The organism is Conexibacter sp. S30A1 (genome assembly GCF_023330665.1).
Classification (GTDB): Bacteria; Actinomycetota; Thermoleophilia; order Solirubrobacterales; family Solirubrobacteraceae; genus Palsa-465.
Genome location: NZ_CP097127.1, coordinates 2947714 through 3003795, shown reverse-complemented (window position 1 = coordinate 3003795; position 56082 = coordinate 2947714). Strand labels below are relative to the sequence as shown.

Here is a 56082-nt window from a genome sequence, read left to right as displayed (position 1 = left end):
GTATGACCGGAGGCTGTCGCACAAACCTGGGGTTCTGTCTGACCGGTTTAAGAGAATTTGGGGATGCCCCAGAATTTCATTGAGTGTGATCGTGAGCAGGCGTTTTTGATGCCTCCGTCGTTGCGGGATTGGCTGCCGGGCGATCATTTGGCGTGGTTCGTGCTGGAGACGGTGCAGCAGCTCGATCTGTCGGACTTCTATGCGGACTACCGAGCGGACGGGCATGGTCGCGCTGCGTATGACCCGTCAATGATGGTTAGCTTGGTGTTGTTCGCGTATTCCACTGCCCAGCGGTCCTCACGCGGGATCGAGCGTCACTGTCGCCAGGACATTGCCTACCGGGTGATCACTGCTAACCGGGTGCCGGACCATGCCACCATCGCCCGGTTCATCGTGCGTCACGAGCAGCGGTTGGGTGAGTTGTTCGGGATGGTTTTGAAGCTGTGCGCAAAGGGCGGTCTGGTCGCGTCCGGGGTTGTTGCGATCGATGGCACGAAGCTGTCAGCGAGCGCAGCGAGTGACTCCAACGTTGACTATGACCGGATCGCCAGGGGGATCATCGGTGAGGCGATCAAGCGAGATCAGGCCGAGGATCTGGAGCACGGGCAGGCGCGCGGGGATGAGTTCCCGCCCGAGCTCGCGACCGAGGCTGGGCGGCGTGCGTGGATCGTTCGTGAACTGGAGCGTGAGCGTGCCGGTGAGGATCAGCTGGCGAGCGCGGAGAACGGCCTGGAGGGGCAGCCCGACGCGGATCCGTTGGCTGGGTTCGACACCGAGCGGATCCTTGCAAGGGTGCAGGGCCGGGAGGGATGGACGCGTGAGGCGCGCCGTCAACTCGACGCGCAACGGGCACAGACCGCGGGGCCGGTCCCACGCTCACGCCAAGCGCGTTTGCGGCTGGCGGCACGGTGGCTTGAGGATGATCTCGCTGCGCAGAAGCGCGGCAACACGGCATATGAAGCGTTCCGTGAGCACCGCCGAATCCATGACCCCAAGCGGCTGGGTGGAACCCCGAAGCCGTACTCGCCGCCCCAGATACCCGAGGGTGAGGTGAACGTGACCGACCCGGACTCCCGGCGGATGAAAGGCAACCGCCGCTACATCCAGGGCTACAACGCCCAGGCCGTTGTCAACGAGCAGCAGATCGTGATCGCTGCGGAGATCACGACAGCCGCCGGCGACTTCTCACACCTCAGACCGATGCTCACAGCCGCGCTCAAAGAGCTCGCTAACGCCGGGATCGACGCACGGCCCGAGGTCGTCGTCGCCGACGCGCAGTACTGGAACGAGCAACACATCGACGACGTCACCGCCGGGCACGGAATCCCAGTGCTGATCCCGCCGGACTCCGGCAAACGCACCGGCGAGCGACCAGGCTGGACCGGCGGACGCTACGCGTTCATGCGCCGCGTGCTGGAGACCGACCTCGGGCGTGAGATCTACCGAAAACGTCAGACCCAGATCGAGCCCGTGTTCGGTCACACCAAACACAACCGCAAATTCACCAGCTTCCACCGCAGAGGCCGGGCCGCTGTGCAGACGGAGTGGCGGTTGATCACGATGACCCACAACCTCACCAAGCTCCACCGCCACCAGATAGCGGTCGCCAGAGTGTTGAGCGCCGTTTGAATCCGGCACGCGCGGTGTGGGTGGCGCCGTTCATCGGCGGCATGTTTGCTGCGATGGTGGCAGGCTTGGCGCGTTTGTGAACGCGCGAGAGCCCTCCCGTCAGCTTGGCGGTTGCCGGGAGGGCTCTCTTGGATGCCGGAGGTGGCACCCCGATGTTGATCGTATGTGCAGAGCCTGCCGTGGTCGAGGCTGAGTTGTTGGCTGGCGGGTTGTTGTGTCCGTTATGCCGGGCGGTGTTGGGGCCGTGGGGTCATGGCCGGGAGCGGGTGTTGCGCTGTCGGGGTGCTGACCGGCGGCTGGTGCCCAGGCGGGCCAGGTGCCGGGGGTGTCTGGGGACCCATGTGCTGTTGCCTGATATCGGGTTGTTGCGTCGTCGGGACGAGGTGGCTGTGATCGGCGCGGCGGTTGAGGCGAGCGTTGCTGGGCAGGGGTATCGCCGGATCGCTGGGTGGTTGGGGTTGCCGGCGGACACGGTCCGGGGCTGGTTGAGCCGGTTCGCTGCGCGGGCGGATGTGATTCGGGAGCATTTCACGCGGTGCGCGATCGTGCTGGACCCGGAGCTCGGGCCGATCATGCCGGCTGGGAGCGTGGTCGCGGACGCGTTGGAAGCGATCGCAGTCACGGCCAGGGCGTGGGTTTTGAGGTTCGGTCCGGTGGATCCGTGGCCGGTTGTGTCCAGGTTGTCTGGCGGGGTGCTGTTGGCAACACGAGCTCCCGCCTTCCCGTGGGCGGCGTGAGCTGAGACGCTCCTGCGCTTCGGATGAACGAGAGCGCGGGAGAGCAACGAGGTGAATGAGGATCGTCGCCGGGAGATCGGCCTGTTTCGTTACACCCTGATTCGTGACGCCGCCGATGAGGGGTTGTCGAAAGCTGAGCGTGGCCGGCTCGTTCGGTCACTGGCTGGGCGTGAGCATGTCGGGCCTGATGGGCAGCTCGTCAGGGTCGCGCGCGGCACTCTGGATGAGTGGATTCGTGCTTATCGCCGCGGCGGGTTCGAGGCTTTGCTTCCCCGGCGGCGGGTCGTCCCGGTCAGGACACCGGCCGAGACATTGGAGCTGGCGTTCGCTTTGAAACGTGAGCGGCCGGAGCGAACCGCCGCGCAGGTCAGGCAGATCATGCTCGCCAGCGTCAAGGACGGTGAGGACGTGCCGGGGTTGCGGACATTGCAGACGCATCTGGCTCGTGCCGGGTTGAACGTCAGGGGTGATGGTCACACTGCAGGGAAGGTTTATGGCCGGTTCGAAGCCGCTGCCCGGAATGAGCTGTGGACTGGGGACGGGTTACATGGCCCCAGGCTCGCCGGCACCGCCGCGCGGGCGGTGCTCGTCGCGTTTATCGACGATCACTCTCGCCTGCTGACCGGGTGGCGGTGGGGGACCGGTGAGGATGTGTTCCGCCTCGAGGCCGCGCTCCGTGCCGGGTTGATGAGCCGTGGGGTGCCCGGCCAGATTTTGGTTGACCGCGGCTCGGCGTTCGTGTCCTCACAGCTATTTCGTGCGTGTGCGGTGCTTGGTGTGAGGCTGATTCACGCAAGCCCGAGGGCGGCGACAACGAAAGGGAAAATCGAACGCTTCTTCCGGACCGTGCGCGACCAGTTCCTGGTGGAGATCGATGATGGCATCGAGCTGGCGGAGCTGAACCGTCGGTTCTCCGCGTGGGTGGAGGTCGTTTATCACCGCCGGGTGCACTCAGAGACCAAGCAAGCCCCGCTGGCCCGGTTTGATGCGGCGGGCGCACCCCAGTTGCCGACCCCGGCGCTGTTGCGCGAAGCGTTTCTGTGGAGTCAGGAACGGACGGTCACGAAGACCGCGACCGTGTCGCTTTACGCCAACCAATACGAGGTCAACGCCGCGCTCGCCGGCTGCAAGGTCGAGTTGGTGTTCGACCCGTTCGATCTCACGATGATCGAGGTTCGCTACCAGCATCGCCCGATGGGGACCGCCACACCTTTGGTGATCGGCCGCCGCACCCACCCACAAGCCCAGCGGGAGCTGCCGCCACCACCGGCCGGCACAGGGATCGACTACCTGAAGCTGCTGGCTGAGCAGCGCGACGCTGAGCTGGGTGGTCAGCGGATCGACTACGCCAGCCTCACAAACAACGGCGACGGCGACGGCGACGGCGAGAAGGATCGTGACATCAACCAAAAGCAGGAGGGATGAGCAGTGAGTATTGACAGGTTGCGCGCCCATTACGGGTTCACACGCATGCCGTTCGGGAAGGATCTGGCACCGGGAATGTTGCATGCCCATGGCTCGCATGCTGAGGCGGTCGCCCGGATGGCGTGGTGCATCAGTGAGCAGGCGATCGGTGTGATCAGCGGGGAGTGCGGCGCCGGCAAAACTGTTGCTGCCCGCGCCGCTGTGGCGAGCCTTGATGCCTCAAGGCACACGGTGCTTTATCTCGGAACCCCCGGCGTCGGGTTGCGCGGTATCTACGGGCTGATCATCAACACCCTGGGCGCCACCCCTAGGTTCCATCACGCCGCTCTGATCCCCCAAGCCCAAGAGATGCTCGCCGCCGAGAGCGCGGAGCGTGGCAAGCATGTCGTGATCATCATTGATGAAGCCCATTTGCTTGACGCGGAGAGCCTGGAGGGGATCCGGTGTTTGTCAAACATGGGGATGGACCAGACCGCCCCGTTCTGTTTGCTTTTGCTCGGCCAACCCACACTTCGGCGTCGGCTGCGCAACGGCACGTTCACCGCGCTGGACCAGAGGATCGCGGTGCGTTACACGATCAACGGCCTCGACCTGAAAGAGACCCGAAGCTATGTGCAGCATCATTTGGCGCTCGCGGGCCGCTCGGACACCCTGTTCTCCGATGATGCGATCAGCCTGATCCACACCACGTCCCGTGGTCTGCCGAGGTTGATCAACAACCTCGCTGTCGCGGCGCTGGTTGCCGCGTTCGCGGCAAACAAGGCGATCGTGGATGAGAGCTCGGCACGGGTCGCCGTCACAGAGGTCTCAGCCGAATGACCGCCACCCTGTCGCTGCTTGACCCGCCACCGGAGGATCAGCCTACAAACAGCGGGCTGCTGCCAGCACCGCCAGGCTGGCCGCAAGCACCAGCACCCGCCGTCTACCACGAGCTGCTCGGCGAGATCGTGGGCCGCGTCGCCCCGCACACCGAGGCTGACCCGGTCGCGATCCTCACCCAGCTGCTGGTCGGGTTCGGTACCGCCATCGGTCGTGGCGCGTGGTTCCAAGTCGAAGCGACCCGCCATCACACCAACGAGTTCATGCTGCTGGTCGGTGACAGCGCGAAGGCGAGAAAGGGGTCATCTTGGGATCATGTCCGTCGGCTTCTGGTCAGTGTCGACACGTCGATCGACTCACGGATTCTCACCGGCCTATCCAGTGGCGAGGGGTTGATCTGGGCGGTCCGTGACCCAGCCGGCCAGGATCCCGGTCACCCTGATCAGCGGCTGCTGGTGATCGAACCAGAATTCGCGTCAGTATTGAAGGCCGCAAGCCGTGAGATCTCGACACTCTCACCAACTCTGCGCTCAGCGTGGGATGGACGGCCACTGGCGATCCTGACCCGCACCGCGCCGGCGCGCGCCAGCACCGCGCACATCACGCTAATCGGTCACATCACCCAACACGAGTTGCGCCGCCACATAACCCAGGCAGAGCTCTCCAACGGGTATCTGAACCGGATCCTGATCGTCTGCTGCCGCCGCCAGCGCCTGCTCCCAGAAGGCGGCGAACCTGACCCCCTCGCCGGCACCGGCCTTGATCGCCTGCTCGCCACGGCGCTACGCCAAGCACGCACAGCCGGCCAGATCAAGCTTGATCCCGACGCCCGGGAGATGTGGCATCACGCCTACCGCACACTCGCCCAGCCACAGGCCGGGATTATCGGCCAGATCACCGCCCGCGCCGAAGCGCACGTCATCCGCCTCGCGCTTCTCTACGCCCTCGCTGACGGCAAAACCCAGATCGGCAGCCCGCACCTGAGCGCCGCACTCGCGCTCCAGGACTACGCCACCCGGTCCGCAGCATGGGCGCTCACCGGTGCGACCGGTCAGCCACTCGCCGAACAGATCCACACCATCCTCACAAACCATCCCGGCGGACTGACCCGCAGCCAAATCAGCCAGACCCTCAACCACAACCAGCCCGCCGGGCAGATCGACCACGCCCTCCAAGCCCTGCACGCCGCCCACCGCGTCCACAGCACCCAGATCCCGACCGGCGGACGACCCGCCCAGCTCTGGGCCGCCAGCAGCAGCGGGACATAACCGGCCGGCTGCCTACCGCCACGCGCGAGTGGGTCGAATCGCTCGCCGAGCACCCGGCCGCGCCACCAGACCGGTCACTCAGAAACCTGAGCACCTCATGGCGAGCGATCAAAAGCGAAAGCGAAGCGGTCACAAACGCGCGACAAGCAACCGCAAGCCCACGACCCTGACCGCCCTTCATTGCGAGCCGATCAGCCGTCAGCCCGGGACCCCACCCCGGACTTACTTCTTCTTTCGTACCCCACCCCCCGATGCCGCCGAACAAAAGCATCACCGTCCCGAAAATCAACGGCGCTCAACAGCCAGAGCCTGAAACGGCCTCGCGGCACACACCGGCCCAACCCCACCCGCGCCGGACGGTCCGCCGCCCAACGGGCGCCGACGGGCGTCCGATCCCCCGACCCTTTACGCGACAGCCTCACCGCAAAGCGGGTCTGCGGATCGGTGTCGCGCCGCCCAGCTGCGCGAACCCGCGGACGGAGGCAAGCAGGGCTCTGCGACGGATCACGGGCGGCCTCCGACGCACGACGACGCGGCACGCCTCGCTGCTGGCGAGGAGCGGGTCGGTAGCCGCTTGCTGCCTGTAGCCCTGCTTTCTCGACGGCGCAGGCACCGTTCGCATCAGGGTGATTTCTGGTTCTCTGACTGGTCGAGTGACTGGGCACTAGGTGTTTGCTGCGAGCGCCGATGGGGGGCGATTGAGCGTGGCGCGGAAGTCGCGAGCCATGTGGGCTTGGTCGAAGTAACCAAGCTCGGCAGCGACCTGGGCGAGATTGGGGGCGGTCGGATCGACGAGGCGGTCAGCCGCTTGTTGGCGGCGGAACCGCTGCATGACTTCCTTGGGGCCGACGCCGACATGACAGGCGAGCAACCGCTGCAGCGTCCGCGAAGACATCGCGAAGTCCGCGGCCAGATCGGTGATGTGCGTGCCGGGTGGGGCCGTGCGCATCGCGTTGATGATGTCCATCGCCAGCGCTTGCTGGCGGTCAGATGGCGGGCGGCGTGTTCGCAGGAACGCGTTGACGGCACCGAGGATCGAGTCGAGGTCGGGAGCAGCGGCCAGGTCGGCGTCCAGTTGTTCGCCGCCGGGACCGAACGCGTTGGGTAGCGTCAATACGCGCCCGGTGAGCTGCGAGAGCGGCCCGGGCCAGAAGCCAGAGAACCCTCCGGGCCGGAATTTCGTGCCGATCACGATCCCCTTGCCCGACAGCTCGTGCAACGAACGGGCTGAGCCTGGACCGTAGAGCAGCCGACCGGCAGGCTCGAGCGTGAGATTGACCGACGGGTCAGGCAGGACCTCGTGGCGCAGTGGCGGCAGCCCGCGTCGGTCCCAGCGCACAACCCAGTGCTGCTCAACGATGTCGGCGAGATCCGGCTCGGGCGCGAAACGAACCATCCCCGCGACCCGAGTGGCCGAACGCGGAGTGATCAGAGAGGCTGTCATCTCGTCGCATTTTTCCAAGCCACGCCGCCACAGACGATGGCACCCTGTGATCTATGAGCCACACCACACCAACCAACACGCTCGGGATCGTGCAACGCACCGACTTCGTGTCGATCCCCGTCCAGGACATGCAGCGCGCAAAAGTCTTCTACCGCGACACGCTCGGCATGAGCAGCCCCGACTGGAACGCTAACTGGCCAGAGATCGAGACCGGCAACGTCTCGCTGTACCTCGTCGACCCCACCCAGATGGGCACCTCTTTTGCGCCACACACCGCGCCCTTGGCTCTCCGCGTCGCGGATGTCGCCGAAGCCAAGCGGACGCTTGAGCAGCGTGGCGTTGCATTCACCGGCGAGCACGACAGCGGCGTGTGCAACATGGCCTTTTTCAACGACCCTGAAGGCAACGCCCTCATGCTCCACCGCCGATACGCCCCCTGAAGCGCAGGCCGCACCAACCTCTAAAGAGATGGCAACCGCCCGGGACGAACCAATTCTCGAGCTGCGCGATGGCGTCGCGTGGCAACGATGGTTGAACGTCAATCATGCGCTAGCGGCAGGCGTCTGGCTCAAGATCGCCAAGAAAGGCTCGCCGAAGGCGACCGTCACGCAGGCGGAGGCGATCGAAGAGGCGATCTGCTTCGGCTGGATCGACGGACAACTTGCCCGCCACGACGAGCACTTCTACCTCCAGCGCTTTACGCCTCGACGACCTGCCAGCAAGTGGTCGGCGGTCAACCGTGAGCGCGCCCTGCGGCTGATTGCCGAAGGGCGCATGCAGCCGGCCGGTCTGGCGGAATTCCAGGCCGCGAAGGTCGACGGACGACTCGATGACGCCTACGCCCCGCAGAGCACAGCAACGGTTCCAGAGGACCTGCGGGCAGCGCTGCACGAACACCCCGAGGCACGGGAGTTCTTTGACACGCTCACACGCGGCGAGCGGTACAAGTTCCTTTACCGGCTGCACCACACCAAAGACCCCAAACGCCGTGCCGAACGGATCACGGACTACGTCCGTCTTCTAAACCAGCGCAAGACGCTGACGCGCGACTGATCTCTCCGGGCTGCCTGCACGCTCCCGCACCCGAGCGTGAGCAGCACCGGCAATGCGAGCTCCCGGTTTTGCCAGAGACCAGGAGCCGCCGTGCGACCTTTGCCGCTTGCTCGACAGGCCAGCCTTCACGAACCGCAAAAACCCGCGCGCTGCGCCGGTCGAGACTTCTCCTCTCGACCGGATCCAGCAGCGCCGCGCCGGCCTGCTTTCGGTTCCCGGCGGGTCTCCTCCTCCGTGCCGGCGCGACCTCCCTCTGCGCGGGAAGGGCGCCTCGGCCGTGGTCCCAGCGTCCTTGATGTCATCGGTGCCACGACAGTCCCCGAGATCCGCACAAGGCAGGTGCGTCGCGGGGTGCGTGACGAGTCTGGCCGAATGGTGAGAGCAGGTGACGGTCCTTGATGGATGCTCGCGGCTGATCCCCACGGCACTCGATCAGGTGGTGCTCCGCTTTCCGACGTATTCGTTCACGCGATCGATCTGCCCGTCCTGGTTGACGTGGTAAACGAAACAGACCGGGACGACGAACGATTTCCCGCTCATCGCCCAGCCGACGATCTTCGCAAGACCACTGGTGATGATCGGGCGACCTCCAGTCAGCCGCCGGGCAAAAGCTTTGGCGTGGTTTGGGTCGATGGTCCCGCGGCTGGTGTATTCGTAGACGCCTGACTCGGTGGTGCTGAACTCGCCACGGACGTCGGGCCGCTCGCGGGTCGCGGCCGCGTCGAAGCCTGCGCGGATAAAGCCGATGACCTCATCACGTCCCCGGAACACAGCGCCTTGCGTGACCACGCTCCAAACGCAGCCAGGCGCGATCGTCGTCGCCAGCACAGACCACTCGCCCGACTGCCCGGCCTTCAGTTGCCGGTCCCATACCTCGGCGGCGAGGATCGGGGTCTGTTCGGGAGAGCTCACAGTCGGGCGCGCAGTTCGTGGATGTCGATACCGGCGAGCTCCAGGGCCCGAGGCACGCGGCCGTGTTCAGCACTGATGACGCCGAGCAGGAGGTTCAGCGCCGTGAGGCGCCGCTGGCCGCGCTTGGCTGTGATCCTGAGTGCACGCTCGATGGCCAGTTTTGCCGATGTGCCGAGCTTCGCGTCACCCCTCGCAGCGGACCCTGTTAGGTCGTACTGGGATCGATCGATGCCCACGGCGGCAAGACTGCGCTCCTCCTCGAGCGCGAGCGCGTCAGCTATCTCATCATGATCGAGACCAAGCTTGCGGGCCTCGGGCCTGCGGCTGAGCGCCAGCAACAGATGCTCAGCCTCGATCGCTGTCACGCCGGCCGCTTGCGCCTCTTTGCGAGCAGCTTCGACGCTCGTTCGCGTGTCACTCGCGAACCTTTCAAACATCTGTAGCTCCTCTCGATCTGGCAGCGAACCGCCGCGCATGCTTCTTATGCGCCGCCTGCCGGGTCACACCGAGGGCTTCCGCGATCTCGGTGAACGACCAGCCAACAGCCAGAGCCCGCTCAACAGCCGCGCCCTCCACTCGATCAGCCAGTCGACGGAGCGCTCCGACCGCCGCGAGAGCATCGGCGGGATCTTCGGGGAATGTGGGCGGCGCGCCGACCATGTTGTCAACCTTAGTTGGCAGCAGTCGAGCTGTCAACCTGGGTTGGCGATGCTGGTCTGTGAACGGTCCTCGCCACCATCCGCTGCCGGCACTTCAGGGCTATCGTCGAGCCGCACCGGAGTAGCGTCGCAGAGCGAACGCAGGCCTCGACGGCTGACACACCAGAGACGCGCAATTCGCCAGCAGCGCAACCGGCAGCCGTCTTCGGCCCAGGCTATGCCGCGAACGTCAACCAGAAGTAGCGCGTATTCATGAAAGCAAGGGCACGGTTGCGAGCCGCCATCGGACAGTGCGAGAGACCCGCAAGATCCGAACGCAGGGCAGACGCGCCTGTTCGCCGCTTCGCGCGGAAAGCGCGCAATCCGCTGACTATTGCTTTCGCCGGAGAGTCCGATCGACCGTGGCTATCGCAAAGGCGACCAAGCGCGCGTCCTGGTTCTGGCGAGGAGGAGGGACGAGTCGCTGTTGGAAGCTGGTTGTGCTTTTGTGCGGCTTCGGGCACGTGCTGCGCTCGCGGCGAGGCTCGGCACGTTGACAGTCCCTGGCAATATCTGCATATGCACACGCTTTCCTGCGGCCGGCGACGTCGCGAGTTAGCTCGTACTCTGAGCCTCGGCGCAGCCGTGATGCTCCTGACGGTGTGCGCCTGGGGGTTGGTGTGCCCTCGCACCGCTCGTGCTGATGCTGTACCGGCGTGCGCGTCCCGGTCGGTACGCCCGTTGCTCGAGAGTCCGGAGGGCGCAGCAGGGCAAGCGGTCGTATTCATCGCCGTAAGGAACAGCGGGGTGGCGTGTCATCTGCGGGCTGTGCTCAGCTTCGCAGTGCTCGAGAACGGACATCTCGCAACCGTGCGCGAGAACCCGCTCAGCTACCGCGTGCATCGGGACCTGGGGCACGGCAAGACAGTGCTCTTCGACGTCTGGTGGTCTAACTGGTGCGGTAGCCGCCGTGGCTCCAGGTTCACGGCCCGGGTCAGCCTCGGGCACTCACGAGCCGTGAGCCGCTACCCCCTGCTACCGGTCTGCCTCAGCCGCGTAAGCGGCTCGCGGCTCACCGCGCGCTCTCAGTGACAGAGGGACGCGCGCCGACACCTGCTTCCAGATGGCGAGAGGTGTCTCGAGCGACCTGCCCCCGAGAGACGCACAATGCGCGGAACGGGAGGGCGTGGCGCTCTTCCGAAGGATCAAAGCTTCAGCTCGAAGACCTGGCCATTCCAGCCACCGGGCGCGTCAACGGTGTAGGTGTCGGAGCGAACGAACCCCTGTCGCTCATACCATGCCACCAGGTCGGGAGCGTCCGCCCAGCAGTCGACTCGCAGCACCTCCGATCCGTTGTCCCGGGCGTCGCTCACCGCGCGGCTGACCAGGCTCGAGCCGATGCCGTGTCCAGCTGCGTCGCGATCGCTGATCAGGAGCAGCAAGTAGGTCTCACGCAGGACGGTCGGGCGAACATGCGCCGGGGGCTCGCCAACGATCACACTCGCGCCGACAGGCCGGCCGTCACATTCCGCGATCCTGAGGCCGGTGCCCCGGACCCATTGACGGACCATCTCCCGGTGCCGTGGCTGCTGAGACGCAGGCTCTACACCCCATTGCTGCGACTGCCCACGTTTGACCATCCACCTGATCGCTTGGTCCCACATCGCCAGCAACGCAACGTCATCGGTCGAGCGGCCGTCACGAATCTGAATGGGGGGTCTTCCGGCATTGATGTGGGTACGGTGACCGCCGGATTCAGGGTTTGAGCAGGCGTTTGGCTGTCTGAGGCAGTTCGCGCAGGTTGCGCACGGCTGGGCGACACGCCCGCTGCCCTCGTGGCAGGCTGCTGGCTGTTAGAGGTCAAGCGGCTTGCAAGGAGGGACAGCGTGCGTGTCACGACAGCATTTTCCAGGCTTCTGCGGCTTTCGGGCGTGTGGGTCCGTGACGTCCAGTTCGAGCCTGACCGGGTGGTCGTGGAGGTGGCGCTCTGCCGCCGGCGGCTGATCTGTCCGGAGTGCGGGTATGCGACCGTGGCGCGCAAGGACACGCGGCCGCAGCACTCGGTCTGGCGGCACTTGGATCTCGGGGTCTGGCGTTTGGAGGTCCATTGCCGGCGTCGGCGGCTGTGGTGCCCGGTGCATGGGGCGCGGACCGAGCAGGTGCCGTTCGCGCGTGCGGGGTCGCAGTTCACGCGCGACTTCGAGGGTCTGGTCGCGTGGCTTGCCACAAGGACCGACAAGAGCACGATCAGGCGGATGCTCAGGATCGACTGGGACACGGTCGGGCGGATCATCGAGCGTGTCTGCGAACAGGAGCTTGACGGCGACCGTCTGGAGGATCTCTATGACATCGGGGTGGATGAGGTCAGCTGGAAGCGCCAGCACAACTACCTCACCTTGGTCGCCTGTCATCAGCGCCGCCAGGTCGTGTGGGGGTGCGAGGGCAAGGGGCAGGCCGCCGCCGATGCCTTCTTCGATGCGCTCGATCCACCGCTCGAGGACCCACGACTCGAGCACACCGACCGGCCGTCGTGGGAGCCGCCGCCAGCGATCATGGTGCCATTCGGCCCGTGCCCGACAGTGCCTGCCGGTCATGGCATCCACGGCGCCTGGCTAAAGCCCGGCGTGGAGATCGATCCGGTCGTCTTCTCGCGCGCGTCCAGGCTGCGGGCCGTGTCGATGGACATGACCGGCGGATACGCCAAGAGCGTCCGCACCAACGCCCCGCAGGCGACGATCTGCATCGACCCCTATCACGTGGTGGCGCTCGCTAACCAGGCGCTTGACGAGGTCCGCCGCTCATACTGGAACGAGCTGCGCTCCCTCGGCGACCAGAACGCCGCTAAGCGCTTCAAGGACGCCCGCTGGTCGCTCTTGAAGAAGCCTGAGAAGCTCACCGACACCCAAGCCGCGACCCTCTCCCGGCTCAAAGCCGCCGGCGGGGAGGTATGGCGCGCCTACGAGCTCAAAGAAGCGGTCCGTGGCATCTTCCAGGCAGGACTGGACCTCGACGACGTCACCGTGCTGATCGACCGGCTCCTGTCGCGTCTGTCCCGCAGCCGGCTTACGCCATTCGTCAAGCTCGGCAAAACGATCCGCAAACACCGCGACGGGATCCTCGCCGCGATCCGCCTCGGGATCAACCAAGGCCGCACCGAAGCGCTCAACAACAAGGTCCGGCTCATCACCAGACGCGCCTACGGCTTCCACAGCGCCAAAGCCGTGCTCGCGCTCGTGCTGCTCACCTGCGGCCCGATCACCCTTCACCTACCACACGAACTACACGCACACGAGACCGGGTGACAGTTGACCACATTCATGCCGAGAGAGCCTGAATGGGCGCGTTCACCGCCGCAACCGTAGCGACCCGCTTCCGCATTTCGACAGGCATCTTGCAAGCCGGTCCAGGGGCTCTGCTGCGCGCGGGAAGTGCGTTTCTCAGCTGGCAAGGTTGCGCTTGTTGGCTGAGGCAACTCCTTCGATCTGAGACGCTGTTTGCGTGAAGGTCATCACGAGGCGAGCCCTGCCGTCCGATGCCGATTCGATCTCAGGTCTCTACCTGCTGGCACGTCGAGCGGCCGCGATCGCGGGGACGGTCCCCGCGCTCGTACATGACGATGATGGCGTCCGACGCTGGGTGGCTGACCGTGTCGTGCCGAGCCTTGAGTGCTGGATAGCCGATTACTCGGACCGTGCCATGGTGGGGATGCTGGTACTCGACCAGGACTGGATCGACCACCTCTATGTCGCGCCAGACCTGACCGGCCGGGAAATCGGCTCAGAGCTGATCACAGTCGCCAAGCGTGAACGCCCAGCCGGCCTGCAGCTCTGGACCTTCGTCTCCAACACGGGGGCACAGCGGTTCTACTCCCAGCACGGCTTCCGGGAACTCCAGCGCACCGACGGCAGCGGCAACGAGGAGCGCGCCCCGGACATCCACTACGCCTGGCAGGGCCCGAGCCCAGTCCTGCTTAGTTCATGAGAGGAGTACCGCACTCACCGCGATGCTGCTCTCGCTATGCGCGGATCTGAGGGAACGAGCGCGGGACACCTCAGGCGTCCGTTACCTATGCAGCACCGAGCGTAATCGCGGAGCGAGCAACCCCAACCTCCGACACGCAGGCGGCGCTGGACCACCAGTGCCGCGCTATCGCTTCGACCCGCGACGAGGGCGTCACGTTAACTGTGTAAGCGTGGTTTCTTCAGGTTAACAGTTACTCGGGTTTCGCACTTTTGGGCCTGTAGCGGCATAGCGGCGTAGCAGGTGGTGGTGGACGGGGCCGTGGCGGGCTGGTGTGGCCTGTTGGCGCGGTGTCGGGGAAGGAGCATCGGCGGCTTGCGCGAAAGCGGTTGCTGTCAACATAACCCGTCCGTCGCGGCCAAGGGGAGGCACGCTGCGCGGCTTCTCTTGGAGGCTGCCGCCGATGCTCTGCGTCCCATCTTCGCTGAACGAGCTGCTTGTCCTGTTTGAGTCGTGTTTCACCCGTCCCACGTTTGAGACGTTCCGGGGGGTGTTGGTCGGTCAGGTCTCGCAGACCTCTCTGCGGTGCGTGACCGGGATGCTGACAGGCTCAAGGCTGTCGGGGGTGTGGCATCACGCGCGTTGCCACCGGTTCTTCGCCAATGCCCGCTGGTCCGTGGACGAGCTCGGGTTACGGCTCGCCTGCCTGATCGTTGAGCGCTTCACAGAACCGGGTGCGAGCGTGCTGGTCGCGGTCGACGACACGCTCCTGAAACGCAGGGGACGCCGGATCCACGGCACCTTCTGGCATCACGACGCGACCGCCAACAGCCGCTCAGGCTCGGTCGCGTGGGGGAACAACTGGATCGTGGCCGGGATCTGTGTCAAGCTGCCGTTCCTGCAGCGCACCGTATGTTTGCCGGTCCTGTTCCGGCTCTGGCAGCCGCGGCGCGAACAGTTCGTCAAGCAGCACAAGCCCGATCCTGAGCGGCCCGGGAAGGTCAAGCTGGCCAGGGAGATAGTCTGCCTGCTCGCCAAACGGCTGCCGGATCGCCAGATCAACGTGGTCGGTGACAGCGCCTACATCAGCCAGGCGTGGCGTGCTGCACCCAAGCGGGTGACGATCACATCGAGGCTGCGTAGCAACGCGGTGATCTACGCCCCTGCGCCGCCGCGCACCGGCAAACGCGGCCGGCCACGCAAATGGGGCAAACAGCTTGAAAGCGTTCAACAGATCGCAGCCGACCCCGCCACCGAATGGGTAAAGACGACCGTCAGGCGCTACAGCAAAACCGAGACGCTCGAGCTGGCTGAGATCAACTGCCTGTGGGAGCCGCTCGGCGCCGAAACCCCGGTCCGTGTGATCCTCGTCAAAGACGACACCAAGCCGTGCGGCTACCAGATCGCGCTGATCACCACCGACCTTCACGCCACCGCCGCGCAGATCGTCGAACGCTACGCAGACCGCTGGCCGATCGAAGTCGCCTTCCAGGACGGCAAAGAACTGTTCGGCGTCGGTGATGCCCGCAACCGGACCGAGAAAGCCGTGCAACGGACCGTCCCATTCCAGTTCTTGGCGATGGACCTCACGATCATCTGGTACGCGCTCTACGGACATCACCCCGACATCGTCACAGAGCATCGCGCCCGCGCCCCCTGGTACCTCTCCAAGACCACCCCATCATTCCAGGACATGCTCGCCAAGCTACGACGAGTGATCATCGCCACCCAATTTCAACCCGAACAGGCCCGAACCCCCACAACCCAGGAAATCAACCAAGTCCAGCAAGCATGGGCAGCCGCCGGCCTATGAACTGCGAAACCCGAGCAGTTACTCTCGTCGTGTCAATGGGTGGTGGTCAGCTTGCGTCCGGGATCCGGTCACCGAAGTGGATCTTGAGCGCTAGCAGCGCGGCTGTCCAGTTCCGGCAGCGGGTCCATTGCGGGACGGCGTTCTGGAGGCAGAGGTAGACGAGCTTGCGGGCTGAGTCCTCGTTGGGGAAGCTGCCCTTGGTTTTGATGGCTTTGCGTAGCTGCCGGTTGAGCGCCTCGATCGCGTTGGTGGTGTAGATGATCCGGCGGACCTCGGCGGGGAAGGCGAGGAACGGTGTGATGTGCTCCCAGGCGGCGGTCCACTGCCGGGTGATGATCGGGAAGCGCGCTCCCCACTTCTCATCGAAGGCCTCCAGTGCGGCCCATGCCTGCTCGGCGTTGATCGCGGTGTAGATCGGTTTGAGGTCGCGGGCGACTTGCTCACGGTCGCGTCTGGGCACGTATTTGAGACTTGAGCGGATCATGTGCACGATGCATGTCTGGACCGTGGTCTTCGGGAAGATCGCCTCGATCGCCTCAGGGAACCCTGTGAGCCCGTCGACACAGCAGATCAGGATGTCGCGCACACCACGGGTCTTCAGGTCGTTGAGCGCCTGCATCCAGAACTTCGCGCCCTCCGTCTCCTGAAACCACATGCCGAGCACGTCCCGGTCGCCGTCCAGGGTGATCCCGAGCGCTATGTAGAGCGCTTTGTGCCCGACGCTGCCACCATCACGGATCTTGAGCACCATGCAGTCCAAAAACACGACGGGGTAGATCGTCTCAAGCGGCCGTTTGGCCCACTCACGCACGTCGTCTGCGACCTGGTCGGTCACGCGGCTTATCAGCTCACGGCTCACACCCGTGCCGTAGAGCTCTTGCATGTAGCCCTCGATGTCACGGGTCGACAGGCCACGGCTGTAGAGCGCGAGGATCTTCTGATCGATCCCGGCAAGGCGCCGCTGACGCTTCTTGACGATCTGCGGCTCAAACGTGCCTGCCCGGTCCCTGGGCGCGTCGATCACGATCTTGCCGTGATCGCTCACGAGCGTCTTTACGCTCGTCCCGTTGCGCTGGTTGGCCGCGCCGCCAGCGGGCTCCTGGTGGGGCTCATAGCCGACATGGCAGGTCAGCTCCGCGTTCATCGCACGCTCCACCAGCCGTTTAGTCAGCCGGCCAAGAACCCCGCCTGACCCAAGGATCTCCTCCTCGGTCCTGGCGCCAGCCAGCAGCTCGTCGATCACCTCGTCGGAGATCAAGGACTCCTCAACGCCCCCAACCGCGCAACGGACCCGCCGACGCGCGATCGCGCGCTCGACCGCCTCCTCGAGCCCCGGCACCGGCCGCGCCGCGCCTGGGTTGGGCGGCTCGTCGCTTCGCTCCTCCCCGCCCAACCCAGGCGCGGGAGACATCACCCCGAACGGGGGCTGGGCCAACAACACATCACTGCTCATGGTCTTCGTCGTGGTAGGCATGCGATCTCCTTCGCTGATGCCTACACAGTTCCTGTGACGATCCCAGCCAGAGAGCGAGCGGGCGCAATCCCGGTCCGGTCGGGGCGGGTTGTCATTGCTTTGCACTCGCTGCCGGAAGCGCTGTCGCAAGGAGCGCGGAGATCTCGACCACCTGCTGGGTGTCCAGCTTTCCCGGGCGGGCAGCGAGTTTGGCGATGTGCACCGGGTCGTCGACGCTGATTCGTCCTTCGCGTGCGCGGCTGTAGTGAAAGAGGCTGCGGCGCATGAATGGGAAGCAGAGCGCGCCGACAACCGGCACGTTCTCATGACCGTGGCGGTCGAGGACCGCAGCGACCTGTTTGACTTGGCGTTCGACGGCGTCGAGTTGGCTCGTGCGGTCGCGTCCGTTGATCAGCAGTTGCTCTCGGCGGTTCATGATCCCGGTCGTTGACAGCTGCACTTGACCGCGGCTGCTCTTGGTGTCGATCACTGTGACGCCGCCAGGGCCGATGGCGATGTGGTCGATGTTTGCGCGGCCGTGACCGGGGATCCTCCGGTCGTGAATCACAATCACACTTGTGCGGCGCAGGCGTAGGTCGAGCACTTGTGCTGTTGCGGCTTCGCCTTCGGCTCCTTGCTGCCAGGCGTGGATGTTTTGCGGCTCGCCAGCCAGGGCCGCGACCAGTGAGCCGAGAGGCCCGTATCGCTTGCGCACGTGATCGCGCCGGGCTTGCGCTCGTCGTTCGTATTCGCGCCGGGCGCTGGCACCGGCGGCGTTGCTGTCGGGCTTGGTCTCGGCCCGCGACATTTCTTGACCGTAGCTCTCGCTCCGGCAGATCACATCTCGTCGTGGCGGGCATCTGTCTTTCACAGTTCCTCCGGGTCGATCTCTTGATTGCGCAGGCCTTCGTGGTTCTCCTCGCCGGGCGTAGGGGCCAGGTCCGGCAGTGCGTTCTCGGCGTGCACGGCGATCTCGCAGGCATGTCGTCGACCTGTCGGATCGATCCTTGCGGGCGTTTGTTGTGGCAGCACGAACGGCTCGATGTTGGCGATCGCAGGATCGCCGGCAAACGGCGTGTAGATCACGGCCTGTCCTCGCCGCAGGGCGCTGAACACGTCGGAGCCGATCCGGAACTCGCGCACACGCCTGGCGCTGCCGCGCCCGGCGTGCCGGCTGCCGTCGGTTGCCTGTGTCTGCTGCCAGAGCGCGCGGGTGCCCATCAGCTTCGCCAGCCAGTCCCGGCTCTCCGGCGCCGTTTGGCGGTGCGCAACGATCCCAGAGAAGTTGTCGGTCAGGCTCGCCAGAAGCCCGGGTTGCGCGCTGAGCGCCTCAATGTCGGCGGCCGACTGGGTGATGACTACGACCTGACCGCCGTGGGAGCGGGCGCGTTGCAGGATCGCTACACCGCGTTGGGCGGCCATCTTGATCACCGCACCGAACTCGTCAAGCAGGAGCGTCCAGGGCGCACCGGCCTGCTCAGCGGCATCGTGCAGGTCGGCGAGCGCGAGGACTGACAGGGCTGCGGCTTCGTCGGGCATCGTGTCGGCATGGGTGCGCCACATCACTACCGCCCGCTGTCTGAGTGCCTCGACAAGCCGTACCGCGACCGTCTCCCCATCGCCTGTTACGCGCGGCGTGACGAGCTGCCGGCCGGCCAACGCAAGTGCAACCTCAAGCCGGTTCGCCCCACCGGCGAGGTCCTTGAGTCCCTGCGGGCTGTGAACGTAGCGCCCGTGCTCGGTGGCGCGCCGGATCAGCTGCGCACGCTGCACGGACAGCTGTTCGGCGATCGCGAGGATCGAGGGGTAGCGCAGCGGCTGGCAGCAGTCGATCAGGAACGGAACCGACGGTGGCCAGCGGTCCGAGGCGTGCAACACCTTGCAGACGATGTCCAGGTGGCGGCGCAGCGCGTCGTAGTAGTAGGGCTCGGATTGGCGCACCGGTTCAACGCACCGCGCGGCAACACCGTCGGGCGTGCCCCACAGCGGCTGCCACCGATCGGTCGCGTGATCCTGGGAGTCAAACAGGATGAACGGCACCCCGGCCGCGGCGGCCAGCAGCTTCATCTGCTCGACGTCCTCCTCATCGCCTTTCTGATCCAGTACCAACAGTGCGGCGTGCTGTGCCAGTGTTCGCCCAGCGATCAATCTCCTGGCTGTGGTCGTCTTGCCAGCGCCGGTAGCACCGAACATCACGACATGCTGCCCGTCACCGAGCGGAAGCCGCGGGCCGCGGTCGCGCTCGCTTGTCATTGAGACGTAGGCGATAGCACTCGGCCATGGTCGTTCGCGAACGAGTTCTCCCTGCCCTCGCAGATACACGCGTCCCTGATCAGGGCGGGCGGGCGCTGGCTGCCAGATCCAGCGTCTTGTGAGTTCGTGGTTGCGCAACTCCTCTCCCGCCCCGAGATCGCTTATCCGCCAGCGCCGTCCCGCCGCAGCACCGGCCACCCCCGGCGCCGCTGCCGGCAGCAGCACGATCACCGCCGTCCACCACCGAGCAGCAACAACCGCGCCAAGCGCCACGACCGAGATCACGGCGAGCCCGTAAAGGTTCAGTGCCGACAGACTCGTGTAGCGGCGCAGAAGCCAGGCGCCGGCGACGCCACCGCCACCTGTGAGAAGCGCGATCGCCAGGTCGATGACGATCAATCGAGACTGAAGCATCAGCTCACCGCCCGCGTCACCACCGACGGCGGTTCATGCAACCGGTCTGCACGCGCGGCGCGCGCGGCGTTGCGGACACTGTCAAGCAGCTCGACGCGAAGCGTCTTGCGGGCGACCTCAAGCCCGAAATCTGCGCCCTCACGCCTGACCCTGTCGGCGAGCTTCGAAGGGCCACACACGTAGATCACCGCTGTGGTCTTCCGCGCCGCGATCCATGAGGCGTGCAACGCCATGATCGCGCGCAGCCGCTTCAGCGACTTTGCCGCGAGCTCAACCTCAACAGGCAACACGGGGCCATCAGCCGTCAGCCCCACGAGCAGGTCCGGGCGATGCCCGCGGCGACGCAACCCATCGCGCTCGAGCCACTCCAGCTCGCCACGCCAGGACCGGTCCGTCAACAGCTCCCGCTCGCCGATCACGTGACGGCCCCTCGCGGTCATCCACGCAGCCGTCCAGGCACACGCCTCCAAATGCGCCCAGGATGTCGGTGCTGGTTGCCTTGGAAACGCCACGGCCAACACGCCGGCCGCCTCAACCCCCGCATGCGTGGCATACAGCAGAGAGCCGTGCCCGTGCCGGGTGCGGCAGCTGCCTGCAAGCCCGGCCCCAACAAGCCGCGCGCCGTGCGAGAACGCCGTTGCAGGCGCCCACCCCATCGCCACCCCCCAAGCCTCATACGGCGATGCACCGACCCCCGCAAGCCAACGCAGCCCAGCCATCGACGCCTCCCCAGGACCCACCGCGCGACCCACTCACACCACCCCCCGGCACCCATCCTGATCACAGCCCCGACCTTCCACGGATCCGTCACCGCAACCCCATAACTGAAGTAGCTGCAGCTGAAATCCGTTCCCTCTGTACTCCTTGTTGCTTGCAGCATTCGGTCCACTTGGCTGCTGCACACATCCGATTTGCTCCCGCCCCCGCCAGCACCTCTCATCTCCACAGGCCCGAGTCCGACTACCCGCAACCCACCCCACTGAACTTCCACGTGGGGGGCGGGTAGTCGGACTCGGGCGCACCACCAAACCCCAGTGCTGGCGGGGGCGGGACGGCAGCCAGCTACAGAACCGCACTCTGTAGTTCGCTCTGTAGCCAGCTATGTAGCCTGGGCATGCCGCCCCGGGACTGCCACCGGCGTCCGCTCCCCGCCGGCCGCTCATCGCGCCCGTCATCACAGCCCCTCCTGGTGCTCGTCAAGACGCTTGCGACGGATCATCTCCGCGACACCATCAGCTGTCTGAGGCCCTTCCTCGAGAAGCGCGATCAGCAGCTCGGTGAGGCTCGGCTTCCGCAACCTGGGATGCCGGTGCTTGACCTCGTCAATGAGCGCGCCGAAGCGGTCATGGAGGTCGACCGGGAGGCGGAAGTTGAAGAGGTTGGTGCTCCCGTAGTCTGACGACGGGTAGCGCCTTGGAGGCCGCGCGGCCTCCTCGCCAGCGACGGTCGCCAGCCTCTCGCGAGTTCCTTCCTGCGGCCGCGTTCGAGGCGGGCGACGCGCCGGGCGCGGGCTGTCGGGGGTGATCTCATTCTCGGTCGCGTCGACCTGAGTCGACGGTTCGGAGACCTTCGGATCCAGGTACGGGGCGTCGCTGATGCCGGTTGGCACCGGGGCGCTCATGCCGGGTATCAGCCGTCGTCGGACCGACGGCATCTCCGCTGCCGAGCTCATCGGTCGACCTCTGTGAGCAGTAGTCCGGCGAGCTGCCGGTAGGCATGGGTCACCATTGAGTCCGGCTCCAGCACGGCCGTCGGCGCCGAGTGCCGCGGAGCCGACGCAACCCGCACAGCCCGCGGCACCCACACCGGCAGCACTCGCATCTGATCGGTCATCATCCTTGCGGCCGCTTCTCGTGTAACCCGCCAGCGCCGCTCGCTCGCGGCGATCAGGACACCCAGGATGCGCAAGTCCGGAAGCTCATCCTCGACCAGGTCGTAGACCTTGCCAGCGCCGCGAACGTCGAGGTCGGCGGCCAACGCGGGGATCACCAGGCCATCGGCTGCGTGCACCGCCATCCCCGACAGGACCCCGCGCCCTGGAGGTGTGTCCAGAAGGATCAGATCGAACCGATCACGCAGCGGTTCAAGAACTTCCCGCAACCGATCCTGGTACTCCGGACCAGCTGTCGTTCGTAGCTCTGCAGCTACGTCTGCCAGCTCATCGGTCGCGGGGATGATCCGCAGCCGATCGCGCCACGCCACCTCGGGCGCTATACGGTCTCGGAGCGCCCGAGGTGGGGTGTAGCGATGAGCAGCCTCGGGATGGGCGAGTAGATCCTCCAGCCGCTCCGAAGGCAGGTCCTCACCCCACCCGAACGTCTCAGACAGGTTCGCCTGCGGGTCGCAATCGACGAGCAGCACCCGCCGGCCAGCTTCAGCGAACATCGCGCCAAGGTTCGCCGTCGATGTCGTCTTCGTGACGCCGCCCTTGTGATTCGCAAGCACGATCACGAACGCACCCGTGTCGATACGCACACCTCTACCGTCGTCTTTACGCCCGTCTACGCGACCGTCTTTACGCCCGTCTACATGTGCGCCGGGATCGGCGTCTACACACTCGTCTTCGTGTATGTCTGGATGGATGGATGTACCGGTCGCCATGAGCGCTCCTTGTGATCGTTAGTGGTGAGGTCAAGGACAGGGCTCGATGCACCGGCCCAGCGGCAGCACGACTCGAGCCGGACAGAGCCCGGAAAACGCACCGCCGCAACACCGGCGACCAGTCAACCCCCGTGTGGTTAGAAGCCCGACGATGGAGCCGCCAGGGCTACATGGGATCGCTGCGGACTCCGGCGAGATCGCCCGCGATGGGCGAGCGTCAGACGGCGGAGCGTCGGCCCGAGCCGCGCCGAATGTGCCGTCGGAAGTTTCTGGGCCAGTGACTCGATTTACTGGCCCAGAAAGGCCTGGGCTGCTCGCAAATAGCGGACAACATGACCGCACAACATGATCCATCCCAGGCAACTTTTGCCCTGGAAAGGGCCAGTTTTGAACACCGAGGATTCCTCTCCTGAAAATCGTGGTGTCCCCGGTTCAAGTCCGGGTCTCGCCATCCAGCTCGGGTTTCGCAGTTCATAGGCCGGCGGCTGCCCATGCTTGCTGGACTTGGTTGATTTCCTGGGTTGTGGGGTTCGGGCCTGTTCGGGTTGAAATTGGGTGGCGATGATCACTCGTCGTAGCTTGGCGAGCATGTCCTGGAATGATGGGGTGGTCTTGGAGACATACCAGGGGGCGCGGGCGCGATGCTCTGTGACGATGTCGGGGTGATGTCCGTAGAGCGCGTACCAGATGATCGTGAGGTCCATCGCCAAGAACTGGAATGGGACGGTCCGTTGCACGGCTTTCTCGGTCCGGTTGCGGGCATCACCGACGCCGAACAGTTCTTTGCCGTCCTGGAAGGCGACTTCGATCGGCCAGCGGTCTGCGTAGCGTTCGACGATCTGCGCGGCGGTGGCGTGAAGGTCGGTGGTGATCAGCGCGATCTGGTAGCCGCACGGCTTGGTGTCGTCTTTGACGAGGATCACACGGACCGGGGTTTCGGCGCCGAGCGGCTCCCACAGGCAGTTGATCTCAGCCAGCTCGAGCGTCTCGGTTTTGCTGTAGCGCCTGACGGTCGTCTTTACCCATTCGGTGGCGGGGTCGGCTGCGATCTGTTGAAGGCTTTCAAGCTGTTTGCCCCATTTGCGTGGCCGGCCGCGTTTGCCGGTGCGCGGCGGCGCAGGGGCGTAGATCACCGCGTTGCTACGCAGCCTCGATGTGATCGTCACCCGCTTGGGTGCAGCACGCCACGCCTGGCTGATGTAGGCGCTGTCACCGACCACGTTGATCTGGCGATCCGGCAGCCGTTTGGCGAGCAGGCAGACCATCGCCCTGGCCAGCTTGACCTTCCCGGGCCGCTCAGGATCGGGCTTGTGCTGCTTGACGAACTGTTCGCGCCGCGGCTGCCAGAGCCGGAACAGGACCGGCAAACATACGGTGCGCTGCAGGAACGGCAGCTTGACACAGATCCCGGCCACGATCCAGTTGTTCCCCCACGCGACCGAGCCTGAGCGGCTGTTGGCGGTCGCGTCGTGATGCCAGAAGGTGCCGTGGATCCGGCGTCCCCTGCGTTTCAGGAGCGTGTCGTCGACCGCGACCAGCACGCTCGCACCCGGTTCTGTGAACCGCTCAACGATCAGGCAGGCGAGCCGTAACCCGAGCTCGTCCACGGACCAGCGGGCATTGGCGAAGAACCGGTGGCAACGCGCGTGATGCCACACCCCCGACAGCCTTGAGCCTGTCAGCATCCCGGTCACGCACCGCAGAGAGGTCTGCGAGACCTGACCGACCAACACCCCCCGGAACGTCTCAAACGTGGGACGGGTGAAACACGACTCAAACAGGACAAGCAGCTCGTTCAGCGAAGATGGGACGCAGAGCATCGGCGGCAGCCTCCAAGAGAAGCCGCGCAGCGTGCCTCCCCTTGGCCGCGACGGACGGGTTATGTTGACAGCAACCGCTTTCGCGCAAGCCGCCGATGCTCCTTCCCCGACACCGCGCCAACAGGCCACACCAGCCCGCCACGGCCCCGCCCACCACCACCACCTGCTACGCCGCTATGCCGCTACAGGCCCAAAAGTGCGAAACCCGAGATCCAGTAAAGGCGGGGGGTTTCGCGTTACGACCCCGACGCAGCCTCGGCACCGACGTCCCGAGAACGTTCCGGAGATTTCCGCCGAGCCTTCTGAGTCTGTTCCTCAGCGGCCAGTTACGCCAGCGACCGTGCGCCCGCATGAGCGATGGCGGACACCATCGCCGCCGGTTAGAGCTTGTCGCCATCTGAGAGGCGGGCTCTGATCGCTTCTGCCTGGGAAGGAACAAGGCAGACGATTACCCACTGCCGCTGCCCCAACGGCTCCCGCAAGGGGCTGAAAGCATTCGCGACGCCGTCCTGTAACACGACCAGTCGTCTGCGGACGCGGTTGCCTGCGCCACGTTCAACCTCGCACGATGTGACGATCTTCGCTACGACATCAAGGGCGACGCGCTGACGCGCGCCACCGGACGGCACTTGAAGGACGGAGTATCTTGATCTCATGGCAACGCGCACCATCAACCTGCCACTCGACGAGGCTCTGGTCGAGCGAGTCCGCAAAGCTGGCCCCACGCCCGACGTGATCAGTGACGTTGATGCAGTCGAACGCGCGCTCGCGATCTATCTCGGCGACCTGGCAATCGAAGCCGCCCAGGCCGCAGAGCCGCTCGACGAAGACGAGGCCGAACACCTCGCCGTCGAAGAGCTGCACGCGATGCGCCGCGAACGACGCGACGCGGCTTGATCGCAGCCGTCGTAGACCCCAGCGTTCTCGTCGCGGGCTTCATAGGCGATTCAAGCGCGTCACCTGGCCGCATCCGGTCCGCATGGCGCGAAGAGCGGTTCACACTCGTGATCTCGCCGAATCTCATTGCGGAGGTTGAAGACGTCCTGAGCCGCCGTAAGTTCGATCGGTGGGCTCGCGATGGCCAGGGCAGTGCCTACGTAGCCATCGTCTCGGCCATCGGCGCCACGTACCCTGACCCGCCGACTCCAGCCAGCGAAGTCCGCGACCCCAAAGATGACTATCTGGTCGCCCTGGCAAGAGCGACTGGCACGAGCGTGATCGTCTCAGTCGATCTAGATCTGCTTGAAGCCGATCTACCCGGAATCGCGGTGTACCGGCCACGCGCCTTCCTCGAACTGCTGGACCGAGCCTGAAGGGCCCACCGGCAGGCTGAGACGTCCCCAAAGCGTCCCCGACCAACCACACGAGCGACGACTGCGACGTCCGGCACCCCGGCTCACCGCCCGGTTTTACTGCACCCACGCGTCGCCGATATCACGCTTTCGTTCCGGCTACGACTGAAAATCGTGGTGTCCCCGGTTCAAGTCCGGGTCTCGCCATACGACGAAATCCCTGGGTTCCAGAGGCGACTGACAAGGCGGCGTCGTGTCCGGTCGGCTGGGCTGGCCGCAGCTTGTGCTTCGCTGCCACCGGTCAACCCAGCCACCTCGCCGCCTGGGAAGACCCGCTCACGCTCGCCGGCAGCGTGGCTGATATTGAGTCCGCACCGAGCTAGCCTGGGCGGTCGACGTACCACGTGATCCTTGACAGCAGCGGCAACCTTGTCGAGTCCTTCGATGAGGAGCGACAGGCCCGCGCGACGCTTGAGCAGATCGTCGGTGAGGCGCCGGAGGCGGCAGAGCACCTCGCCCTGGTGACCTACGACGAGCACGGCGAACCCGTCGGCGACGCGATCACGTTCAGCACACACGCCGCCACTCGCTGAACCAGCCGCCCAGACGGTCAGCAGCACCGCCACGGTAGCGCCCAGGACCGCGAGCTCGCGCACACGCCGGCGCCGTCTCGCGTCCGGTCGGTGGCGTACAAACGTGGGCATGATCGACGAGCGCTTACTCAACAGGGTTCGGGAGTTGCGAGCACAGGGCTACGCGCCGGCGGAAGTCGCACGCGCGCTGGCGATCAGCAAGAGCGAGGCCACACAGCTCATAAGGGCGGTTGCAGCCGAGTCGCAGGGCGCGGCGTCCGGTCGAGCCGCCGATCGGGTCAGATGCTGGATCAACCCAGGCTGGCGGCAAGGGCTCAGGATCGACGGTCACGATGATTGGCCGGACGAGGAGGACGACGCTCAAGTCGGTGGCATCGCCGTCGTAATGACCGCGAGACCGTGCGGACGCGACCAGCTGCAGGTCTGCACCTTTCTGGTGGACACCTGGTGCCTTGGCGTCAAGAACGCGATGGGACCGCAGCGGATGCGGACCCGTGAGTTCGACGCAGCCAGGCTGCATCACTATGAACCGTGGCACTCCCAGGGCCTCGCGGTACCGCTCGAGATGGGGCAGCACCTGGTGCTCGGTGCCGTCGAGTTCGCGCGCGAGCTCGGCTTCGAGCCCCACCCGGACTTCAGGCGCGCTTGCCCTGCGCTGGGCAGCTGGTCAGGACCAAGCGCGATCACGTTCGGCAAGGACGGCAGGCCCCACTACGTCAGCGGGCCCTACGACGATCCGCAACGCGTGCTCGCGACGCTGGAACGTGCCGTGGGCCGTGGCGGCTTCCATTACTCAGCCGTCCTCATCGACACGGGCGAGGATCTGAGCCAAGCGGCATAGCGCGCCGCGACCACCAGGCCTTCAGCCTTCGACCCAGACGAGGTCTTGCCGATCGTCGTCACGCTTGCGCAACTCATGCTCGAACAGTGCGCCGGACTTGGTGAGCGCCAGCTTGTAGGGCCGCGCCGTCCTGCAGGCCTCGTGACGGACCGGGAGCTCGGCGGCGTCGACACGGTGGTGCACATGCTGGCGACGGCGCTCGGCCAGCGACCACTTGAGGCTCCCGCGCCCTGCCCGTGCGGCGCCAGCCGGGCCAGCTGGCAGAGCGGCCGCGCCTGGTCGGCGGAGTCCGGAAGCACGATCGGTGCTCGTCGCGGCAAGCGGTTGCGCGAGCCTCTCGGCGGCTGCGTCGCTCATGGGCTGATCGAGTTTGTGGACACCCAGAGGCTGGTGCCACACGAGTGTCATGAACCGGGCAGCGCACCATCGCAAACTTGTACGCTTCAGATCAGAGACAGATCGGAGAAACAATGTCGGCGACGATTCGGAAGGTGAACGTGGCGGGCAGAGCTTTTGTGCTGCGGGCCAGCCAGGTCGAACGTTCGATGCGATCCGTGCTTCCCGAGCCGCTCAGGGACCACTTCGTGGTGATCGGAGCGCGGCGGTATCCGCCGAAGCAGGTGCTCAGCGAGATCACCGGCCTGGACAGGGCGGCGTTCACGAGCCATCACGCCCGCCGGATACTCACCGGTTTGGGGTTTGCCGCCGGGCGGCGGCCGGCGGACCTGGCGCGCGCGACCGGTACCCCGCCCAGTGCCGCCCGGCGAGCGGCGGGCCGCACACGTCCGGCGGCAGAAACGCTGGAGCCGTTCATCGGTCAGTGGGTGGCGACTAAGGGGCCGGAGGTCCTCGTCGCGGCATCTGATCCTCGTTCCGTGGTCGGCTGGCTCAGCCAGCACCGCCTGAAGGCGGACAGTATGTTTCGGGTTCCCGCCAACGAACTCGAGGCAAGCGGGCTCGCGCCGCGATGAGGCATCGCTTCCAGACGCTCCCCGGACAGGCGGGACGCGCTCGCCCGGTCGTGGATCTCGTCGTCGAGGGACTCGAGATGGCTCCTCAGGCATGCCTGATCGACACCGGGGCCTCGGAGATCCGGATGGGCCGCCATGTCGCGGAGCTTGCCGGACTCGATCTAACCGACGCGGTGTCGGGCGAGGTCATCGTCGGGGGCTCCGAACAACCTCGGCGGTCATCCCCGTGAACCTCGCGCTGAGGCAAGGCCAACAGAGCCATGCATGGAGCCCAACGGTCTACTTCTGCGAGCCCTGGCCATGGGCCTTCGGGCTGCTCGGGCTTGCCGGCTTGGATCCATTTCTCGTGACGATAAACGCCTACGACGAATGGTCCGAGCTCAGGCCCCGCCGAACGTGAACCGGCACGCCACCACGGCTACCGCCGCGGCCCCGAGTCGTAGCGGCGGCGCTCCCTCTTGGTCGGGCGCCCACCGCGATCAACCGGGCCGGCCAGACGGCGCAGCTCGGCCTGACGCTCACGCTCGGCGATGCTCTGCTTGGTTTCCTCGTAGAGCTCTGCCGCTTCTGGCGCCGAGACCCGGTGCTCCGCGGCACCCCGGACGATCACGGTGCGGCGCAACGGGCCGACCGTGAGCTCCAGCTCGTCACCAGCCACGACCTCGCGGCTCGGCTTGACGGCGATGCCGTTGATGTGAACGCGTCCGCCCCTGGCGGCCTCGGTGGCCGCCGCGCGCGTCTTCACAAGCCGCACTGTCCAGAGCCACTTATCGACGCGCGTCATCGCCTCACGGTATCGCCTCAAACGTGGCGCGGCGACGGCCATCAATCGTTTAGCTGGCCCCGCAGAGCCGACCCGTTGGCCTCGCTATAGTTGACTACTCAACTATCTTTTCCGCAACCGTCCCAGAACGTCATGACCTCAACTGAAAGCATCCAGACCAACGCCAACCTGCTCGCGCTCGAGCCAGCCGCCCAGGAGCTGCTGTTCACCGCCGCCCGGACCGCCAACACGTTCTCCGCGGAGCCCGTCAGCGACGAGCAGCTCAAGGCGATAACCGAGCTCGCGAAGTGGCCACCGACGATGGCCAACACCAATCCGCTGCGGATCCTGTTCGTGCGCAGCCCCGAGGGCAAGAAGCGCCTGGGCCCGCTGATGAACGAGGGCAACCGCGCCAAGACGCTCAGCGCTCCAGCGGTGGCCATCCTCGCGGTCGACAACGAGTTTCACGAGAAGATCCCCGAGCTGCTGCCATACCGGCCCGAGCTGCGAGACGCGTTTGCGGGCGATCTGGAGAACCGCAAGCGCCTGGCCAAGTTCAACGGCGCGCTGCAGGCGGGCTACTTCATCCTTGCCGTGCGTGCGGCGGGCCTGGCGGCCGGGCCGATGCTCGGCTACGACGCTGAAGCGATCGACCGCGAGTTCTTTCCGGACAGTCCGTGGCAGACGATCCTCGTCGTCAACATCGGCAAGCCTGGAGTCGACCCGTGGTTTGACCGGCTGCCGCGCCTTGCTCACGAGGACTTCGTCGCGTACGTGTAATCGTCATGGATGCCGCCGACACGCCAGAATCGGTGCGGTGGCCCAGCAGAGCGAAAGGACGAAACGCATGACCGAAGGACAGCTGCGGTGGGGACTCCTCGGAACCGGTCTGATCGCGGCTGCGTTCGCGACGGATCTGGCACTGAGCGACTCGGGCGTCGTTGCGGCGGTCGGCTCACGCAGCCAGGAGTCGGCGGAGCGCTTCGCCAAGGCGCACCGGGTTTCGCGTGCGCACGCGAGCTACGAGGCGCTCGTCGGCGACCCTGAGGTTGACATCGTCTACGTGGCAACCCCGCACCCGATGCATCGCGACAACGCGCTGCTTGCCCTGGAGGCCGGCAAGCCGGTGCTGGTCGAGAAGCCGTTCACGATGAACGCGCAGGAGGCTCGCGAGGTGGTCGCGGTTGCGCGTGAGCGGCGGCTGTTTGCGATGGAGGCGATGTGGACACGGTTCCTGCCCCACATCGCCGTGGTCAGAGAATGGCTCGCGCAGGGCACGCTCGGCGAGATCGTGACGGTGAGCGCCGATCACGGCCAGTGGTTCGCCGAAGACCCAGAGTTTCGCTTGTTCGCCCCGGCACTCGGAGGCGGCGCACTGCTCGACCTTGGCATCTATCCGGTGTCGTTCGCATCGATGGTCCTGGGCAGCCCTACAGAGATCGTCGCGATCAGCGATCCGGCGTTCACCGGCGTCGACGCGCAGACCTCGATGCTGTTCAGCTATGCGAGTGGCGCCCAGGCGGTGCTGACATGCACTCTCCGAGCCAAGAGCCCAACCAGAGCCGCGATCGTCGGGACAGATGCGCGGATCGAGATCGACGGCGCCTTCTACGCCCCGGCCTCCGTCAGCCTGATCCCGCGCGACGGCGAGCCAACCGTGGTGCGCTCAGAGCACCAGGGCCGCGGGCTGCGCCATCAGGCCGACGAGGTCGCTCGCCGTCTTGCCGCAGGCGAGCTCGAGAGTCCACTGATGAGCCTCGACGAGACCGTCGCGATCATGGAGACGATGGACGCCGTGCGGGCCCGAGCCGGGGCGCGCTCATGAGCGGCGATGAGCAGGAGCTCATCGCCCAGCTCGAGGCGCAGGAACGCGAACTCATATTCGGCCGCTTCGACAACACCGATGCCTGGAAGCTGGGCTGCGCGATGGTCGCGGCGGCGAGCGCGCGGGCGCTGGCCATCACGATCGATATCCGCCGGCACGGTCATCAGCTCTTTCACGCGGCGCTCGATGGTACGACGCCGGACAACGACGCCTGGATCGAGCGCAAGGTCAACGTCGTCAACCGCTTCGGCGCCTCCTCCTACCTTGTTGGCCGCCGCCTGGCGGCCGCTGGCAGGGAGCTCGATGCGGCGCTGGGCGTCGAACCCGTGCTGTTTGCCCCCCACGGTGGCGCGTTCCCGATTCGGATTGCCGGCGTGGGCGTCGTCGGAACCGTCACCGTCTCCGGCCTGCCCCAATCAGAGGACCACGCGTTCGTGGTCGAGATGATCTCCGCGTTCCTCGCTGGTCGATCCGGCTGAGCAGGCCGGCAGCGGCGCTCAATCGCGCGAGCGCCCCATCACCGGTGCGCGGCACCGCCCATGGCGTCAACAGCGACGCACGGCCGCCGCGAAACGTTCCGCGGCGCCGGGAATCAAGCCCAGGTAGAGGATCGGCTCGATCGCCTCCAGCTCGATCACCACCGGCGCGCCGTCGGGGCCGGGGACCATGTCGACACGCAAAAACAGTGGCTCGCCGAAGCGCTCCGCGACCTCGCCGTGGACCCGCTGGGCGAGCTGCAGCTGCTCGGCACTGGCGCTGCCAGGCACGACGAGGTCGGGATCGAGCATGATCGCCGCCGGGGCGTGGGCGGCGTTCGCGACCGGGGCCACACCGGGGTCACGCAGCACCGGGCGCTTGTGAAGCACATGCGAGAGCTGCCCGCCGAAGAAAACCACGGCGCGCTCGCCGTCGAGATCCACACCGGACAGGTAGGGCTGCATCAGCACCGCACGGCCACTGCGATGGATGCGGTCAAGCAGCCGCACGGCCTCGTCCGTGGCGTCAGGGGTGAAACGGCCGGTGTCGCGTGCGCCCGCGGAGATATTCGGCTTGAGCACAACCTCGTCGGTGAAGGCGGGCAACGGGTCACCGGGCTCGAGCAATCTCGTCGGCACTGTCGGAGCGTCGAGCGTGGCCAGGTAGCGCTTGTCAGCGTTGAAGGCAAGCAGCTCCGGGCTGTTGCGCAGGCGCCCGCCGCCAACAACCCGCACCCAATCGAGGAAGGCGTCGAGCTTGGCGGTGTAGTCCCACACGGACCGCACCACGACGCGGTCATAGGCGTGCCAATCGACGCTCTCGTCATCCCAGATCTGGAACTCGGCGCCGACCAGCTGCGCCGCCGGCCGGTCGTCTGGGATTCCCGAAGGATGCGCCGCGCACGTCGCAAAGGCGACGGCGGTCATCGGGGCGTGCCCGGCGCCGGAGTTGTCGGAGCTGCGCGCTTCACAGGCCCGTGAAAATAGCGAGCCGATCGAGCCCGGATGCGCGAACTGCGGCGGTTGTGTGCCGGCTGTCAGGTGATGGTGATCGTGTGGTGGGTTGTGATCAAACGGTGCCCGTGACGGTGTGTGAGGATCAGGGTGTAGCGGCCGGGTCGGGTCCCCCGGCGGACGTGGAGCATGAGCCGGCCGTGACGGATGCTGCCGCTCGCATACAGCACGTGACCTCGGACCAGTCGCGCACGCGCTCCGGTCGTTGTGAACCTGACGGTGCCGGTGATGTGTCTGCTCGTGCACCTGTAGCGCCTGACCTTGACCCGGTGGCCGTGACGCCTGATCGTCGCGATGACCGTCCGGCAGCTCACCAGCAGGATCTCGCCCGGGCGGCCCCTCGCGCCCCTGGGTCCCGCTGGGCCGGTTGCGCCCGCTGGGCCGGTCGTGCCCGCCGGGCCGCTGTTGGCCGGCACCCCGTTACCCGACAGCGTGATGCTCGCCGGGACCGGCTCGTTGTCTTGAAGGCTCAGCGTCGCGGTCCGTGCACCCGCAGCCGACGGCGTGAACTGCACCTGGATCGTGCAGCTCTGCTCAAACGCAAGCCGCCTTGCCGCGCAGCTATCGCTGGTGATCGCAAAGTCGCCGGGGTCAGCACCACCGAGACTCGCGCCTGCGATCGAAAGCACCTGTGAACCGACGTTGGTGACCAGCAGCGTCTGCACCATCGACGGTTGCGCGACGGTCTGGTCGCCAAACCCGCCGCCGGTCACGGAGGCCTCCGGTGCCGGTTCAAACACCTCCGCGCTCTGGAGGTAGCCGCTGGTGTTGCCTTCGCCGCCGGCGATCAGCACCTGCCCGTCAGGCAGCGGTGCCGCCGCCGCCCCCTCGCGTGTGGTCGTCATCGACCCCGTAGCCGTGAACGTTCCGGTCGCCGGATCAAACACCTCCGCACTCGACACGAAGCTGGAGCTCGAGTCCTCGCCGCCGGCGATCAGCACGTTCCCGTCCGACAACGGCGCCGCGACCGCCCCGTAGCGGGCGACGGTCATCTGCGCCGACAGCGCCGTGAACGTCCCGGTCGCCGGATCAAACTCCTCCGCACTCTGCAAGACGGTGCCGCTGCTGCTATCTCCGCCGGCGATCAGCACGTTCCCGTCCGACAACGGCGCCGCCACCGCGCCCTTGCGTGCGGTGGTCATCTGCGCCGACAGCGCCGTGAACATCCCGGTCGCCGGATCAAACACCTCCGCGCTCGACAGGGGGCCGGTCAGATTGGCCCCACCGGCGATCAGCACCTGCCCGTCCGGCAGCGAGGCCGCCACCGCGAACGCGCGTGGGGTGGTCATCGACCCAACGGTTTTGAACGTGCCGTTGGCCGGGTCGTACACCTCTGCACTCGTCAAGTAGGCGCCACTGCTGGCGCCGCCGGCGATCAGCACGTCCCCGTCCGGCAACGGCGCCGCCACCGCCCCGTAGCGCGCGTAGGTCATCGACCCCGTCGCCGCAAACGTCCCGGTCGTTGGATCGAACACCTCTGCGCTCGACTGCGGACCGCTGCCGTTCTCGCCGCCGGCGATCAACACCTGCCCGTCCGGCAACGGTGCCGCCGCCGCCCCGTAGCGCGCGATCGTCATCTGCCCAGAAAGCGCCGTGAAATAAGAAGCCGACGAAGCCGCCCAGGCACCCGGCACCCACACACCAAAACCGCACACGGTCACCGTGGCCAACGCCGCCCACCGCCGCGACACTCCCACACGCTCCAGCATCCGCTCGCTCCTGACCAAGATGGGGACGATCACCTGGCACGCGCGCGAATCGCGCGGCCGCCAAACTCTACGCGCGCGCGACCGAGAGTCCTCCCAGTGCCGTTCAGTCCCGGGCCTCGCGGGCGGGCATCTGTGGTGAGCCCGGCCCCGGCTCGCCGGCGTTCGCGCCGGCGCGCAGACTCATAAAGCGTCTGAGCGCCACAACGGACCACAGCGCCTCGACAACCCCGAACGGCCAGGTGCCGGCCAGAAAGCCGTAGCTGCTTGACAGCAGACAGCCGAACGCGAAGGCGAGCACGAACCGCGACCCGCGCCGCTCGAGCGCGTACATGAGCATCATGAACGTGACCGCACAGGCGCCGTAGACGGTGAGCATGCCCAAAGCAACCTACTACGCGATCCCCAGTCCCGGGCGCCTGCCCAGCCCGTCGCCGGCGGTAAGGTGGCTGGGTGCAGCTCAGCCGGAGCCACGATCCCAAGCGCTTCCTCGCCGACGCCACGCAACTGCTCTCAGGCGATCCGTTCAGCACGAGCGTGATCGCGACCAACGCGCGGCGCCGTGCCGCCACGCCCGAGCCCGGCCACGAGGACGATCTCTGGCTGATCGTCACCGACGCACATGGCGTTGTCGGCGTCGCCATGCACACCCCGCCCCACAACCTGTTCCTCTCACGCATGCCACAGACGGCGGCGCAACTCTTGGCCGATGAGCTCCATCAGACCGGCCGCGAGCTGCCTGGCGTGACCGGCACCAGCGAGGCGGCCAGCACCTACGCCGAGCGCTGGGCGCAGCTGACGGGTGCGGGCGTCACGCAGCTCGCCGCGATGCGCATGTACCGCCTGCAAACGCTGAAGCCGCCAACGGGTGTCCGGGGCGTCGCGACCCTCGCCACCGATCCGCCAGACACCCAGCTGCTCGTCCGCTGGTTGCAGGCCTTTCACGAGGAGGCCCTGGAAGGGGACCCGCCGCAGGACTGGCAGGCGTTGGCTCAGCGTCGGATCGCCGCCGGCGAGGTCCAGCTCTGGCGCGCGCCGCAGGCAGGCGCGAACGGCGGCGAGAGCGACTACGACGACGAGACCGTCTCACTCGCCGCAGTCAGCGCGCCCGCCGCCGGTGTCGCCCGCGTCGGCCCGGTCTATACGCCGCCGGCGCACCGCCGCCACGGCTATGGCGCCGCCGTCACGGCCGCCGCCAGCGCCGCGGCGCTCGCCGCCGGTGCCGAGCACGTGGTGCTCTACACCGACCTGGCCAACCCCACCTCCAACGCGATCTATCAGGCGATCGGCTACCGCCCCGACCACGACGCGCAGCAACTCGCCTTCATCACAGCACCACCGAAACCTTTCAGCCACTAGATTCCAGTACTGGCAGGCACACGCCACCAGCCGGATCAACATATTGATCCGAAACTTTCGAGGAGAGAAGGCTCTCGTGATGACCCCCGCACCGACACGCAGCGACAAGTTCTCGTTCGGCCTCTGGACGGTCGGCTACAACGGCACCGACCCGTTCGGCGGCCCCACTCGGCCGCCCATGGATGTCGTGCACGTGGTGCACAGGCTCGCCGAGATCGGCGCCTATGGGCTCACCTTCCACGACGACGACCTGTTCGCGTTCGGCTCAAGCGACGCCGAGCGCCGCCAGCAGATCGACCGCCTCAAGGGGGCGCTCAACGACACCGGCCTGGTCGTCCCGATGGTCACGACCAACCTCTTCTCGGCCCCGGTCTTCAAGGACGGCGGCTTCACCTCAAACGACCGCTCGGTGCGCCGCTTCGCGCTGCGCAAGGCCATGCGCCAGCTCGACCTGGCCGCCGAGCTTGACGCGCGCACGTTCGTGATGTGGGGCGGGCGTGAGGGCGCCGAATACGACCATGGCAAGGACATCCGCGCCGCCATCGAACGCTACCGAGAAGCGGTCAACCTGCTCGCCCAGTACGCCACCGACAACCACTATGAGATCCGTTTCGCGATCGAGCCCAAGCCCAACGAGCCGCGCGGCGACATCCTGCTGCCGACCGTCGGCCACGCGCTCGCGTTCATCACGACCCTCGAGCGGCCCGAGCTGTTCGGCGTGAACCCCGAGTTCGGCCACGAGCGCATGACCGGCCTGAACTTCGTCGCCGGGATCCAGCAGGCGCTTGAGGCAGGAAAGCTCTTCCACATTGACCTGAACGGGCAGCGCGGCCTCAAGTTTGACCAGGACCTGTGTTTCGGCCACGCCGACCTCTACCAGGCCTTCGCGCTCGTTGACCTGCTCGAGCACGGCGGCCCGGATGGCACCGCGGCCTACGACGGCCCTCGCCACTTCGACTACAAGCCCTCGCGCACCGAGGACGAGAGCGGCGTCTGGGACTCGGCGAAGGCGAACATGACCAACTACCTGCTGCTCAGGGAGCGCGCCGCCGCCTTCCGCGCAGACCCCGAGGTCCAGGAGGCGATGGCCGCCGCGAAGGTCGCCGAACTGCGCCAGCCGACGCTCGCTGCGGGCGAGGACCATGCGCAGCTGCTCGCCGACACCTCCGCCTGGGAGAGCTTCGAGCCGGCGGCGCACTTCGGCGCCCGCGGTTACGGCTTCGTCAGGCTGCAGCAGCTGGCAACCGAACACCTGTTGGGCGCGCGCTAGGGGCGCGCGTGTTTTCAGGACCGGGGAGGCTCAAGTGACGCTCGTCTGCGGAATCGACAGCTCCACCCAGAGCTGCAAGGTCCTGATCCGCGAGTTGGAGACGGGTACGCTCGTGCGCTCGGGCAGAGCACCACACCCGGACGGCACGGAAGTCGACCCCCAGGCGTGGTGGGAGGCGCTCCAGACGGCGATCGGCCAGGCCGGCGGCCTGGCCGACGTGGCGGCGGTCGCGATCGCCGGCCAGCAGCACGGCCTGGTCGCACTCGACGCGGACGGCCAGGTCATCCGCCCGGCGCTTCTGTGGAACGACACGCGCAGCGCACAGGCGGCCCGGGACCTGGTCGCGGAGGTTGGCGCCGAGGCGCTCGCCCGGCGCACCGGCTCGGTGCCGGTCGCCTCCTTCACGATCACGAAGCTGCGCTGGCTGCGCGACCACGAGCCCGCCAGCGCGGCGCGCGTGGCGGCGGTCGCGCTGCCCCACGACTGGCTCACCTGGCGCCTGCGCGGCTACGGCCCGCGCGGCCAGGGGCCGCTCGGCCCTGACCTCGATGCGCTCGCCACCGATCGCTCCGAGGCCTCCGGCACCGGCTACTTCGACCCCGCTGGCGATAGCTACGACCGCGAGCTTCTGGAGCGCGCTCTGGGCCGCGCCGTGGGGGTCATCCTGCCGCGCGTGCTCGCACCCGGCGAGCGCGCCGGCGCCACGCCCGACGGCACGATCGTCGCCGCCGGCGCCGGCGACAACGCCGCCGCCGCGCTCGGGCTCGGGTCAGAACCCGGCGATGTGGTGATCTCGATCGGCACAAGCGGCACCGTGTTTGCGACCAGCGAGGCCCCGAGCGCCGACGTGACCGGGACCGTCGCGGGGTTCGCCGACGCCACCGGCCACCACCTGCCGATCGTCACGACCCTCAACGCCGCCCGGGTGCCGGTCGCCCTCGCCAGGCTGCTCGGCGTCGACCTCACCGAGCTGGGAGAGCTCGCGCTCAGAGCCGCGCCCGGATCGGACGGCGTCGTGCTGATCCCCTACTTCGAGGGCGAGCGCACCCCCAACCTGCCCGAGGCGACCGCCTCGCTGCTCGGGTTGACGCTCGCCTCCGCAACGCGCGAGAACCTCGCGCGCGCCGCCTACGAGGGCGTGCTGTGCGGTTTGGCCGCCGGCCTCGACGCGCTGCGCGCGGTGGGTGTGCGCGAGCGGCGCCTTACGCTGATCGGCGGCGGCGCCCAGAGCGGGGCGCTGCAGCGAATCGCCACACAGGTCTTTGACGCTCAGGTCACGGTCCCGGAGCCCGGCGAGTACGTCGCCCACGGTGCCGCCATCCAGGCGGCATGGGCACTGACCGGTGAGCGGCCGTCCTGGCCGCTCACCCCCACCACCGACCTCAGCCCCGACCCCCACCCCGCGATCCGCACCCAGTACACCCGCGCGCACAAGCAGCTCTCCTACACGCTCGCTTCGCCGCTCTGACCGGCGCCGGCGGCCGGCCACAGCGAGGACCGTCTAACTTTTTCGCGGTGGGCTTGGCGGATGAGAAATATGTGCTGGTCACGACGTTCCGCCGAGACGGGCGGGCCGTGGCGACACCCGTTTGGCTTGTCGAGCTGCCGGGTGGGGCGTTCGCGTTTTCAACCGGAGGCGATTCCGGCAAGGTCAAGCGCCTGCGGCATACCACGCGGGTGACGCTGCAGGCCTGTGACCGGCGCGGCGCCGGTGCTCACGGCCCGGTGTATGAGGGCCAGGCGCGGTTGGCCACGGGCACAGAGCTCGAGCAGATACTGGCCGCGATCAAAACGAAGTACGGCGCGATGGCCACGCTGATCGATTTCGCGGCCTCGCTCACGCAGCGAATCAGCGCCAAGCGGTCCGGGTCCGAGCGCGTCGGGGTGCTGATCAGCCTGAGCTGAGGCCGATCGAGCCACCGGCACTCACATCTTTCTTACACCCTTTCTACGCCGCTCTGACAGGCGCAGCGCAGTCTGTGTGCATGAACCGAACGCTGACATTGGGCGGCCGCATCGGCGACGGGCCGCGGCTGCGCGCCCGGCGACCCTGGCACAGCGAGCGCTCGGTCGATGTCGCCGCCGCCCTGGGCGGGCTCGGGCTCGGCGTCGTGATCGCGATGGCGGTCACCGCCCAGAGCTGGCACACGCTGAACGCCCCCGGCGGCTGGACGACCTTCGCCGCCCGTCTGGCGGGCCTGACCGGCGCCTACCTGCTGTTGATCACGGTGCTTTTGGCCGGACGCATCCCGGCGGTCGAGCGCGTGCTCGGTCACGACCAGCTGATCCGCTGGCATCGCCGGCTGGCGCCCTGGGCGCTCGTGCTGATCGCGCTGCACGGCCTGCTGGCTGTGATCGGCTACGGCCAGACCCTGCACATCGGGCCCCTGCACCAGTTCTCACGTCTGATCACGAGCTACCCGGGCATGCTCGCCGGGGTGGTGGCGTTCCTTTTGCTGGTGGCGGCCGCGGTCACCTCCGCACGGATCGCGATGCGGCACATGCGCTACGAGACCTGGTGGGTGGTTCACCTCTACACCTACCTGGCGCTCGCGCTCTCGCTCTCACACCAGCTGACGACCGGAGTCATGTTCATCGGCCATCCCGTGATGCGTGCGCTGTGGACGGCGTTGTTCATCGGCACCGGCGGGGTTGTGTTCGTCTACCGGGTGCTGCTGCCGCTCTGGCGCAGCGTCTTTCACCAGCTGCGCGTCGTGGCGGTCACGCCCGAGGCGCCGGGCGTCAACTCCGTGCTTCTGGCCGGGCGGGGCATGCGCCATCTACCGATCTCCGGCGGCCAGTTCATCCAGCTGCGCATCCTGCGCCGCGGGCTGTGGTGGCAGGCGCACCCGTACTCGGTCTCGGCGGTCCCGGACGAACAGCACCTGCGGATCACGGTGCGCGCGGTCGGCGATCACAGCGGCGCCATGGCAAAGCTCGAGCCCGGCACGCGCGTCGCCATCGAGGGCCCGTACGGCGCCTTCACGGCCGACGCGCTGCGCAGCGACCGCGCCCTGCTGATCGGCGCCGGCGTCGGGGTCACGCCCCTGCGGGCCCTGCTCGAGGATCTGCCGGCGAACGTGGATGTGGTGATGCTCACGCGCGCCCACGACCAGCAGAGCCTGATCCTGCGCGAGGAGCTGCACACGCTCATCAACCATCGCCGTGGCCGCCTGCACGAGCTCGTCGGCAGCCGCGAGCACGTCCGGCTCGACGCGCGCACCCTGCGCAAGCTGATCCCCGACGTGGCCCACCGCGACGTGTTCGTGTGCGGGCCGGCGGGCTTCACCGAGCTGATGCTGAGAGCGCTGCACACGCTGGGCGTACCCGACGAGCGCATCCACCACGAAGCCTTCGCCTTCTAGAGCACAGGAGACAAACGATGACACGCGCACCAATCGTGATCGCCGGGACGGCCGCGGGAATGGCGGCGGTGATTGGCTATCACGTCAGCGGCCCACGCGGACCACTGCTCGCAGGCACGAGCGTCGGCGCCACACGCACGGCGAACACCACCGCCGGCTCGACACAGACGGCCTCATCGGCCAGCACGGCATCCGGGTCCGGTTCGGGCGCCAAAACTACACAGGCCGGCACTGCGGGAGTGGTCCCCACCGGTACCCGCACGGCGACCGGCACCGACGTTCAGTACGGTTACGGCGACCTGCAGGTCTCGGTGACCGTGAGTGGCTCCAAGATCACCAACATCTCGCTGGTGAAGGCGAACGTTGCCGACTCGTACTCCGGCACGGTCGACCAGGTCGCGCTGCCGCAGTTGCGCCAGCAGGCGCTCAGCGTGCAGAGCGCGAGAATCAACGGCGTGTCCGGCGCGACCTACACCTCCGATGCTTACGCGCAGTCGCTGCAGGCGGCACTTGACAAGCTGAAGGCCTGAGGCGGTGGCCGCGGCAGAGGTGATCCTGCGCCGCGCCGAACCGGTGATGGGGACGGTCGTATCGTTTGACCTGCGGCCACAGGGTCTCGCGGTGGACGTGGCGCGCGAAGCAATGGCTGCGGCGTGCGCCATGCTTCAGCACGTGGATGCCACCTTCAGCCTCTACAAGCCTGACAGCCCGATGTCCAAGCTTGCACGCGGCGAGCTGACGCTCGCGCAGTGCCCTCCGGAGATTGACGCCGTGCTCGAGCTCTGCGATCAGGCAAAGCGGCTCTCGGACGGCTGGTTTGACCCCTGGAGCCTGCCAGGCGGGCTTGACCCAACCGGCCTGGTCAAGGGCTGGGCAGCTCGCGAGGCGGCCGCCGGGCTGGTGCGGTCGGGCGTCGGAGCGGGCCTCGTCAACGCGGCCGGCGACATCGTCGGCTTCGGGGCACCGCAGGGGCAGGACAGCTGGCGCATCGGGATCCGTTCACCGCAGTCACCGGAGCGGCTGGCCTGCGTCATCGAGCTGCACGGCGCGGTGGCAACCTCGGGCACCTATGAACGCGGCAGCCACATCTGGGATATCAGGCGCGGACGCCCGGCCCGCGGGATCGCCTCGGCGAGCGTCTGCGGGCCGGATCTGGCCGTCGCGGACGCCCTGGCGACCGCGCTGATAGCCGCTGGCGAGCAGGGCTTTGACTGGATCCGAGCGGCGGGGTATGAGGCGCTGATCGTGCTTGACGGCGGCGAGACCCACAGCACCGACGGCTTCCCGGCGCTCGCCGACCCGGAGGCCTGAGAATCGGTGGCGGCGACCGTGCGAGCGCTCGTGATCGAGGACGACGAGGCTGTTCGTCAGGCGATCAGGCGATCACTTCTGCTGTCGGGTTATGAGGTGATCACGGCGGCCGACGGCGAGGAGGGCCTGCTCGCGCTGGCCGAGACGATCCCCGACGTGGTGGTGCTCGACCTCGGCCTGCCAAAGCTCGACGGGATCGAGGTCTGCCGGCGGCTGCGCGCGATCGGCGACCGCACCCCGGTGCTGATGCTGACCGCCCGCGACGCGGTGGAGGATCGCGTCGCCGGGCTCGAGGCGGGTGCCGACGACTACCTCATAAAGCCCTATGACGTGCGCGAGCTGCGCGCCCGCCTGGCGGCGATCATGCGCCGCCATCTGCCCGAGGCCGAAGGCCGGGCGCTGCAGTTCGGCCCGCTCGAGCTCGATGCCGACGCCCACGCGGCGTGGCTTGGGGAGCGCAAGATCGAGCTGACGCGGACCGAGTACCAGCTGCTGGAGCTGTTCATGCTGAACCCACGCCGGGTGCTGCGCACAGAGCTGGTCTACGAGCGCATCTGGGGCCACGACATCAGCGTCACCTCCAACTCGCTGCGCGTCTACATCGGCTACCTGCGCCGCAAGCTCGAGGCGGGCGGTGAGCCACGGCTGCTGCACACCGTGCACGGCGTCGGCTACGTTCTGCGGGAACAGTGAGCCTCCATCGCCGCATCACAGCGGCGGCAACCGTAGCCGTCGCAGCGGTCTGCCTGGTCTTTGCGCCGGTCAGTTACCTGACGACCAGGGCGAGGCTGATCGACCAGATCAGGTCCGAGCTCGCACGGCTGGCGCAGCCGGTGATCGAGCCAAGCGGCCTGCCCGCCGGGAGGGCGCGCTCAAGCGCCCCCGGCGCCCAGCGGGGCGCCGGGGGCAGGTCAAAGCTGGGCGACGATGACGCCGGCATGGACACCTGCGCGTTTGCGAAGATGACCAGCGAGGATCGCGTTGAGACGACGCTTGGCGGCCCCACCGGCTACTTCCAGTCGGTCTGCGCGAACGGCAGCGTGATCGCGCAGAGCGGCGGGCGGCCGCAGCTGCCGGTCACCCGGCGGGCACGCACGGTCGCGCGCACCCTGCGTGGCGCTTACTACTTCAGCGCCGTGGTGCGGGGCACTCGCCTTGAGATCTACGTGGTCCCCGATCCGGCCGACCGTAAGGCGGTGGAAGTGGCGGTGCCGCTGAGCGGCACGGACGCGGCGCTGCGCGGGCTGGCTCTGACCGACGTGCTGTTGGTCGGCGGCGGGATCCTGCTGGCCGGCCTGATCGGCGCGCTGATCGCGCGTGGCGCGCTCGCGCCAATCCGGCGCTTCACGGACGAGACCGAGCAGGTCACCAGCGCGCTCGAGGAGCCGCGGCGCCTGGGCGAGGAGGGGGCGGTTGAGATCAGGCGGCTGGCGGCGAGCTTCAACCAGACGCTGGCGGCGCTCGAACAGTCGGTAGAAGCGCAGCGGCACCTGATCGCCGACGCCTCGCACGAGCTGCGCACGCCGATCGCGGCGCTGCGCTCAAACATCCAGATCTTCCTCGAGTCCGAACAGCTGCCGGCGGACGAGCAGGCCGGGTTGCGCGACGCGATCCTGGCCGAGCTCGACGAGCTCACCCAGCTGGTGGCCGACGTGCTCGAGCTGGCGCGCGGCGCGCGGCGCGACGAACAGGTTGATGAGGTGGAGCTTGATGCGATCGTGCAGGACGCGGTCGAGCGAGCGACGCGCCGCAGCCCAGACCTGCGCTTCACCGTCGAGCTCGAGCCGACCACGATCGCCAACGCTGCCGACCGGGTGGCGAGAGCCGTCGGCAACGTGGTTGACAACGCGCGCCGCTGGAGCCCGGCGGGCGGCGAGGTGCAGGTGCGGCTGCACGGTGGAGTACTGAGCGTGCGCGACCATGGCCCCGGGTTCCGCGATGAGGACCTGCGCCACGTATTCGAACGGTTCTACCGCTCCGCCGACGCCCGCCGCATGCCCGGTTCAGGGCTCGGGCTCGCGATCGTCAAGCAGGCTGCGGAGGCGCACGGAGGCTTCGTGAGCGCCGGCAACGCCCCCGACGGCGGGGCGATCGTGCAGCTGTCGTTCGGCCCGCCGGTGCGCGCCGGCGTGCCCACCTATCCTTGAGTGCAGGGACCGTGCCAGCCGACGATCACCGCCACGACATCGAAACCCGCGCCGATTGCGAGGCGCTGGTCCGTGCCTTCTACGGGCGGGCGCTCGCCGACCCCGTGATCGGCTACCTGTTCACCGACGTGGCCCACCTCGACCTCGAGACGCACGTGCCCCGGATCACCAGCTTCTGGGAGACCGTGCTGCTCGGCGCGCGCAGCTACGGCGGTGGCGCCTTCCGGCCGCACCTGGAGCTACACACGCGCTCGCCGCTGCGCCACGGCCACTTCCTGCGCTGGCTGGCGCTGTGGGCGCAGACCGTCGATGAGCTCTTCGTGGGCGAGCGCGCGCAGCTGGCGAAGGCCCACGCCGAGCGCGTGGCCAGCGCCTTCGCCTCTCGCCTTGACTCGGCCGATGATCGCCGTGAGCAGGCCACGCCGGAGTTCGGGCAGGGCGGCGCCCTGCCGCTTGTGCACCACTACCGGCCTGCGCGCGCGAGCGGCGCGGGGAGCACCGCGGTCGCGAGTGGCGCACTCGCGAGTGGCGCGGGCAGCGCCAGTGGTGCCGGCAGCGGGCAGCGCTGAGTTGGCCGGCAACCCGTTCACCACCCGCTCCGAGCGGCTGCCGGCTTCGCTCGGCGTGCGGCTATTGCGCTGGTGGATACCGGGCGGCCTGTGCCTGATCGGCACCGTGCTGCTGGTCGCCGACGGCTTTGACACCTTCGGCGCCTCGGCCTTCGGCGGCTTCGCCGGCGCCGGCCTGTCGGTCTGGCTGATCAACTTCCTCTGGCGCATGGGCGTCAGCGGCGACGATGAGCGCGAGCTCGAGGGGCAGGACCGCGTCTTTCTGGCCACCCGCGGCCGCTGGCCGACGACCCGCGAGCGCGCCCACATGAAAGCCCACGGCCACTGGCCCGACGAGGAACGCACGCCGCCGGACGGCGCCAATTGAGCGCCTGCGCGCGAACCCGTGCGACCGGCCGGACAGCGACTGAGCGGCAGGGACCCTGGGCGTGAACCTCGTCTTCACGGCGTCACCGGAGCGCATCGTGCTCGGCGCCGGCGTGGCTCGGCGCGATCGCGCTCGCCTGCCAGCACAGCGAGCCTGAAAACCCCCACGCGCCACGGCTCACGGGTTAGGGAGACCAAAGCAGGCACGCCTTTGGCGCTGGGCGTTACGCTGGCAGCCGTCCCCCGACGAGAGGCCCAGATGAGCGACCGCCAGCCCGCCGAGAACGATGTCAACGCCGCCGTCCGCGAACGCCTTCTGAAGGCCTGGCGTGGCGAGATCCAGGCGCGCGCAACCTACGAGCTGATCGCGCGGCGCCTGCCTGAGCGCGAGGCGCAGATCATGATGCGCATGGCGGAGGCTGAGGCAAGCCACCGCCAGCGGCTTGAGGCGCGGATGGGCGAGCTGGGGATCGAGGTGCCAGCCGCGGCGAGCGTCAAGCTCTCCTGGTACGCGCGCATGCAGGCACGGCTTGCGCCTATCGACCGGCTGCTGGCCGCGCGCGAGGCGGCCGAGGATGACGAGGTGGGCGGCCTCTACAAGCAGCCCACCGGAGACCCCACCACCGACGCCCTCCTGCACGCGATCCGCGCCGAGGAGCAGGAGCACTCCACCGCGGTGAGCGAGATGCGCTCGGCCGAGCAGAGCGACCAGGACAGCCGGCAGAACGGCCAAGCGCAGGAGCTGAGCCCCAACCAGCAACGCGCCAAGACGCGGCTTGGCAAGATCCTCGGGCGCGAGACCTGGCACCGCACCGGCGGCGGCTGGATCAGCGGCGCGATCTACGGCGCCAACGACGGCCTCGCCTCCGTCTTCGGGATCGTCGCGGGCGTCTCCGGCGCAACCGGCGGCTCGACCTTCGTGCTGACGGCCGGCGCCGCCGGCGCGATCGCCGCGTCGCTGTCGATGGCGACCGGTGCCTTCCTGGCCGAGCGCTCCGAGGCGGAGGTCGCACACGCCAACTTCGAGCGCGAACGCCGTGAGGTCGAGCAGCACCCGGAGGAGGAGCGCGAGGAGCTCTCGCTCTTCTACCAGCTCAAGGGGATCGACCAGCAGACCGCCGACACGATGGCCGCACAGCTGGCACGCAACCCCGACGCCCTGCTCAAGGCACTGGCCATGGAGGAGTTCGGGATCTCCGACACGGGCGGCTCAAACGCCGGCCAGGCGGCGATCGCCGCCGGGATATCGACGGGCCTGGGAGCAATGATCCCGGTGATCCCGTTCATCTTCACCCACGGCGTTTTGGGGATCGTGATCTCGGCCAGCGTGTCGATCATCGCCCACTTCCTGGTGGGCGCCGCCAAATCGTTTGTGACGCTGCGCACCTGGTGGGCGGCCGGTCTGGAGATGACCCTCGCCGGCATCATCGTCGGCGGCGCAACCTTCCTGGTCGGCCTGGCGCTGCCAAAGTAGCGTTCCCGACCGAGGCCCGCTGTGGCAAGCGACCCCTTCCACGAGCACCGCCCGGCGGCCTACTGGTTCTGGAGCCACATACCCAGCCGGCTGGAGGCCGCACGCCAGCTTGAAGAGTTCGCGGCCGCCGGGTTCGGGACCGTGATGATCCAGGCGCGCCGCGCCTTCCCGCTGGAGCTCTACATGTCCGAGCCCTACCTGCACGCCTACCGTGAAGCGGTGCAGTCGGCGGCACAGGCCGGCCTGACGGTCGGCGTCTACGACGAGTACTGCTGGATCAGCGGCCACGGCGGCGGCCGCACCGTGCGCGGTGCTGAGGAGCTGCGCGAGCGCCACCTCTTCTGGGCGACCAGCAGCGCCACCGACCCCCGGGTCGCGCGCATCAGCCGGATCCGCTCGGAGTGGATCGACGGCCTCGGCGGAGCCGAGCGCGACTGGCTCTACGAGGGTGGCGAGCGCCGCTTCGATGAGTGGCACGTAGTCGCCGTGATCGGGCGCCCGCCGCAGGCCGCGACCGCCCCCGACGCCGGCGCCGAGCAGGTCGATTTGAGCGCCTGGGCGGTCTGTCAGCCAGCCGACGACGGCGCCGTGGTCAGTGTGGCGCCCGACGCGCCGCTGCCCAAAGGCTGGCTGGCGACCGCGTATGTGAGCGCCAGGGCCGCCAGCTCGCGCCTGATCAACTACCTGGACGCCCGCGCCGCCGAGCGCTTCCTGGAGGTCGTCTACGAGCCCTACGCCCAGGCGCTTGCAGGACTGCTCGGTGATCCTGTGCGCTTCTTCGCCTTTGACCACCCGTACGCGGGCTTCTACGACTGGGATGGGCGCGACGGCCTGATCGGCAACAGCCTGATGTGGCTTGAGGACACCGCCTGGCTCAAGCAGCTCGCGGCCGACGGGCTTGGCCGGCTGCTGTGGGAGGTCGTCCACGACCGTGGCGAGAACGGCCGGCGGCGGCGCTGTGAGTTCTTCGCCGCGTATTCGAGTCTCGGGATCACGAGCTTCTTTGGCACGCTTGCGCGCTGGGCCCAAGCGCACGGGGTCGGCCTCACCGGTCACGAGTACCTGCCGTTCGTGGGCGGCTGGGGTCTCAATGACGGCTTTCCCGAGGTGGATGCGCGCGTCAACTTCGGCTCCGACCACTTCGCGATCGATGCGCACCGCACCCAGACGCTGGTTGACGCCGCCAACTTCCAGGCGCAGATCTCTCCGTGCTTCGGCGCTTCGCTGGCGCGCGCGCACGGCCGCGAGGGCGTCGTCGTGGAGCAGTACGCCTCGCGCACGAGCGGCCACTATGCCGCCGGCTACTGGGAGCTGACGGCCGATGAGCTGCGCACGGCGGCGCTGCGGCTCGAGCTGCTCGGCGCGCGCCAGTTTCTGATGCACGCCGTCAGCCAGAGCAACGGCGAGCCCTGGAACGGCGAGCTGCTCGCAAACCCGCGCTTTGACTTCCCGCCGGCGATCAACTTCGAGCCGTGGTTTGACCAGCTGCGCGAGGTATCCGACGAGTTGGCGGCCGTCGCTGGCTTCATCGCCGGCGCGCGGCCCCTGCGCGAGGTGGCGATCGTCTACCCGCTTTACACGATCTGGGCCGATGGCCCGGACGCCCCGCACGCACGGCTGATCGGCGAGTGGGCGGCGCTGCTCGCCCAGGCGGGCGTGGGCTTTGACCTGGTTGACGACCGCTCGCTGGCGCAGGCAACGACCGCCGCCGGGCCCGTGCTGCAGACCGGCCGTCACGGCTACGCGGCGATCATCCTCGCGGGCGTGACGATGCTCCCAGACCCAGACTGCGTGGCGGCGCTCGAGCGCTTCGCCACAGCCGGCGGGCTGGTGCTCGGCTGCGGGCCGCTGGCCGCGGGGTTGGAACGCACCCTGTCCGAACCCCCTCAGCACGGCGTGCCGGCAAGCGTGCCGGATGGGATCCTTCACCGCCTCGACGGCATCACGGTCACCGCCAGCGGCGACGGCACGCTGTGGAGCTGGCAGGGCCGCGATGAGCACGGCCTGCGCGTAGCGCTGCTCAACGACTCCGACGCGCCTCGGCTGGTCTCGCTGCAGGCGCGTGACAGCCAGGCAGCCCTGTCGCTCACACTGGAACCGGGCGAGGTCCGCACCGCGATGATCCGCCCCACGCTCGTGCTCGAGCACGGCTGGCGGCTGACCGCCGATGGTCGCAAGGACGTGCCCGTCGACCCCTCGGCGGGCTGGGAGCGCCAGGGCTTTGCCAGCTTCGCCGGCAGCGGCCTCTACCGCTGCGTCTTTGACATCGCCTGGCCCGACCTGGACGACCCCGCATACAGCCACGAGCTGACGCTGCCCGCCGTGCACTGCACCGCCGGCGTGCGCCTCAACGGTCAGGGCCTCGGAACCAAGCTGCGCAAGCCGTATCGCTTCCCCATACCCGGCGGGCTGCTTGCGGCGAGCAGCAACCTCCTCGAGGTGGAGGTCCGTAACAGCGCCGCCAACCGCTATTACGCGGGCAGCCCGTTCCAGTCCGAGCCGCAGCCCTCCGGGCTTGCGGCGGCGCCGCTGATCACCAGCGTGCGGCTCTGAGGCAAGCTCGGGGCCCGCACCGCCCCGGCGGGCACCGGCCCAGCGCACACCACCCCGGCGCACACCACCCCGGCGCACACCACCCCGGCGCACACCACCCCGGCGCACACCACCCCGGCGCGCGGGAGAGGATGATCCAGGCATGAGCACGCTGCTACCCGACCGCGCCTGGGGCACCTGGGACGAGCGCTTCCCGGCCTGCATGATCCACATCCCGAGCCGCTTTGCGGTGCGCGTCACCGCCTTCAGCGCCACCGCGGGCCGCTACGAGGAGCTCGCCTACGACGCCTCCGAGCGCTTCAGGCTCGGCGAGCACAGCTCCGACAGCAACTTCGTGTCGCTCGAGGTCAGGGTGCACGGCAGCCGTCTGCTGATCGAGTTCGCCAAGGGAGCCTGGTCCGGTGTCAGTGGCCGCGTGAGCATCCTCGAGCCCGGCGAGATGCTCTTTCGCCTGAACGTGATCATCGAGGCGGGCTTCATCGCGCCCTTCACGGCGAACCCGGCTGAGACCCGGCGCCTGATGGTGGACGGGCACACGCGCGAGCTCTCGCTCGTTGAGCGCAGGGCAGGTGATCACCGCACACCGGCCGCGGGCCTCGGACGCTGGCGCAGCCAGTGGTTTGCGGTGGCCGTCTCAGAGACGCCCGCGCTGGCCGCCGCCTACCCGGACAGCGCCGCGCTCGCCGCCGACCTGCAAACCCGCGGCTGGCTGTACCGGCCGCAGGAGCCCACCACCGGGGAGCTGCTCGCCTTCCGCTTCTACGGGGACCCGCGCCAGGTGGTCCGCTTCGCGGTCGCCCAGGACGCAGACCCCGAGCCCGCCGCCGCGGCTGCCGCCGCCCGCCTGCAGGCGGTCGATGAGCTGATCGAGGTCGCGCGGCGCGAGGCCACCCAGCCGCCGGAGCCCGCGCGCGCCGTGCGCGACGTGATGGCCTGGAACACGATCTGGGACCAGTCAAACGCCCGCCCCTACACCACCGCCTCACGCGCCTGGGTCGCGGGCTTTGGCGGCTGGGGTGTGTGGATGAGCGACACCTACTACAACGCGCTGATGTGCGCGCACGTGGGGGACACGTTCATGGCCCGGGCGAACCTGCAGACGGTGCTCGCGGCACAGCAGGCCGCGGGCAACGTGCCCAGCCTCACGGCGGCCGACGACGAATGGGTTGACCGCAGCCAGCTGCCGGTCGTCTGCTACGCGGTCTGGCGCACCTACCTAAAGACCGGCGACCGGACCTTGCTGGCCGAGCTCTACCCGGCGCTCTGCCGGCAGCTCGAATGGGTCCGCGCCAACCGTGACGGCAACGGCAACGGGCTCTACGAGTACGGGTCATCGCCGGTCGGCCGCGCGCAGGGAGTGAGCACCAAGCAGGGGGCGCTGAACGAGCCCGGGATGGACAACCTGGCGGTCTTTGACCAGGCCCGCTTCAACCTCAGGACCGGCACGCTCGAGTTCGAGGAGCCCGGCCACAACAGCCTGCTGGCGCTCGAGTGGGAGCTGCTGGCCCGTGTCGCGGCCGCGCTTGGCCGCGACACGGAGGCGAACGCTCACCTGCGACGCTCGCGCGAGCTCGCGCAGCTGATCTCAGCGCAGCTGTGGGACCCGGCGCGCCGGGTGTTCGCCGGGCGCGACTGGGATGGGAGCTTTGCGGCCCACATCTCGCCCACGAGCTTCTTCCCGCTGGTCGCCGGCGCCGCCACGCCGGAGCAGGCGCAGGCGCTGGTGCATGAACACCTCCTGAACGAGTCCTCGTTCTGGGGGACGCTGCCGCTGCCCTCGGCGCCGTTTGACGATCCGGTGAACGCGGATGACAGCTACTGGCGCGGGCGGATCTGGGCGCCGATGCTCCTGTTCGTCTGGGAGGGGCTGCGCCGCAGCGGCTTTGCGGAGGTGGCCAGCGAGATGGCGGCGCGCGCGTGGCGGATGTTCGCAGACGACTGGGAGCATCGGCGTCACTGCCACGAGAACTACAGCTCGCGCGACCCTGACGGCCACGAGGCCCACGACTCCGACCCGTTCTACTCGTGGGGGGCGCTGATTGCGTTCATGCAGGCCTGTGAGGCACGCGACGTCGACCTCTGGACGCCGACCGGCGGGTGAACCTATAGGCTTTAGCCGGGCTTTGGGAGAGGTCGCGCTGTACCTGTAGAGGCCACCGAGGAAGGAGCGCAGATGGCGGTGCAGACCCCGCAGCACCTGATTGAGGACGCGCCAGTACCCGACAGGGTGCCCAAGGGCGTTGAGGCCAACGGCATCAACAGCATCCCGGAGCACGAGCACAAGGGCCGGCCGGCCGGCCTGTTTCTGCCCTGGTTTGCCTCAAACGTCGGTGTCTTCGGGATCAGCTACGGCGCCTTTGCGCTGACCGCCCTGTTCGGGCTGTCGCTGTGGCAGGCGATCGTCTCCGGCGTCGTCGGGATCGTGCTCTCCTTCATCCTGGTCGGCATCGTCGCAATCGCCGGGCCACGCGCTTCGGCGCCCACGATGATCATCTCCAGGGCGGCGTTTGGCGTGCGCGGCAACCGCATCGCCGCGATCCTCTCCTGGATGCTCAACGTCGGCTGGGAGACCTCGCTGGTGGTGGTCGGCACGCTGGCCTTCGCGGCGGTCTGCGAAAAGCTCGGCCTGGGCGGCGGCACCGGCGTCAAGGTCGTTGGCATCGCCGTGATCCTGGTGCTCACGATCCTCGGCGGGGTGGCGGGGTTTGATGTGATCATGCGCCTGCAGGGCCTGATCACGGTCGTCGCCGGTGTGCTCACGGTGCTCGTCATCGCGCTCAGCGCCTCGCACGTGCACGTGGCGATCGTCAACCGGATCCCGAACGGGTCGACGGCGAACTTCATCGGCATGATCGTCTTCTCGATGGTCGGCTTCGGGCTCGGCTGGGTGTACTCGGGCGCCGACTACTCACGCTACCTGCCGCGCAAGAGCTCGCGCTCGTCGATCGTCTGGTGGACCACCTTTGGCGGCGCGGTCGGGCCCGTGATCCTGTTCGTCTACGGGGTGCTCTTGGCCGGTTCCTCCAAGGCGGTGCTGAGCCGCATCGGCGGGGACCCGATCGGCGCGCTCACGCAGGTGCTGCCGCAGTGGTTCCTGGTGCCGTTCATCGTGCTGACCGTGCTCGGCCTGGTCGGCGCAACCGTGCTCGACATCTACTCCTCGGGCCTGAACCTGCAGAGCGCGGGGCTGAAGCTGCCGCGCTACAAGGCGGCCGCGATTGACGGGACGATCATGACCGTGCTGGGGGTCTACGTGGTCTTCTTCACGACCAACTTCCTGGGTGTCTTCCAGGGCTTTTTGATCACGCTCGGGGTGCCGATCGCCGCCTGGGCGGGCATCGTCATCGCCGACACGATCCTGCGCCGGCGTGACTACGCGATCGGCGAGCTCTACGACACCGCGGGCCGCTACGGCGATGTGCGCGCCTGGCCGATGTTCCTTTTGGTGGCCGGCAGCGCGGTCGGCTTCGGCCTGGTCGTCAACACCTACGCCGGCTGGCTGAAGTGGCAGGGCTATCTGCTCGGGCCACTGGGTCTGGGCGGCAAGACCGGCACGTGGGCCAACGCCAGCATCGGCGTCATCGTGGCGCTCGCGATCGGCTTCATCGGCACGCTGCTGACGCGCGGGCAGATCCGACACCAGGAGGCGGGCGGCGAGGTCGCAGCCGGCGCCGCCTGAGGTGCGGAGCTGGTCGGCCTCGCGCGGGGCGGCAATGGGCCCGGCCGGCGGTCGCGGTTCGGCAGACGTTCAGGTGGCCGTCGTCGGCTCGCTGAACCGCGACCTGACGCTGGTGCTCGACCGTCTGCCGGGACCCGGCGAGACACTGCTCGCGCAGCGGGCGCTGCGTGGCAGTGGTGGCAAGGGCGCAAACCAGGCGGCCGCCGCCGCGGTCGCCGGCGCGCGCGTGAGCATGATCGGCGCGGTGGGCGACGATGAAGCGGGCGCGAGCATGCTCGCCGACCTGCGCTCCCTTGGCGTCGACACCAGCGGCGTGAGCACAATTGCGGGCGAACACAGCGGCGGGGCGACGATCCTGCTCGATGCCGCGCGAGCCGAGAACATGATCGTCGTCGATCCGGGGGCCAACGCGGCTCTGCAGGCGGATGACGTCGGCGTGGCCGCGGTTCGTGAGGCATCCGTGCTGCTGACCCAGCTGGAGACGCCGGTTGAGACCGTGCTGGCCGCCGCGCTCAGGGCCACCGGCACGGTCGTGCTGAACGCCGCGCCGTACCACGAACTGCCAGACGAGCTGCTCGGCCGCGCCGACGTGGTCGTCGTCAACCAGTCGGAGCTGGCCGGCCTGGCGGGTGCCCCCGAGCCAGGGTCGCTCGCGGACGCCGAGGCGATCCTCGGGGATCTCGAGCCCCACTACGCGGTGATCGTCACGGCCGGGGCGGACGGCGCGCTGGTCTATCAACCACACCGGCCGGCGCGCACCGCGCCCCGCTTCACCCGCGTGCCCGCGCTCACGCTCACGCCGCTCGACAGCACCGGCGCCGGCGACTGCTTCTGCGGCGTGCTCGCCGCCTGGCTCGCACGCGGCGCGGGGCTTGTTGACGCAACCCGAGCGGCATGCGTAGCCGCCTCGCTCTCCACGCTCGCGCTGGGCGCGCGCGGCGGCCTGCCTGACCGGGCGCGGATCGAGCGAGCGCTCACCGGCCTGCCCGGATAGGGCGTTGATCCCGCGACGGCGAACCCTGTGAGTTTGACCACCGGATCTGGTGGTCAAACTCACAAAGAACGCGAGCGGGGCGGCTCACGTACCGGTACGCACACCGCTCCAGCGCCGCCCCGTGGGACGGCGCTCGCGGCCCAGGCCCTCAGGCGAGGCTTGGCGTGGTGACGCTGTTGATGATCGGCTGGGTCACAGCCGCTTCGATCGCGGCCGCGCTCGGGTAACTGACCGCGGTGAACCCCTTGCCTCCCTGCACGAACGGCAGCAACACGGGAACGGCCGCCGACACGCTCGCGAACAGCGCGTCCTCGAGCACGAGGTTGTTGGGCGGGTTGCTGCCGGACGTCACGCGTCCGAGCGCACGGTGCTCGGCCTCAACGCCCATGATCTGGGCGGCCGCTTCGGCAAAGACCGGCTGGGACGTTGTGGCCCAGTAGTTGACCGCCGCGAGGTAGGCGCCGATGAAGGCGTTCTCGAGCGTGTTGAGCAGCGACAGGAAGCTGCCGGCGCTGTCGAAGGTGCCGTTGGGGAAGTACAGCGTGGGCGCCGTGCTGCCTGTGAGGCTTGCCGCGCCGAGGTTGGTCAGTATCTGCGTGTGCTGGTACTCCTGCCAGAGCGCGGCCTGGAAGTAGTTGAGGTTGTTGTTGTTGTGCACCGGGCCGAGGCGCGGTGCGCTTGGACCGGCGACGCCCTGGTAGTAGAACGACGTCGCGATCTGCTCGGCGGTCAGCGCGGCGTCGACGATGCTCTGCGTGAGGTCGGCTCCGGACGAAGCAAGCGCGGGGCCTGCCAGGCCGCCGAACAGTGCGGTGAATGCGACCGTCCCTCCCGTTGCCTTCAGGAAGCGTCCGCGCGTGAGGACCTTTGATTCGGCGTCCTGCGTTGCTGGTGCTGATGGCTCGCTTTGCATTTGAGTCTCCCTCTGCTGGTTTGGACCGGATGGGACGGTGATCTGCGCATTGGCCCCTACCGGCCGTACGCACCATCCGCCTCCCCGGATCAGTCAGGCGGGGTCGTCCCTCCACGGGTTTCGCTCGAGGCACCGCCGCCGCGCGCCTCGAGCCAACGCGCGCCACCACCATCACGCGCGCGTCATAGGCTTATGGGCATGGGATCACCGAAGCTGAACGCCGAGACCGACGCCGTGCTGGCCGTGGATGTGCAACGGGGGTTCATGCCGGGCGAGGAGCCCGGCTACGGCGAGCTACCCGCCCCAGGCGGCGACCGCGTCGCCGCGCCGCTGGCGGCGCTCGCCGGCCACGTGCGGATCTTTGCGGCGAGTGGCGACAGCCACCCGGCCGACCACAGCTCCTTCACCGCCCAGGGTGGCATCTGGCCGGTCCACTGCGTGGCCGGCACCCCCGGCGCGCGCCTGCACCCACTGATCGAGCGGACACTGACCCCCGGCTGGTTCTTTGCCAAGGGGACAACCCGTGAGGCAGACGCCTACTCGGCCTTCGCGGTCACCGATCTGGCCGAGCGCCTGCGCCAGGCTGGGATCAGGCGCCTGCTGGTCGGCGGGCTGGTGACCAACGTCTGCGTGCTGGCCACGGCCATGGACGCGCTCGCAGCCGGGTTTGAGGTTGTGGTCCTGACCGACGCATGCGCCGCCGTGCAGGCCGAAGGGGTGCCCTCGGAAACGGAAGCGCTCGCGCAGCTGCGCGAGGCCGGCGCCACCCTGGCTTCAAGCCGCGAGCTCCTGGACGGCTGAGGCCAGCGTCCGTCAGGCGCCGGTCAGCTGCTCTCCGGTCAGCTCCTCGAGCAGACCGGCGATCTGAGCGACCCGCGCCTCCAGCCGCTCGAGCCGTGCCTCAAGCTCTCGCGTAGCGCTCGGTGCCGCCGCGCTCGGCTGCGGGCGGGGCGCCAGCGACGGGACGGCCGCCGACGCTGACGCAGCAGCCGACGGCGTCGGCGCGCGCTCGGGCAGGAGCGCCACCGAGTCGGTGCTTGAGCCGAGCGTGTGGACGTAGCGCTCCTCCTTCTGCCCCGGTCGCCGCGGCAGTGCCTGTACGTAACCGCGAGCGACCAACTGCGCCAACACCTCCTCCAGCGCCTCCAGTGACGCAAAGCCGACGAGGCGGTCGCTGCGTGATTTCAGCTCGCCGGGCGTCTGCGGCCCGCGCAGCAACAGCACCGCCAGCAGCGCGATCTCCTCCCGCCCCAGTCCGAGCGCCTCCTCCGCCAGGTGGCGGTACTTGGTCGCCCGGCTGGAGTGGCCACTGGCCAGGCGCACCAGCCCGTAGCGAGTGAGCCGCTGGGCGGCAGCGTTGACGGTCTCCTCGTCGTAGGCCACGACCGGGTCGCGGTTGGTCGCCTGGTTGCAGGCCAGACGCAGCGCGTTCAGCGTCAACGGGTACTGGTCGGGGGTGGTGAAGCGCTTCTCGATCAGGCAGCCGAGCACCCGCTGCTCGGGTTCGGTGAGCGTGTCCAGGTGCATCCTCGCGAGCGTAAAGCATCACCGCGACCCAGACCCACAACCAACACTTCGCAACATCATATGCACATATCTTTATATGCGCTCACCAATCTGGTAGGCTTCCGCCCCCATGCTGCTCAGCGTTGAAGACCAACCCGAGCTCGCCTCCGGGCTCGAGTTCGATCAGCTCGTGAGCACGCTGCGCGCTGTCGCCGAGCCAACGCGCCTGCGCCTGGTCGCGCTGCTGGCGCAGGAGGAGCTGACCGTCACCGAGATCAGCCGCGTGATCGGCCAGAGCCAGCCGCGCACGAGCCGTCACCTGCGGCTGCTGGTCGATGCCGGCATCCTCGAGCGCGCGCCCGAGGGCGCCTACGTCTACTACCGCCTCGCCGAGGACAGCGCCGAAGCTGAGGTCGCTCAGGCGATCGCCACGCTCGCCCCGCCCACAGATGCGACGATCGCCGGAGACCTGGACGCGCTCGCGCGCGTCCGCCAGGCCCGCACCCAGGCCGCCAGTGCGCTGCGCAGCGCCCACACCGAGGAGCTCGAGGCGCTGCGCGGCCTCTACGCCGGCGAGGAAGCCGTCGAGGCGGCCCTGGTCGAGATGCTCGCCAGCACCGGCCCGATCGGCCGCCTGCTCGACATCGGCACGGGCAGCGGCAGGATCCTCGAGCTCCTCGCCCCCCACACCAATCAGAGCGTCGGCCTTGACTCCGACCACGACATGCTGGCCCTGGCGCGCGCGACGCTCAGCCAGGCGCAACTCTCGGGCGCCACCGTGCGCCACGGCGACCTGCACCGCCCGCCATTTGAGCCGGCCAGCTTTGACGTGGCCGTGATGCACCACGTGCTGCAC

Annotated in this window: 57 protein-coding genes (1 of these 57 only partly in view); 38 read left to right on the top strand and 19 right to left on the bottom strand. The window is 68.0% G+C overall.

Translation table 11 applies throughout. The annotated features are described in order from the left end of the window. Positions 1 to 63 precede the first annotated feature (63 nt). The 5 genes from M3M54_RS14390 (at position 64) to M3M54_RS14370 (ending at position 5878) form a co-directional block, all read left to right on the top strand. Entirely contained in the window at positions 64 to 1629 is a 1566-nt protein-coding gene (locus M3M54_RS14390; RefSeq protein WP_249019725.1) for a transposase, read from the top strand. Between the two features lie 341 nt (positions 1630 to 1970). After that, on the top strand, positions 1971 to 2366 hold the full coding sequence (locus tag M3M54_RS14385; protein WP_371878586.1) for a helix-turn-helix domain-containing protein: 396 nt from the start codon (positions 1971 to 1973) through the stop codon (positions 2364 to 2366). Positions 2367 to 2417: 51 nt separating this feature from the next. Continuing rightward, positions 2418 to 3791, top strand: coding sequence for a DDE-type integrase/transposase/recombinase (locus M3M54_RS14380; RefSeq protein ID WP_249019414.1), 1374 nt, complete (start codon positions 2418 to 2420; stop codon positions 3789 to 3791). 3 nt (positions 3792 to 3794) lie between these two features. Further along, a complete protein-coding gene (locus M3M54_RS14375; RefSeq protein WP_249019415.1) occupies positions 3795 to 4610 on the top strand; it encodes an ExeA family protein in 816 nt (271 codons plus the stop codon). Beyond that, the gene (locus M3M54_RS14370) at positions 4607 to 5878 is read left to right on the top strand and encodes a YfjI family protein (RefSeq protein WP_249019416.1); all 1272 of its coding nucleotides are present in this window, start codon (positions 4607 to 4609) and stop codon (positions 5876 to 5878) included. Before M3M54_RS14375 ends, M3M54_RS14370 begins: the two co-directional genes overlap by 4 nt. 664 nt (positions 5879 to 6542) lie before the next feature. Here the strand turns inward: M3M54_RS14370 and M3M54_RS14365 are convergent. Then, entirely contained in the window at positions 6543 to 7322 is a 780-nt protein-coding gene (locus M3M54_RS14365; protein WP_249019724.1) for a helix-turn-helix domain-containing protein, read from the bottom strand. Between the two features lie 53 nt (positions 7323 to 7375). Between M3M54_RS14365 and M3M54_RS14360 the strand changes: the two genes are divergently transcribed. Together M3M54_RS14360 and M3M54_RS14355 are read left to right on the top strand one after the other, a co-directional pair. Continuing rightward, on the top strand, positions 7376 to 7762 hold the full coding sequence (locus M3M54_RS14360; protein ID WP_249019723.1) for a VOC family protein: 387 nt from the start codon (positions 7376 to 7378) through the stop codon (positions 7760 to 7762). A gap of 28 nt (positions 7763 to 7790) precedes the next feature. Further along, positions 7791 to 8375, top strand: a complete 585-nt coding sequence (locus M3M54_RS14355) for a YdeI family protein (RefSeq protein WP_249019722.1) — start codon at positions 7791 to 7793, stop codon at positions 8373 to 8375. Between the two features lie 432 nt (positions 8376 to 8807). On the opposite strand, the gene M3M54_RS14350 is transcribed toward M3M54_RS14355, so the two are convergent. From M3M54_RS14350 to M3M54_RS17080, 3 genes are all read right to left on the bottom strand, one after another. Next, a complete protein-coding gene (locus M3M54_RS14350; RefSeq protein WP_249019721.1) occupies positions 8808 to 9203 on the bottom strand; it encodes a hypothetical protein in 396 nt (131 codons plus the stop codon). An 80-nt stretch (positions 9204 to 9283) separates the two neighbouring features. Then, the gene (locus M3M54_RS14345; protein WP_249019720.1) at positions 9284 to 9724 is read right to left on the bottom strand and encodes a Clp protease N-terminal domain-containing protein; all 441 of its coding nucleotides are present in this window, start codon (positions 9722 to 9724) and stop codon (positions 9284 to 9286) included. Next, a complete protein-coding gene (locus M3M54_RS17080) occupies positions 9717 to 9947 on the bottom strand; it encodes a hypothetical protein (RefSeq protein WP_371878598.1) in 231 nt (76 codons plus the stop codon). Before M3M54_RS17080 ends, M3M54_RS14345 begins: the two co-directional genes overlap by 8 nt. Positions 9948 to 10753: 806 nt before the next feature. Here M3M54_RS17080 and M3M54_RS14340 point away from each other — a divergent pair. Further along, a complete protein-coding gene (locus tag M3M54_RS14340; RefSeq protein ID WP_249019719.1) occupies positions 10754 to 11017 on the top strand; it encodes a hypothetical protein in 264 nt (87 codons plus the stop codon). A 113-nt stretch (positions 11018 to 11130) separates the two neighbouring features. Here the strand turns inward: M3M54_RS14340 and M3M54_RS14335 are convergent, their stop codons facing one another. Then, positions 11131 to 11565: a GNAT family N-acetyltransferase gene (locus M3M54_RS14335; RefSeq protein WP_256465786.1), complete on the bottom strand. Its 435-nt coding sequence runs from the start codon at positions 11563 to 11565 to the stop codon at positions 11131 to 11133. Between the two features lie 246 nt (positions 11566 to 11811). Between M3M54_RS14335 and M3M54_RS14330 the strand changes: the two genes are divergently transcribed. The 3 genes from M3M54_RS14330 (at position 11812) to M3M54_RS14320 (ending at position 15698) form a co-directional block, all read left to right on the top strand. Beyond that, positions 11812 to 13227, top strand: a complete 1416-nt coding sequence (locus M3M54_RS14330) for a transposase (protein WP_249019717.1) — start codon at positions 11812 to 11814, stop codon at positions 13225 to 13227. Between the two features lie 196 nt (positions 13228 to 13423). After that, complete coding sequence (locus tag M3M54_RS14325; RefSeq protein ID WP_249019716.1) at positions 13424 to 13906, top strand: GNAT family N-acetyltransferase; 483 nt, start codon at positions 13424 to 13426, stop codon at positions 13904 to 13906. 442 nt (positions 13907 to 14348) lie between these two features. Then, positions 14349 to 15698, top strand: a complete 1350-nt coding sequence (locus M3M54_RS14320) for a transposase (RefSeq protein WP_249018800.1) — start codon at positions 14349 to 14351, stop codon at positions 15696 to 15698. A gap of 46 nt (positions 15699 to 15744) precedes the next feature. On the opposite strand, the gene M3M54_RS14315 is transcribed toward M3M54_RS14320, so the two are convergent. The 7 genes from M3M54_RS14315 to M3M54_RS14285 all read right to left on the bottom strand — a co-directional run bounded on the left by M3M54_RS14315 (position 15745) and on the right by M3M54_RS14285 (position 24239). Continuing rightward, a complete protein-coding gene (locus M3M54_RS14315; protein ID WP_249019252.1) occupies positions 15745 to 17172 on the bottom strand; it encodes an IS256 family transposase in 1428 nt (475 codons plus the stop codon). 91 nt (positions 17173 to 17263) lie between these two features. After that, positions 17264 to 17959 (bottom strand): nuclease-related domain-containing protein, encoded by a 696-nt coding sequence (locus M3M54_RS14310; RefSeq protein ID WP_249019715.1) that lies wholly within the window; start codon positions 17957 to 17959, stop codon positions 17264 to 17266. A gap of 59 nt (positions 17960 to 18018) precedes the next feature. Continuing rightward, complete coding sequence (locus tag M3M54_RS14305; protein WP_249019714.1) at positions 18019 to 19818, bottom strand: TraM recognition domain-containing protein; 1800 nt, start codon at positions 19816 to 19818, stop codon at positions 18019 to 18021. After that, on the bottom strand, positions 19818 to 20537 hold the full coding sequence (locus M3M54_RS14300; RefSeq protein WP_249019713.1) for a hypothetical protein: 720 nt from the start codon (positions 20535 to 20537) through the stop codon (positions 19818 to 19820). The genes M3M54_RS14305 and M3M54_RS14300 overlap by 1 nt, the downstream gene beginning before the upstream one ends. A 455-nt stretch (positions 20538 to 20992) precedes the next feature. After that, the gene (locus M3M54_RS14295; RefSeq protein ID WP_249019712.1) at positions 20993 to 21490 is read right to left on the bottom strand and encodes a hypothetical protein; all 498 of its coding nucleotides are present in this window, start codon (positions 21488 to 21490) and stop codon (positions 20993 to 20995) included. Further along, positions 21487 to 22293 carry a ParA family protein gene (locus tag M3M54_RS14290; protein ID WP_249019711.1) on the bottom strand — a complete coding sequence of 269 codons (807 nt, stop codon included), beginning with the start codon at positions 22291 to 22293 and terminating at the stop codon, positions 21487 to 21489. The genes M3M54_RS14295 and M3M54_RS14290 overlap by 4 nt, the downstream gene beginning before the upstream one ends. 413 nt (positions 22294 to 22706) lie before the next feature. Then, a complete protein-coding gene (locus tag M3M54_RS14285; RefSeq protein ID WP_249019710.1) occupies positions 22707 to 24239 on the bottom strand; it encodes a transposase in 1533 nt (510 codons plus the stop codon). Between the two features lie 654 nt (positions 24240 to 24893). Here M3M54_RS14285 and M3M54_RS14280 point away from each other — a divergent pair. The 4 genes from M3M54_RS14280 to M3M54_RS14265 all read left to right on the top strand — a co-directional run bounded on the left by M3M54_RS14280 (position 24894) and on the right by M3M54_RS14265 (position 26965). Beyond that, complete coding sequence (locus M3M54_RS14280; RefSeq protein WP_249019709.1) at positions 24894 to 25136, top strand: hypothetical protein; 243 nt, start codon at positions 24894 to 24896, stop codon at positions 25134 to 25136. After that, positions 25133 to 25552 (top strand): putative toxin-antitoxin system toxin component, PIN family, encoded by a 420-nt coding sequence (locus M3M54_RS14275; RefSeq protein ID WP_249019708.1) that lies wholly within the window; start codon positions 25133 to 25135, stop codon positions 25550 to 25552. Before M3M54_RS14280 ends, M3M54_RS14275 begins: the two co-directional genes overlap by 4 nt. A 383-nt stretch (positions 25553 to 25935) precedes the next feature. Further along, a complete protein-coding gene (locus M3M54_RS14270; protein ID WP_249019707.1) occupies positions 25936 to 26124 on the top strand; it encodes a hypothetical protein in 189 nt (62 codons plus the stop codon). 109 nt (positions 26125 to 26233) lie between these two features. Next, positions 26234 to 26965, top strand: a complete 732-nt coding sequence (locus tag M3M54_RS14265; RefSeq protein ID WP_249019706.1) for a hypothetical protein — start codon at positions 26234 to 26236, stop codon at positions 26963 to 26965. A 21-nt stretch (positions 26966 to 26986) separates the two neighbouring features. On the opposite strand, the gene M3M54_RS14260 is transcribed toward M3M54_RS14265, so the two are convergent. Further along, a complete protein-coding gene (locus M3M54_RS14260) occupies positions 26987 to 27322 on the bottom strand; it encodes a hypothetical protein (protein ID WP_249019705.1) in 336 nt (111 codons plus the stop codon). Positions 27323 to 27435: 113 nt separating this feature from the next. Between M3M54_RS14260 and M3M54_RS14255 the strand changes: the two genes are divergently transcribed. Together M3M54_RS14255 and M3M54_RS14250 are read left to right on the top strand one after the other, a co-directional pair. After that, a complete protein-coding gene (locus M3M54_RS14255; protein WP_249019704.1) occupies positions 27436 to 27936 on the top strand; it encodes a hypothetical protein in 501 nt (166 codons plus the stop codon). Then, positions 27933 to 28166, top strand: coding sequence for a hypothetical protein (locus M3M54_RS14250; protein WP_249019703.1), 234 nt, complete (start codon positions 27933 to 27935; stop codon positions 28164 to 28166). The genes M3M54_RS14255 and M3M54_RS14250 overlap by 4 nt, the downstream gene beginning before the upstream one ends. A gap of 188 nt (positions 28167 to 28354) precedes the next feature. Here M3M54_RS14250 and M3M54_RS14245 read toward each other — a convergent pair whose 3' ends face one another. Next, complete coding sequence (locus M3M54_RS14245; RefSeq protein ID WP_249019702.1) at positions 28355 to 28720, bottom strand: RNA-binding S4 domain-containing protein; 366 nt, start codon at positions 28718 to 28720, stop codon at positions 28355 to 28357. 132 nt (positions 28721 to 28852) lie between these two features. Between M3M54_RS14245 and M3M54_RS14240 the strand changes: the two genes are divergently transcribed. From M3M54_RS14240 to M3M54_RS14230, 3 genes are all read left to right on the top strand, one after another. Next, complete coding sequence (locus M3M54_RS14240; RefSeq protein ID WP_249019701.1) at positions 28853 to 29479, top strand: malonic semialdehyde reductase; 627 nt, start codon at positions 28853 to 28855, stop codon at positions 29477 to 29479. A 67-nt stretch (positions 29480 to 29546) separates the two neighbouring features. After that, positions 29547 to 30524 (top strand): Gfo/Idh/MocA family protein, encoded by a 978-nt coding sequence (locus M3M54_RS14235; RefSeq protein ID WP_249019700.1) that lies wholly within the window; start codon positions 29547 to 29549, stop codon positions 30522 to 30524. Continuing rightward, positions 30521 to 31003 (top strand): heme-degrading domain-containing protein, encoded by a 483-nt coding sequence (locus M3M54_RS14230; protein ID WP_249019699.1) that lies wholly within the window; start codon positions 30521 to 30523, stop codon positions 31001 to 31003. The genes M3M54_RS14235 and M3M54_RS14230 overlap by 4 nt, the downstream gene beginning before the upstream one ends. A gap of 66 nt (positions 31004 to 31069) precedes the next feature. On the opposite strand, the gene M3M54_RS14225 is transcribed toward M3M54_RS14230, so the two are convergent. The 3 genes from M3M54_RS14225 to M3M54_RS14215 form a co-directional block, all read right to left on the bottom strand. Further along, positions 31070 to 31927 (bottom strand): RimK family alpha-L-glutamate ligase, encoded by an 858-nt coding sequence (locus M3M54_RS14225; protein WP_249019698.1) that lies wholly within the window; start codon positions 31925 to 31927, stop codon positions 31070 to 31072. A gap of 110 nt (positions 31928 to 32037) precedes the next feature. After that, positions 32038 to 33756 carry a kelch repeat-containing protein gene (locus M3M54_RS14220; protein WP_249019697.1) on the bottom strand — a complete coding sequence of 573 codons (1719 nt, stop codon included), beginning with the start codon at positions 33754 to 33756 and terminating at the stop codon, positions 32038 to 32040. A gap of 70 nt (positions 33757 to 33826) precedes the next feature. After that, complete coding sequence (locus tag M3M54_RS14215) at positions 33827 to 34099, bottom strand: hypothetical protein (protein WP_249019696.1); 273 nt, start codon at positions 34097 to 34099, stop codon at positions 33827 to 33829. Between the two features lie 74 nt (positions 34100 to 34173). Here M3M54_RS14215 and M3M54_RS14210 point away from each other — a divergent pair, with 74 nt between their 5' ends. From M3M54_RS14210 to M3M54_RS14135, 16 genes are all read left to right on the top strand, one after another. Beyond that, complete coding sequence (locus tag M3M54_RS14210) at positions 34174 to 35079, top strand: GNAT family N-acetyltransferase (RefSeq protein ID WP_249019695.1); 906 nt, start codon at positions 34174 to 34176, stop codon at positions 35077 to 35079. A gap of 79 nt (positions 35080 to 35158) precedes the next feature. Then, positions 35159 to 36349 (top strand): xylose isomerase, encoded by a 1191-nt coding sequence (gene xylA / locus M3M54_RS14205; RefSeq protein WP_249019694.1) that lies wholly within the window; start codon positions 35159 to 35161, stop codon positions 36347 to 36349. 34 nt (positions 36350 to 36383) lie between these two features. Further along, positions 36384 to 37817: a xylulokinase gene (gene xylB, locus M3M54_RS14200; protein ID WP_249019693.1), complete on the top strand. Its 1434-nt coding sequence runs from the start codon at positions 36384 to 36386 to the stop codon at positions 37815 to 37817. A gap of 47 nt (positions 37818 to 37864) precedes the next feature. Further along, positions 37865 to 38254 (top strand): PPOX class F420-dependent oxidoreductase, encoded by a 390-nt coding sequence (locus tag M3M54_RS14195; RefSeq protein WP_249019692.1) that lies wholly within the window; start codon positions 37865 to 37867, stop codon positions 38252 to 38254. 80 nt (positions 38255 to 38334) lie between these two features. Further along, positions 38335 to 39714 (top strand): ferric reductase-like transmembrane domain-containing protein, encoded by a 1380-nt coding sequence (locus tag M3M54_RS14190; RefSeq protein ID WP_249019691.1) that lies wholly within the window; start codon positions 38335 to 38337, stop codon positions 39712 to 39714. Between the two features lie 17 nt (positions 39715 to 39731). Beyond that, positions 39732 to 40244, top strand: coding sequence for an FMN-binding protein (locus M3M54_RS14185; RefSeq protein WP_249019690.1), 513 nt, complete (start codon positions 39732 to 39734; stop codon positions 40242 to 40244). 4 nt (positions 40245 to 40248) lie between these two features. Then, positions 40249 to 41025, top strand: coding sequence for an FAD:protein FMN transferase (locus M3M54_RS14180; protein WP_249019689.1), 777 nt, complete (start codon positions 40249 to 40251; stop codon positions 41023 to 41025). 18 nt (positions 41026 to 41043) lie between these two features. Further along, positions 41044 to 41718: a response regulator transcription factor gene (locus tag M3M54_RS14175; RefSeq protein WP_371878680.1), complete on the top strand. Its 675-nt coding sequence runs from the start codon at positions 41044 to 41046 to the stop codon at positions 41716 to 41718. Then, positions 41715 to 43172, top strand: a complete 1458-nt coding sequence (locus M3M54_RS14170; protein ID WP_249019687.1) for a cell wall metabolism sensor histidine kinase WalK — start codon at positions 41715 to 41717, stop codon at positions 43170 to 43172. Before M3M54_RS14175 ends, M3M54_RS14170 begins: the two co-directional genes overlap by 4 nt. A gap of 11 nt (positions 43173 to 43183) precedes the next feature. Continuing rightward, positions 43184 to 43741 (top strand): group III truncated hemoglobin, encoded by a 558-nt coding sequence (locus M3M54_RS14165; protein ID WP_249019686.1) that lies wholly within the window; start codon positions 43184 to 43186, stop codon positions 43739 to 43741. Further along, positions 43719 to 44108, top strand: a complete 390-nt coding sequence (locus tag M3M54_RS14160; RefSeq protein WP_249019685.1) for a hypothetical protein — start codon at positions 43719 to 43721, stop codon at positions 44106 to 44108. Before M3M54_RS14165 ends, M3M54_RS14160 begins: the two co-directional genes overlap by 23 nt. 258 nt (positions 44109 to 44366) lie before the next feature. Then, the gene (locus M3M54_RS14155; protein ID WP_249019684.1) at positions 44367 to 45581 is read left to right on the top strand and encodes a VIT1/CCC1 transporter family protein; all 1215 of its coding nucleotides are present in this window, start codon (positions 44367 to 44369) and stop codon (positions 45579 to 45581) included. Positions 45582 to 45602: 21 nt separating this feature from the next. After that, the gene (locus tag M3M54_RS14150) at positions 45603 to 48134 is read left to right on the top strand and encodes a hypothetical protein (protein WP_249019683.1); all 2532 of its coding nucleotides are present in this window, start codon (positions 45603 to 45605) and stop codon (positions 48132 to 48134) included. Between the two features lie 142 nt (positions 48135 to 48276). Further along, entirely contained in the window at positions 48277 to 50235 is a 1959-nt protein-coding gene (locus M3M54_RS14145) for a trehalase family glycosidase (protein WP_249019682.1), read from the top strand. A 72-nt stretch (positions 50236 to 50307) separates the two neighbouring features. Beyond that, a complete protein-coding gene (locus M3M54_RS14140) occupies positions 50308 to 51813 on the top strand; it encodes a cytosine permease (RefSeq protein ID WP_249019681.1) in 1506 nt (501 codons plus the stop codon). Between the two features lie 73 nt (positions 51814 to 51886). Beyond that, positions 51887 to 52807 carry a ribokinase gene (locus M3M54_RS14135; protein ID WP_249019680.1) on the top strand — a complete coding sequence of 307 codons (921 nt, stop codon included), beginning with the start codon at positions 51887 to 51889 and terminating at the stop codon, positions 52805 to 52807. A gap of 148 nt (positions 52808 to 52955) precedes the next feature. Here the strand turns inward: M3M54_RS14135 and M3M54_RS14130 are convergent, their stop codons facing one another. Continuing rightward, the gene (locus M3M54_RS14130) at positions 52956 to 53720 is read right to left on the bottom strand and encodes a ferritin-like domain-containing protein (RefSeq protein ID WP_249019679.1); all 765 of its coding nucleotides are present in this window, start codon (positions 53718 to 53720) and stop codon (positions 52956 to 52958) included. A 198-nt stretch (positions 53721 to 53918) separates the two neighbouring features. On the opposite strand from M3M54_RS14130, the gene M3M54_RS14125 reads away from it, so the two are divergent. Then, complete coding sequence (locus tag M3M54_RS14125) at positions 53919 to 54521, top strand: isochorismatase family protein (RefSeq protein WP_249019678.1); 603 nt, start codon at positions 53919 to 53921, stop codon at positions 54519 to 54521. Between the two features lie 12 nt (positions 54522 to 54533). Here M3M54_RS14125 and M3M54_RS14120 read toward each other — a convergent pair whose 3' ends face one another. Further along, positions 54534 to 55247 carry a YceH family protein gene (locus tag M3M54_RS14120; protein ID WP_249019677.1) on the bottom strand — a complete coding sequence of 238 codons (714 nt, stop codon included), beginning with the start codon at positions 55245 to 55247 and terminating at the stop codon, positions 54534 to 54536. A gap of 109 nt (positions 55248 to 55356) precedes the next feature. Here M3M54_RS14120 and M3M54_RS14115 point away from each other — a divergent pair, with 109 nt between their 5' ends. After that, positions 55357 to 56082: the 5' portion of a metalloregulator ArsR/SmtB family transcription factor gene (locus tag M3M54_RS14115; RefSeq protein ID WP_249019676.1), read on the top strand. Its footprint extends 279 nt past the window's final position; 726 of the gene's 1005 nt are visible here — the first part of the coding sequence; its start codon is at positions 55357 to 55359; its stop codon lies beyond the right edge, outside the window.

What these genes read in the sequence shown, in the direction of transcription:
- xylA (WP_249019694.1), top strand. Translation starts at nt 35,159, where the DNA reads ATGACCCCCGCACCGACACGCAGCGACAAGTTCTCGTTCGGCCTCTGG.
- M3M54_RS14235 (WP_249019700.1), top strand. Translation starts at nt 29,547, where the DNA reads ATGACCGAAGGACAGCTGCGGTGGGGACTCCTCGGAACCGGTCTGATC.
- M3M54_RS14265 (WP_249019706.1), top strand. Translation starts at nt 26,234, where the DNA reads ATGATCGACGAGCGCTTACTCAACAGGGTTCGGGAGTTGCGAGCACAG.
- M3M54_RS14185 (WP_249019690.1), top strand. Translation starts at nt 39,732, where the DNA reads ATGACACGCGCACCAATCGTGATCGCCGGGACGGCCGCGGGAATGGCG.
- M3M54_RS14315 (WP_249019252.1), bottom strand. Translation starts at nt 17,172, where the DNA reads ATGCCTACCACGACGAAGACCATGAGCAGTGATGTGTTGTTGGCCCAG.
- M3M54_RS14390 (WP_249019725.1), top strand. Translation starts at nt 64, where the DNA reads ATGCCCCAGAATTTCATTGAGTGTGATCGTGAGCAGGCGTTTTTGATG.
- M3M54_RS14190 (WP_249019691.1), top strand. Translation starts at nt 38,335, where the DNA reads ATGAACCGAACGCTGACATTGGGCGGCCGCATCGGCGACGGGCCGCGG.
- M3M54_RS14280 (WP_249019709.1), top strand. Translation starts at nt 24,894, where the DNA reads ATGGCAACGCGCACCATCAACCTGCCACTCGACGAGGCTCTGGTCGAG.
- M3M54_RS14145 (WP_249019682.1), top strand. Translation starts at nt 48,277, where the DNA reads ATGAGCACGCTGCTACCCGACCGCGCCTGGGGCACCTGGGACGAGCGC.
- M3M54_RS14305 (WP_249019714.1), bottom strand. Translation starts at nt 19,818, where the DNA reads ATGCTTCAGTCTCGATTGATCGTCATCGACCTGGCGATCGCGCTTCTC.
- M3M54_RS14240 (WP_249019701.1), top strand. Translation starts at nt 28,853, where the DNA reads ATGACCTCAACTGAAAGCATCCAGACCAACGCCAACCTGCTCGCGCTC.
- M3M54_RS14215 (WP_249019696.1), bottom strand. Translation starts at nt 34,099, where the DNA reads ATGCTCACCGTCTACGGCGCCTGTGCGGTCACGTTCATGATGCTCATG.
- M3M54_RS14320 (WP_249018800.1), top strand. Translation starts at nt 14,349, where the DNA reads ATGCTCTGCGTCCCATCTTCGCTGAACGAGCTGCTTGTCCTGTTTGAG.
- M3M54_RS14260 (WP_249019705.1), bottom strand. Translation starts at nt 27,322, where the DNA reads ATGAGCGACGCAGCCGCCGAGAGGCTCGCGCAACCGCTTGCCGCGACG.
- M3M54_RS14335 (WP_256465786.1), bottom strand. Translation starts at nt 11,565, where the DNA reads ATGGTCAAACGTGGGCAGTCGCAGCAATGGGGTGTAGAGCCTGCGTCT.
- M3M54_RS14300 (WP_249019713.1), bottom strand. Translation starts at nt 20,537, where the DNA reads ATGGCTGGGCTGCGTTGGCTTGCGGGGGTCGGTGCATCGCCGTATGAG.
- M3M54_RS14245 (WP_249019702.1), bottom strand. Translation starts at nt 28,720, where the DNA reads ATGACGCGCGTCGATAAGTGGCTCTGGACAGTGCGGCTTGTGAAGACG.
- M3M54_RS14285 (WP_249019710.1), bottom strand. Translation starts at nt 24,239, where the DNA reads ATGCTCTGCGTCCCATCTTCGCTGAACGAGCTGCTTGTCCTGTTTGAG.
- M3M54_RS14125 (WP_249019678.1), top strand. Translation starts at nt 53,919, where the DNA reads ATGGGATCACCGAAGCTGAACGCCGAGACCGACGCCGTGCTGGCCGTG.
- M3M54_RS14225 (WP_249019698.1), bottom strand. Translation starts at nt 31,927, where the DNA reads ATGACCGCCGTCGCCTTTGCGACGTGCGCGGCGCATCCTTCGGGAATC.
- M3M54_RS14255 (WP_249019704.1), top strand. Translation starts at nt 27,436, where the DNA reads ATGTCGGCGACGATTCGGAAGGTGAACGTGGCGGGCAGAGCTTTTGTG.
- M3M54_RS14370 (WP_249019416.1), top strand. Translation starts at nt 4,607, where the DNA reads ATGACCGCCACCCTGTCGCTGCTTGACCCGCCACCGGAGGATCAGCCT.
- M3M54_RS14140 (WP_249019681.1), top strand. Translation starts at nt 50,308, where the DNA reads ATGGCGGTGCAGACCCCGCAGCACCTGATTGAGGACGCGCCAGTACCC.
- M3M54_RS14365 (WP_249019724.1), bottom strand. Translation starts at nt 7,322, where the DNA reads ATGACAGCCTCTCTGATCACTCCGCGTTCGGCCACTCGGGTCGCGGGG.
- M3M54_RS14230 (WP_249019699.1), top strand. Translation starts at nt 30,521, where the DNA reads ATGAGCGGCGATGAGCAGGAGCTCATCGCCCAGCTCGAGGCGCAGGAA.
- M3M54_RS14120 (WP_249019677.1), bottom strand. Translation starts at nt 55,247, where the DNA reads ATGCACCTGGACACGCTCACCGAACCCGAGCAGCGGGTGCTCGGCTGC.
- M3M54_RS17080 (WP_371878598.1), bottom strand. Translation starts at nt 9,947, where the DNA reads ATGGTCGGCGCGCCGCCCACATTCCCCGAAGATCCCGCCGATGCTCTC.
- M3M54_RS14345 (WP_249019720.1), bottom strand. Translation starts at nt 9,724, where the DNA reads ATGTTTGAAAGGTTCGCGAGTGACACGCGAACGAGCGTCGAAGCTGCT.
- M3M54_RS14355 (WP_249019722.1), top strand. Translation starts at nt 7,791, where the DNA reads ATGGCAACCGCCCGGGACGAACCAATTCTCGAGCTGCGCGATGGCGTC.
- M3M54_RS14295 (WP_249019712.1), bottom strand. Translation starts at nt 21,490, where the DNA reads ATGAGCTCGGCAGCGGAGATGCCGTCGGTCCGACGACGGCTGATACCC.
- M3M54_RS14360 (WP_249019723.1), top strand. Translation starts at nt 7,376, where the DNA reads ATGAGCCACACCACACCAACCAACACGCTCGGGATCGTGCAACGCACC.
- M3M54_RS14155 (WP_249019684.1), top strand. Translation starts at nt 44,367, where the DNA reads ATGAGCGACCGCCAGCCCGCCGAGAACGATGTCAACGCCGCCGTCCGC.
- M3M54_RS14310 (WP_249019715.1), bottom strand. Translation starts at nt 17,959, where the DNA reads ATGTCGCGGGCCGAGACCAAGCCCGACAGCAACGCCGCCGGTGCCAGC.
- M3M54_RS14130 (WP_249019679.1), bottom strand. Translation starts at nt 53,720, where the DNA reads ATGCAAAGCGAGCCATCAGCACCAGCAACGCAGGACGCCGAATCAAAG.
- M3M54_RS14250 (WP_249019703.1), top strand. Translation starts at nt 27,933, where the DNA reads ATGAGGCATCGCTTCCAGACGCTCCCCGGACAGGCGGGACGCGCTCGC.